Source organism: Methylosarcina fibrata AML-C10 (assembly GCF_000372865.1).
In the GTDB taxonomy this organism is placed as follows: domain Bacteria; phylum Pseudomonadota; class Gammaproteobacteria; order Methylococcales; family Methylomonadaceae; genus Methylosarcina; species Methylosarcina fibrata.
In genome coordinates, this window is sequence record NZ_KB889965.1 from 1,932,609 (window position 1) to 1,990,279 (window position 57,671).

Consider the following 57,671-nt stretch of genomic DNA (forward strand, 5'->3'; position numbering starts at 1 on the left):
CGGCGTTATCAACCGAAAGGCTTATTTCCAGTATCGCCAGCACTAAGACTAGAAAAGCATCTTTTATCCCATCTGTTACAAAAACCGCGATCAAGACTAGCGTCAAGATAGCGTGCGAACCATAAAAACTACGCACGTTTATCTCCCTTGTAAATCAATTTGACGATCATCAGTTCTGGCGGAAAAGACCTTGAAGCGTAGGTTTTGAACGCTTTAAGTGTTTGATCGTTATCAGACTTTGAATTTATTTCTCCGGCCTGGGACGGGTTGGCCAAAGCCATACAAAGAGCAAGAGCACAGGTTATTAATTGTTTTCTCATCAATTTTTCTTCCGGTTAACGTTGAAAAAATCTTACGAGAAACAGCTTTTTTCCATCGGCACAAAAGACGCTGTTTTTCGGCCTCTTTCGATTTTTGAGCGTTCGTTGACCCTAAATGCGTGATATCTCTGGAGGGTGTAGAGAGGACGAATTGACCACAATCGGTTCTTGAATTGGAGCGGCGCCTGTGTAGATCAATATTTACATATTTCGTCAACAAGGTTTTTTTGATTACATAATTTTTGGAGTGACTAGCATTTGGGATGTGTGACCCTACATACCTTGCGCATCATGGCTTGCGCGGGTTATTGCCCTTTTGGGTGATTTTTCGCGCTATGGCATTTTTAATGCCTCAGCCAAAATTCACCCAAAAAAATAATATGGAGATGTGATTAAAATTATGAATCTTGTTAACGATGATTTAAAAGCTATTAACTTCCAATTTTTGATGCTGGCCAGGGAATGCGCCCGGCATAATCCCATGGAGGCTATTTGGAGGTTTAATCTTAATGACATAGAAATCGAGAAAATTGCCAGCATGACGCTGGAAGAAATCAAAAGCCTGTCTGAATGCGGCAGGGCTGTCTTTAGAATGCCGTCCGTCATGCCAGCGCCGCACGGTATTACATCAAGTATAGCCGCAGCCTTATTACCAATTGCGTTGCTCGCACAGGCTTAAAGGGGGCTAAGTGATAACGGAATCTCACTTGCGGCTTACACCCAAAGAGACAGACATTTTAGGTCTAAAACGCAAATTAGATCTGGCAAAAGGCATCATTGAAAAAGGGGGGCGACCTTCGATTGTGAGAGCTGTTTGCCAGATATCAAAAGCATCCGCTCTTCAATTCCATAAAGAGATCCATGGCCAAGGGCCCTCAGCCGGTCTATTGCCCTATGATCCTGACTGGATAGTCAAAGCGCCACAAAATTGCCTACATGCTTCAATTTATTTCAATGTTTTTCAAACGATTTCACAAAAGGCGATCAATGGCGAGAATCAAGATATTTCGTCTATCGGCAAAGTCGGGAGCAAGGAAACTAGCAGCCCCGACCCCAAAAAAAATACCGAAAACGAAACCGCAAAGCATGCGACAAAAGGAGAAATCTTCCTTGCTTCCTATATGCTCTATGAACAAATTATTGAGGACAATCCTAAGATACTAAATATCAATCGGGCTTGGCACATTGGACAGCAGATTGCCATGGCTTATATAAGTGGAATTAGCTGCGCCCTATGCAATTCGACATATGTTTCCATTCGAGACTACCCAGAGCTTTATAAGCTTTGTCCACTATGCGACTCAATTACTGATTCAAGTGGGCGTCAAAAATGGAAAACGCCTAACTTGAACGTTAACAAGAAAAACGCCCACGATATATTTTCAAAATATACGTTTCATTCGGAGGCGTTGTGATTTTGTTAAAGAAGTTATATAGACGAAAAATGCTTAATTCGGAAGGATCTGATCTTTCCCGGGTCGTTACTGAACAATTGTTGACTTCTGATCAGATTTGTCGAGTAGATTTCGATTCAATCGCTAAAGTAACTGTAGTTTTCTTTCAAGATTTTTTGTTCCCTCTGGTTCTTGAGTTTGGGAGCGAAACCATAACAAGCAGGGTTCATTTGATGAATTTGTCGGATGAACATCATTTAGCTTACGAAGAAGCGTTTTTAAAGTCCTCCCAATATTTGGACCGGGTTGCAGCTCGGGAAACCAAAACATTTGGCGACATATCTGATATTACTTGTGATCTACTTATTAAGGCCAGGGAGTTATCACGCCGTGATCCATCTGCTGCTCATATCACTTTTGGGTTGGGGGCTGGAATGATTGAGTCTCTTGCGAATATGGATATAGAACAAATTCGTCGAATTTCGTCTTCTGGCGTTATTTGTTTTGAACCACGATTTACTACCGAGTTCGCATCGAAACTGGCTGCCTTACAAGGAGATGAGATCGACGTATTTTTGAATGTCATCGGTAGTATAGACATGGAAGGGGTTTATGAGTCTGAATATCATTGATCGCTATGCTACCGCTATTGAACTTCTGTCGCTTGAAGCAAGAATTAACATCATCTCCGATGAGACAGGGTTGTCACCTAAGATTCTACGCAAAGCGTTTGTCGATATGCACAAACGATCCCCACCGAGAGGACCGTTAAAGTTCAACACGAATTTTATCTATAAAAGCTTTTCAAGGACGAAGGAAGCCACATTATTTGTGTTTTTTTTTCGTATTGAAATCCATGATGACTTCATTCAGCGATGTATTAACGCGTATCGCCGATACAAGGCATATATATTGACTGTTTATAAAGTCAGACCAGTTTTCGATTTTTCTGATTCTTGGATGATTGCAAAATGGTCAGAGTGTGGGATTTTAAAGCTGGTGCGATGTGGCCATTGTCGAAGCGCCAAACTGATTAATAATGAACTGCAGCAGAATGTGTGCTGTATTTGTAAATATTGAGTGAAGTCCTTTTCATGAAAGTCTCTACTTATTTCGCTTTGATGGCAGAATTCATTACGGCACATATTCCTTAACGGGTTAGCAGTCAAATGTACGCCATGGCTTCGTTGGTACCGAGGCTATGGCTACACATCTTGATCAAAATCTAGACGACGCTAAAAAAACCTAGGAAAAAATTAACAATTGAGCTGAAACCTTTGCAACTTTGAGTGACAATATGACCGTGCTAGTACCTCTAGAACAGTGGAACGCAATAAAATTCGGAGGGCGCTATACACCCAATACCTTGCGCACCTGGGCGAGAAATGGCTATATCAAGCCCCCCGCCCAGAAAGTAGGTAGAGATTGGCTGGTGCAAAGAGATGCTATCTTCCAGAAACCACAAAAATCCATTGAAATCCCAAGCAATGTTGATATAGGTATATCGCCTGTGGACCCATTGGTTTTAGCTATTTTGAGTAAATAGGTATTAAGATTATGGCGCCTCGTCGCAGATCGTCAACGAATCGAGATTTAAACAAGATACCAAACCTCTACCGCAAAGTAGACAAGCGAACAGGAAATCTATCTTTCCAGTACAAGGACCCTCGAAATGGAAAGTTCTGGGGGCTCGGCGCAGACGAAGAAACAGCTAAAAATCGCGCAAAACAACTCAATGCGGCAATTTATGCACAACTAGCGCAAATCACGCCAGATAACATCATAGCTGAGCAGCCTCGCATCAAATCCGCGGGTATGCCCTTCAATAAATGGGTCGATGAATACCTGAAAATCACCAACGACCGTTTGCAGTCTGGAGAGATTAAACCAAACACTTACCGAACGCGAATCCATCTAGTCAAACGTTTAGGCGAGATTTTCGGCAATAAAGGAATAAAGGGAATCACAGTTAAGGAAATTGTAACTAATTTGGATGCGTATCGCGCCGCTGGCAAAGAGCGTATGGCGCAGTCATTACGCTCCACACTAATCGATGTTTTTGCGGAAGCAATACAAGCCGGAGAATTAGATTCCAATCCCGCAACTATGACAAAGAATAAAGCCGTACGCGTGAAACGCGCTAGGTTGACGTTCGAAACTTGGCAAACTATTTTTGATTCCGCAGAATCACTTCAACCCTGGGTGCAAAATTCCATGCTGCTGGCGATTATTACAGGGCAACGCCTGGAGGATATTGCTCTTGCACGCTTCAAACGCGGTTCTGACTGGGAGCCAGCATTTTCGGCATTCATTCAGAAAAAGCCATACTCGATCAAACCTTATGCCTTCATAGATGGCGACTTCTTACATGTGCCCCAACAAAAGACACGAACGCTGATCAAAATACCATTAGCTCTTCGTTTGGAATGTATTGATGCTAGCTTGGGAGATGTCGTCACAAGGTGCCGAAAGTATGCCCTTTCTCAGTACCTTGTTCATCACACCCGACGCGGAGTAAATCAAGAAATTGGTGATCCTGTTCATCTTAATACAGTGAGTAAAGGATTCAAGAAAGCGCGTGTGAAATCAAGACTGACGTGGGATGGATCTCCGCCGACATTTCATGAACAGCGCTCACTTGCTGAGCGGTTATATCGTGACCAAGGCTTAGATACGCAGCGTCTACTTGGTCACAAATCCTCAAAAATGACTGACCTATATCATGATTCCAGAGGTGCGGAATGGCTTGAAATAGCTATCAAATAGAATGAATATTTTGGAGTAATTTTGGGGGCATTTTGGGGAATGACGCAACACATTGACTTATAAGATGTTTTTTTCATGCTCGTATACTGCCCATGCAGACAAAAAGAACTTTTATTTTTTCCATAACAAACACTTTACTAAAACGGGAGTCCTGCTTCAGGTCATTGATGCCGGCGGTATTCGCCGTCGGGATCGGCGTAATAAACGCCCAAAGGCCGGTCGAAGGTAAATTTGGCCGGTCTGAATATCAACAGATCGGCTGCTTTCTGAAAGGCATCGTGAGGCGGAGAAATTGTCGTTAGCGCCGTCAACGGGCTGATGCCGATAAAAAAAGCCGTACCGACGATCGTCGTCGTCAGACCGAGCGGACGATAAATCACAATATCGACCAGTTCAACCCCGCGCGGCAGCGGCCTTACCTGGGCCTGTGCGGCGGGAGTCAAGGCGAACATCAAAAGACACATCAGCAATTTATTTTTCATAGGGATCTGATTAAATTAAAAATGTCGGTCCGTCTCCGCTGACGGCCGGCTCAACTTATCGTTGAACCGGCTTCAAGGCAAAACCTTTCGACACGACGTGAGCGTTGAGAATGATGTTAGCACACTCCTCAGCCTTATTGACAGTCATGTGAGGCAATCTTCAAGCTCGCGCACGTCTGCAACGGGGGACGGCAAGAGGTGGCGTTCGGAACGTTGCCGTTAATTTCCGCCGGTTTTACAACGGCTGAAAAGTCATGAGCGATACGGACAAGATACGGTAGGGACCGCGCAAAACGCACGGCATCGGTTGAAAACCACCCGTCGGAAGTGTGGTTTCAGCCGGTGCACGATTTGAAACCGATCCGAACGCTTTCTAATGACGGATGAATTGCCCCTCACCCGAAAGTTGGACGGCAGGACGGAAACAGCCTTTGCGGGCTTTCAGTCAAGCCATCATCCGCGCCGAGGCCAGCTCGTCCTTCTTGGCCAGAGTTCTGGCATACAGTTTGCTTTAAGCCTGCTAAGAGAACAGCAAGCTGCCGCAACAGTCCTTGAAAACGCTTGCTCCTCCCACAACCGCTTGCAAGCGGGCCCGTCATTCAACCTCCGGAGACCATCATGAACGATCTCATCAACAAAAGAACCAACGCAGCCATTGCCGCCGCTTTAGCCGTATCGGCCGGTTTGAGTTTTCCGATCAACGCCCCGGCAGCCCCACGCACTCCCGCTACTGTTTCTTCGTCCGCCTCTTCCCAGCCGAAAGACTCCAGGGAAACAGAACGTCGGTTGCTTAAAGAAAGAGAACAAAATATAGATGTCGAAGCGAAAGACGTTATCATGGGAATCCGGAATGCGTTGATAGCTTTACAAAAAAACAACAGTAACGAAGCCCTGACTTCGCTGCGGCAGGTATCGGACAAGCTCAACGCCGTGCTCGCCAAATACCCTGCGGCAGGGCTGCTACCCGCCCAGGTGGAGGCGGACATCTACGATTTCGACGGCGACGACAAACAGGCTCAAAAAATGATCGACCGCGCCGAAGACCTGCTTGACGACGACCGGGTTCAGGAGGCCCGCCGCGTCCTGGCCGATCTGGTCAGTGAAATCCGCATCACCACGACCGCTATTCCTTTGGCCACGTTTCCTGCCGCGATCAAGGAAGCCACCGCGCTGATCGATCAAGGCAAAACCGAGGAAGCTCGGGATGCTCTCTACGACGTTCTGAATTTATTGGTCGATACCACCGAGATCATGCCGTTGCCGGTGCTTCGCGCAGAGGCGCTGCTGACCAAAGCCGCCGAGCTGGAACATAAAAAAGATCTGAGCCAGGAAGCAAGCAGAAAGGAAATCCTCGATCTGGCCGAAGCGGCCAAGGAAAAACTGAAACTCGCCGAAACGTTAGGCTACGGATCCAAGGACGATTACAAGGAGCTCTACGATGCGATCGACGACATGAAAGACGTTATTCATACCGAAAAATCGGCGGCTATCTGGGCCAGGATCAAAGACTCGTTCTCCGCCATCAAGAACAAGATAGTTCATCCGGCTAAATGAAGACGGCGGAACTTTACTTTACAATCTAACAAGGAAAACGTTTTTCCGATTACCCGACCATCGAGCCCCTATGAATTTTCAGCGAAAGCCTTCGCCAACCCGACAAGATGCTGCTTTTTGGGCCATTACCGTTGACGAGCATATGGAGCGGCTGCACGCCACGCCGCAAGGTCTGGCTCAACGGGAAGCGGAAAAACGTTTGCAACGCTTCGGCGCCAACCGATTGAACGGTAAAAAGAAAACGGGGCCCTGGCGGCTGTTTTTGGCCCAGTTTAAAAGTTCCATTATCCTGATTTTGCTGTTCGCCACGGGATTGTCCTTTTTCCTGCACGACCGAATCGACGCCGTCATTATTTCGATCATTGTATTGATCAGCGGCATTCTGGGATTCTGGCAGGAACAAAGCGCGGCCGATGCGGTGGACAAATTGCTCGCGCTGGTCCGGGTCAAGGTGACGGTGCTGCGCGACAACCGGATATTGGAAACGTGGCCCGACGAACTGGTGCCGGGCGATGTCGTCGTGCTCAAGGCCGGAGACGTCATTCCGGCCGATTGCCTGTTATTGGCAGCCGATCATCTGTTCATCGACGAAGCCATGCTGTCCGGAGAAAGCTATCCGGTCGAAAAATCGCCGGGAACGGTCGCCGCCGATGCTCCGCTCGGCAAACGCAACAATGCGCTGTGGATGGGAACGCACGTCCAAAGCGGCGAAGCGAAAGCGCTGGTCGTCGCCACCGGACCACGCACCGAATTCGGCAAATTATCGGAACGCATCCGGCGCAAAGCGCCCGAAACGGATTTCGAACGCGGCATCCGGCACTTCGGTTATTTGCTGATGGAAGTCACTTTAATTCTGGTCATCCTCATTTTCGCGGTCAACGTGTATCTGCACAAACCGGTGATCGACTCTTTCCTGTTCGCGCTTGCGCTGGCGGTAGGGCTGACTCCGCAATTGTTGCCGGCCGTGATCAGCATCAATCTGGCTCACGGCGCCAAGCGCATGGCCGAGGAAAAAGTCATCGTCAAACAGTTAACTTCCATCGAGAATTTCGGCAGCATGAACGTTTTGTGCTCGGATAAAACCGGCACCCTGACCGAAGGCATCGTTCACGTCAAGGGCGCTCTCGATGCCGCAGGCAACCCCAGCGATAAAGTATCGCGCTATGCCTATCTGAATTCCTGTTTTGAAACGGGCTTCGCAAATCCCATCGATGAAGCGGTCCGCGGCGCTCTGGCGTTCGACGTCGGCCATTACCGCAAACTCGCCGAAGTGCCTTACGATTTTTATCGTAAACGCTTGAGCGTACTGGTTTCCGACTCGGGCACGGAGGTGCTCATTACCAAAGGCGCGCTAGCCAATGTGCTGGCCGCTTGCACGCAGGTCGAAAACGGCGACGGCACCCTGGCCGACATCGAGGAAGTTCGGGAGTCCATTCAACAGCACTATGAGGCCTTCAGTGCGCAGGGACTCCGTACCTTGGGCGTCGCTTACAAACCCCTGGCCGAAAAACGGGAAAACGTTAAAGAGGAAGAAAAGGACATGCTTTTCTTGGGTTTTCTCACGCTGTTCGACCCGCCGAAAGCCAACTGCGCCCAAACCATCCGGCAGCTCGGGCAACTGGGCGTGACCCTGAAAATCATCACCGGAGACAACCGTTGGGTAGCCGAAACCGTCAGCCGGGAATTGGGCCTCGATGGCGCTAAAATCCTGACCGGTCCGGAAATCGCGCAAATGAGCGGAAACGCGCTGATCAATCTGATGCCCGAGATCAACGTGTTCGCGGAAGTCGAACCCAACCAGAAGGAACGCATTATTCTTGCCTTGAAACAAGCCGGCTTCGTGGTCGGTTACATGGGCGACGGCATTAACGACGTATCGGCTTTGCACGCGGCCGACGTCGGCATTTCGGTCGACAGCGCGGCCGACGTCGCCAAGGAAACCGCCCAGATCGTGCTCCTGGAAAAGAATCTGGACGTGTTGTTGCAAGGCGTCAAGGAAGGCCGGATTACTTTCGCCAATACGTTAAAATATGTATTCATGGCGACCAGCGCCAATTTCGGCAATATGTTCAGCATGGCCGGCGCCTCGCTCATCCTGCCCTTTCTGCCGTTGTTGCCCAAGCAGATCCTTTTGACCAATCTGCTGACCGATTTTCCGGAAATGACCATCGCATCGGATCGCGTAGACTCCGACATGGTGGCCCAGCCTCGGCGCTGGAATATCCGATTCATCAAGAAATTCATGGTCACTTTCGGCTTCGTCAGTTCCATTTTCGATTACATGACGTTCGGCCTGCTGCTGTGGCTACAGGTGCCTCTCGAACAATTCCGCACCGGCTGGTTTCTGGAATCGGTGATATCCGCCGCCTTGATCATTTTCGTCGTACGCAGTAAAAAACCCGTCTTCAAAAGCCGTCCCGGCAACTATTTGACGATTACCACCTGGATGATCGTCGGTTTGACTTTAGCCTTGCCTTACCTTCCGCTTGCGCCGCTGATCGGCTTTCAGCCGCTGCCCTTGCCGACCCTGGGCATGCTCGGAGTCATCGTCCTGTCTTATATGATCACCGCAGAAGCGGCGAAACGGCTGTTTTATCGAGGAACGCAGCTTTAACCTACCACCTGATTTTCTCCGGATAATGCAAATGCAATCAAGGCTCACGCCATGAAGCGACGAAATACGGCACGTCCAAATATTGCATGGAACCCGGAGTTCGGGTTTGAAGCAGGTCCGCCGTTAACTTATAATATCGTTTCAATATTTTTAACTCTCTTTCAATTGTTTTTCCCTTTTCAATGGATTGCTTCATTCTGGATATGAAAAACCCATTTTTTCGGAACGCTTTTTTCAAGAAGCTGGGGTTTTTCCCTTACTTTTTAACGTTTCTCCTGGTAACGGCATGCAGTGGACGCGAGTCCGACCGGATGCCCTCGTCGTCGCAAAAACCGCCGGCCACCACCGAAACGTCGCCTGGACCTGCCGAATCAAAGCCCGAAGGCTCGCCCGGCAGCAGAACCGTTACTCTTCGTCCCGAGTCGATTCCTTATATTGAAGTGCAGGAAGTCAAGGCCGAGTCTCTCGGCGGCGTCATCTCTGCGCCTGCGCACGTGGATTTTCAAGCCAAGGCGATTTCGACGACAGGAACCATAGTGGCGGGACGAATCACCAAGATCTATGTTCAGGTTGGCGACAGAATCAAGGCGGGCGCCCCCCTGGCGACTTTATCCAGCGTCGAGGCGACGCAGATGCGCTCGGATTATGCCCGTGCGGTAGCCGAACTTGCCCGGGCCGAAGATCGTTACCGGCGGCAGCTTGAGATGCAACGAGCGGGAGTGGGACTCGAAATCGAACGGGTCGAAGCGGCAACGCAATTGAAACAGGCTCGTACGGATCTTGAACGAAGCCGGGATTTTTTGCATTTGCTCGGCAGCGGCATCGCGGATGAGGTCACCGTGCGGGCACCTTTCGACAGCATGGTGCTAAAAGCCTACGTTTCGGTGGGAGCTACAGTCGGTAACGGCTCGCCGTTATTCGATCTGGGCGAACCTTCCGCCGCCTGGATCGTGGCGGACGTCTTCGAACGAGATCTGGCGCTGGTCGAAAAAGGCGCCAAAGTCGTTATCGAGCTGGCTTCATTGCCCGACCCGATCCACGGCCATGTAGTAGCGGAAAGCGCAGCGATTCAAAGCGATCTCCGCCGGGCCGCGGTATTTATCGAGCCCGACGACGCTAAAGTTGCGCTGCGTCCCGGCATGTATGCACGAGCTTTGATTGAGACCTCCGGTCCCGGCCATATTTTTTTACCGCCTTCGGCGATCCTGATTCGCGACGGCAAAACGACCCTTGTCTATATCCAGAAGTCGCCCGGGGTCTTCGAATCGAGAATCGTGCAGATCGGTCAAGCGCAGGAAGGTTTGATACCGATTCTGAAAGGCTTGTCGGTCGGCGAGCGCGTCGTAGTGAGCGGCGCGCTGTTGATCGACGGCGAAGCCGCCATGCTGCTGTAGAGACGCCGTATGCTGAAATTGCTCATAGAGTTTTGCGTGCATCGGCGGATGGCGGCTATTGTGATAACCGCCGTCATTGCTCTGTTTGGCGTACATGCCTATGTTCAGACGCCGATTGAATCCTACCCGGACGTAACCAATACCCAAGTGACGGTCATTTCCCTGATGCCGGGCTATGCGCCGGAAGAAGTCGAGCGGCAGGTCACAGTACCGCTCGAGCGCGTCCTGAACGGCACCCCGCAAATGCTGCAAATGCGCAGCCAGAGTCTGTTCGGCCTGTCGTTGATCACCATGACTTTCGACGACGACGCCGACAGCTTCCACTCGCGCACGCTCATTTCGCAGCGGCTTGCCGGCGCGGAACTGCCGGACGGCGTGATGCCGGTGCTGGCGCCCGATTACACGCCGCTCGGGGAAATCTATAAATTCATCGTGGTCAGCGACCGCCACTCGTTGTACGACCTGCGCTCCGAAATGGAATGGAACGTCTCCCGCGTCCTGAAGCAGGTTCCCGGCGTCGCCGACGTGCTGACTTTCGGAGGTCTCTATAAGGAATTTTATGTCGAAATCGATCCGGTTCGGCTGGAATCGTTCGGTTTGACGTTGGAAGACGTCAATCAGGCCATCGCTCAATCGAACCGAAACGTCGGCGCCGGTTATCTGCGGCACGGCGACCAGCAGATCGTCGTGCGCGGCGTGGGCTTTTTAAGCCGGCCGGATGAAATCCGCAGCATTGTGCTGAAAAGCAAAGAAGGCACACCCGTCACCGTCGGCAACGTCGCCCGCCTCGTCCAGTCCTATACCCCGCGGCAGGGCACGGTAGGTCTGAACAGAGCAAACGAAGCGGTCGAGGGCATCGTGCTGCTGCGGCGCGGAGAAAACCCTTCCGTGGTCCTGGAGGCCGTGCATGAAAAAGTGGCGGATCTGAATCAACGCATCTTGCCGAAAGGTATGAAGATAGAGCCTTTTCTGGACAGAACGGAACTGGTCCACAATACGCTGCACACCGTTTACGACAATCTTCTGCACGGCTTCCTGCTGGTTGTTGGCGTCGTCTGGCTGTTTTTGCGCAGCGTCCGCGGCTCCCTGATCGTCGCCGTGGTGATTCCGCTGTCGCTGCTGGTAGCCTTTGCCGGGCTCTATCAGCTCGGGCTTCCCGCCAATTTGATTTCGATGGGAGCGATCGATTTCGGCATTATTCTCGACGGCGCCGTGGTCCTCGTGGAAAACGTCATCCACCAGGCGACGCGACAGCGGCCCCGCACCCATCACGAAATGGTCAAATTGATCGTCGATTCGGCGTTCGACGTTGCAAAACCTGCCTTTTTCGCCATGTTGATCATCATCGCGGCGTTGCTTCCGGTGTTCACTCTCGAACGGGTCGAAGGCCGCATCTTCCGGCCCTTGGCGCTGACCTACAGCTTCGCCCTGGTAGGCGGCCTGATTTTTGCCTTGACTTTGGTGCCCGCGCTTTGCGCCGCCCTGATTCATCCTAAACAGGCCATGATCGAAGAGCCGCGGTTTCTGGTGAAAATCCGCGGCGCCTATCGCCGACTGTTGATCCGGGCTCTCGGGCAACGCCGCCTGACCTTGGCAGCCGCGGCCATTTTACTGATCAGCGGAGCGTTGGCGGCGAGCCGCCTGGGCACCGAGTTTTTGCCGGAACTCGACGAAGGCGACATCCATATTTTTGTCGAAATGCCGGCGAGCATCTCGCTGGACAAAGGGCAGGAAATCTTGCTCGACATGCGTGAAAAACTGCTGGCGTTCCCCGAGGTCAAAGGCATTTTGAGCCAGCAAGGACGCTCGGAGGACGGCACCGACAATGAAGGCGTGAACATGAGCGAAACGTTCGTCCATCTGAAACCCCGCGATCAATGGCCGCCAGGATGGCACAAGGAGCGCCTGGTCGATGCGATGCGGGCATCGCTGACCGCGATTCCGGGCGTCCGCTTCAATTTTTCCCAGCCGATCAAGGACAACGTCGAAGAAGCGGTCAGCGGCGTACGCGGCAAGGTGGTATTGAAAATCTACGGCGACGATCTGAAAAAAATGCGGACGACGCTGGAGGCCGCCAAAGACGTGCTGAAAGACGAGCCCGGCGTGACCGATCTGGACCTGTACCGCGAATCCCAGGTGCCGCAACTGCAAATCCGCCTGAACCGGCCCGCTTTGGCGCGCCAGGGAATCACGGTCGATGCGGCCCAGGATGCGATCGAGACCAGCCTCGCGGGAAAAGTGGTGACCGATTTATGGCAGGGAGAACGGCCGGTCCCGGTTCGAGTCATTCTGCCGACGGGAGAGCATGCGAACGTCGAGCAGATCGGCAATCTGATGCTCCCGACGCCCATCGGCGCGCGCATTCCGCTGCGGGAAGTCGCCGACCTCTTCATCGAACGCGGACGGACTTCGATCGAACGGGAAGCCAACCGCCGCTTTCTGGCGCTGAAATTCAACGTCGAAGGACGCGATCTCGGCACCGTGGTGCATGAAGCCCAGTCGCTCGTCGAAGCCAGGGTCAAAGTTCCCGAAAACCATTTTCTGGCGTGGGGCGGGGAATTCGAAAACCAGCAGCGCGCGATGGGACGGCTGGCGGTGATCGTACCGATCGCGGTGCTGATCGTGCTCGGCCTGCTGTACAGCGCGCTGCAGTCGGCCCGCAGCGCCCTGGCGATTCTGTTGTCCGTGCCGTTCGCGATGACCGGCGGCGTATTCGTGTTGCTGCTGTCCGGCATCGCCTTGTCGGTCAGCGCAACGATCGGATTTATCGCGCTGTTGGGCCAGGTTTCGCTGATGGGGCTGCTCGTATTGAGCGCCACCGAACAAAACCGGCGTGACGGCCAGAGCTTGGTCGATGCGGTATTGAACGGTGCGACCGATCGCTTGCGGCCGGTCCTGATGGCTTCGTTGCTGGCCTTGCTGGGCCTCCTGCCGATGGCCGTTTCGACCGGCATCGGCAGCGAGACTCAGCAGCCGTTCGCGATCGTCATCGTCGGCGGCATGTTGACCACGTTTTTCGTGGCGATGTTCGTGCTGCCGGTCATTTATTCCTACATCACTCCGAAACGATTGATCACGCCGGAGGAAGCCGACGAAATCCAGGATGCGTCATGAAAATGTGGTTTTTTCCGGAGCGGCGTTTGCCGGTCTTATCCTGTTTATTGCTGCTGTATGTGCTCGCCGGACCGGCGCCGGCGTCGTCCGCCGAATCGGCGCCGGTCCCGGTCACGCTCGGCGAGTTGCTCGACATCGTGCGTGAAAAAAGTCCGCGCTTTGCGGTTATCCTGCAACGCATCGAAGCGGCCCGGGCCGAAGTGGTTGCCGCCGGCGTTCTGCCCAATCCGACCGTCAGTTACGGTCGCTACGATCTGGTCGGCGGAAGCCGGAACACCATGTTCGAGGGGAACGTCCAGGAACAGGTCACCATGGAAATGCCGCTGTTAATTGCGGGCCAACGCGGCGCCCGCATCGAAGCGGCGGAAAAAGGCGTCAGTGCGGCCGAAGCGGACGTCGAAGCCGAATACGCGGCATTGGTTCACGAAACGCGGCGGTTGTTCGTTAAATTGCTGGCGGGCCAGGAACGAGTCGCCGTTCTGGAAGAAACCGCACGCGAGATGAATCGCTTGACGGCCATCGTCGGCGGCCGCAAGGAAGCCGGCAACGCCAGCGCGTACGATGCCTTGCGTATCGGCGTCGAAGCCAGCGGCATCGCGACCCGACTGGAAACGGCACGAAGCGATCTGGCGGAATCGTCCGGCGATCTGGCCGTCCTGCTGGGCCTGCCGAACTGGAAACCGGCTGCGGCCGGCAAACTGACGGTGTTGGGCGTACCGGCCGATGCGCAAAAACTCCTGGCCGAAGCGATACGCGCCAACCCGGATCTTATCGCCGCCGAGCGCAGCGAAACCGCCGCCGAAGCCGGTCTGGAAAAAGCGAGGCGAGAACGTTGGCCGGACGTTTCGGTACAGGTCGGGACGGCTTATACCGACAGTCCTTACAGCAACACGACGTTCGCCGGAGTTTCCGTGGAAGTGCCGATCTTCGACCGCAACCAGGGCGGAATGGCCCGCGCCGAAGCCGCCAAACTGGCAGCCAGGCTGGAATACGACTACACGGCTTCCCGCACCCGCGTGGCCATCGAACGCGCTGCCGGCCTCCTGGTACGCCGTAGGGAGACCCGGCTCAAATTCGAAAAGGAGGTGCTGTCGAAATTATCCGGACTCAAATCGATGGGCGAAGCGGCCTACCGCTTCGGCAAAGGCACCATTCTGGAATTGCTCGATTCTTACCGGTCACGGACCGAAATGCGCCTGACCGAGGTCGATTTGATTCAGGCCGAAACGGAAGCCGAACTGGAAGCGCTCAGGACGTCCGGTCAATTACTGAATTATCTGGACACTGCCGACGAAACTTCCGCAGCGGCCCCAGGAAACGGCGGATAGGCGGTTTTGCTAAACGCGTTACAGGACGTTGGGCACGGAGTGGTCGCGGCCGGCGCCCAGTTCATGGTTCATTTCAACTCGCGCGGTTTATTTCAACCGCGCCGAATCGCCCTTTTATACGGCACGATTCATTTTTAAAAATAAATCATTTATTTATTAATAACTTATATACTCATGCTCAACAGATAAAGTTGGCATAAAAGATGAATCACCCGGGTATAGCCGATTTTAAAGGGATCCCATGGTAGAAGCATCGACCTCCGCAAAAATTGAACCCTCTGGCGAAACAATCTCCTTTCGCCCTGCCGGCAACACGCCGGCGCTATTTTCCAAATTTCTGAAACAGGCCCGCCGTTTCGACATCCTGGCTGGCTGGTTGCTGCTCACCTCCGTCAATCTTTGCTATCACCACCTGATTCCGCTGGATGAAACCCGTTATGCCGCGGTCGCCTGGGAAATGTGGAGCCGGCATGATTTTCTGGTGCCGCATCTAAACGGAGTTCCCTATCATCACAAGCCGCCCTTGCTTTTCTGGCTATACAATCTCGGCTGGAGCCTGTTCGGCGTCAATGAGCCGTGGCTGCTGCTGATCTCTCCGCTTTGCGGGCTGGCCTCTCTGTACTGGGTCCGATATCTGGCCTCTTTGCTGTGGCCCGGCAACGAAGCGTGCGCGCGCATGGCCCCCTGGCTGCTGCTGGGCAGCCTGATCTGGGGCGCGTTCATGAACGGCGCCATGTTCGATACGCTGCTGGTATTGTGCGTATTGCTGGCGATGACCGGCTTGATTAAAGCGTCCGGGACGCTGTCATGGAGACACTGGACGCTGTTTGCGCTGGGCTGCGGACTGGGCCTGCTGACGAAAGGACCGGCGGTGTTTGTTTATCTCTTGATGCCGTATTTACTGGGCGGGCTCTGGAGCGGGACCGCCCAGACTCAGGCTGCCCGCTGGTATCTGCACGGCGGCCTGGCGCTTTTCGGAGGCATTGCCATGGCCTTGTGCTGGGCCATTCCGGCGATTCAATCAGCGGGGGAAAATTACGGCGGAACTCTGCTGTGGCATCAGACGGTGGACCGGATGATCAACAGTTTTGCGCACCGCCGGCCCATCGGGTGGTATCTGACGTGGGCTCCGGTTATTCTGTTTCCCTGGTTTTTCTGGCCCAGGCTATGGCGGCAAGCGTTTCGTTCCGTTCGTCTGGAAGATCCGGCGTTCCGTTTCTGTCTTCTCTGGTTTGCTTCCGGCTTTGTCGGCTTTTCGCTGATCAGCGGCAAACAGATCCATTATTTGCTGCCGCTCATGCCGGCGCTGGCCTTGCTGCTGAGCCGGATATCGGGGACTGAAAAATTCGAATTCCGGCCAGGCGACCTTTTGCCCTATCTGGTCATCGGCGCGGCCGGAATTTTATTGCTGACATTGCCCGCGATACCGGGCCTCAAATTATACTATTGGCTGGACAATAGAAAGGCATGGTGGGCCTGGATCATTCTGTCGATCGGTCTGGGCGGAATAATGTTGGCGCTGAAAACTCGCCGCACAACCCCTTATCATTATGCGGTCGCCGTCGTTCTGGGCCTGACCGCCAGCCTGGCCGGTTTTTTCAGCTCCACCGGCAATGCGTATGATTTACAATCGGCCGTCCGGCCTTTAAGCGCTTATTTCAAAGACGGCGAACCGCTCGTCTGGGCCGGCGAATACGACGGACAATTTGAGTTTCTGATGCGCCTGGAAGCGCCTTTGACCGTCATCAAAACAGGCGAAATGGGCGGGTGGCTGGCTCAACATCCGAACGGCCACGTCATTTTCATCAATTCTTCTCTAAAGATGAATGCCCGCCGGTTTAAAATCGATTATGCGCAACCTTATCGTGAAGACTGGCTGATCGTGTTGTCCGGTAAAAATCCATGAAAAAGCATCCGCTTATTGTAAAACTGCTGGTGATGGGCGGCCTGATCGCTGTGCTGGCTTATCTGTTTCATCCTGAAACCGGTCAATTTGCGCTGACCGTCAATGGCCATCCGATTGCGGATCCTCTGGCTCGCCTGGCGGTAATCCCCACCTTGCTGGTGGTCATGCTGGTGACGGTTTTCCTGGGTCTATTGCTCTTTTTCGGCGTCGGGCTGGTGCTGTTTCTGACCAGTCTGTTCATTTCATTTTTATTCGTTGCCTTTCTCGCGCCTTTTTTCTGGCCCGTATTGCTGATCGCTTTCGTGCTGATCATCTTGATGTCGGTGCCGTGGCCCAAAAATTAGCGACGAAGCAGGAATGGAACAGACGCCGCTCATTCGGAAATCCGAAAAAACGCTGATTCCGCCGGGCTACGGTTTTGGCTTTTCCACTCCGGATTCGGCCTGTTCCTTGAATTTCTGCGTATGTTTCAGAATCTCGCCGGCGATCTGCCCCGCGGTTTTCCGGACGTCTTTTTCGGTGGCGTTTTTTTCCATGACGAATTTGGCGGCCGCGACGTACGGATTCATGGCCGCCGCGGCCCCGGGCGTCTTTTTGGGCTTTTTCACGGTACCGAATACGATGAACGGATTTTTCGGATTCCGGCTGCTCAAATCGCTGACGGCGACCTGGGCTTCCATGCGGGAGGCCCCCCGGCCGAAGCCGATCACGGCTCGCTTGACCCGGCTGCCTTTAGCCGTTTCGGTGAACACGCCCTGAATCAGCCAGCCTTCTTTCGGCAAGGCCGCTTTCGGATCGGTCAGACGCCGGGCTGCCAAACCTCTTTCATTGAGCTCTTCGACCAGGCCCCGGCTCATGGCGTCGACAATCTTCCTGGCCTGTTCCTCGGGACTCGCCCCCGCCGACGAACGAGACAGCCGTTTTCCCGGTTTTTTCAAGCGTCCTCCGGGCAAGATTCCTCTTTCCTCGAGATCCTCCGCATGCTCGGCTTGAAGTTCGAAGTCGCTGACATAAACGGTTCTCGGCAGTTCGGCCGGCCAGGCGCCCTTCAATTGTTCACCCCGGACTTCAACACCGCCCGTCACGCCAGAGGACTGATTGCCGCCCGTCGTCTGGCAGCCTGCGATCAAGGCCGTCCAGGCGATCAGAAAAATAAGACAGAGACTGGAATGTTTGCTCTTCGCGAGATCATTCCATTTATGAAAACAAAGCATAAAGCATTACCCCCATCCCGCGGCGATGTCGGCACATCGGCAGGATAGCCGGCGGGCACCGCATGAGCGCCCGCCCGGTTAAACAACAAAAAGATCCTTTATGAACACCGCCAGGCATCTTATGAACTGATCGTCAGGGATGACGTCGCCGCCATCCCAAACCGGAAGTCGGCACGTCGTTTACAGCTTCGACAGCACCTCGGCCACGGTCGCTCCCATCGCCGCCGGCGTCGGACAGATGGTGACGCCAAGCTCCCTCAGTATCGCCACTTTTTCGGCGGCGCTTTCTCCGGCCGATGAAATGATCGCTCCGGCATGGCCCATGCGGCGGCCTTCGGGCGCGGTAAGCCCAGCGATGTAAGCGACGACCGGCTTGGTCATGTGTTCTTTCGCGAACAGCCCGGCTTCCACTTCCTGCGGGCCGCCGATTTCGCCGATCATCAGGACCACCTTGGTTTCGGGATCCTGCTCGAATTGTTCGAAAATGTCGCGGTGCGAGCTGCCGTTGATCGGATCGCCGCCGATGCCGACCGACGTCGATACGCCGATGCCGAGACGTTTCATCTGGTCCGCGGCTTCGTAGCCCAGGGTTCCCGAGCGCCCGACGATGCCGACGCTGCCCTGCCTATAGATATGGCCGGGCATGATGCCCAGCATCGTCCGGCCCGGGCTGATGGTGCCGGCGCAGTTCGGTCCGGTCAGAACCATACGCTGATCCTTCGGAAAACGCCGCAGGAAATTTTTCACCGTCATCATGTCCTGGGTCGGAATGCCGTCGGTGATCGATACGCAATATCGGATGCCAGCGTCGGCCGCTTCCATGATCGAGTCGGCGGCAAAAGCCGGGGGCACGAAGACGATGCTGGCTTCGGCGCCGGTCTTTTGCACGGCTTCCCTGACCGTGTTGAACACCGGCAGGCCCAAATGAGTCTGGCCGCCTTTGCCCGGAGTGACGCCGCCGACCACCCTGGAGCCGTAGTTGATCATGTCCTGCGCATGAAAAGAACCGATTTTTCCGGTAAAACCCTGAACGATGATGCGTGTGTTTTCGTTAATAAAAATTGCCATTTCGATTCCTTAACAACCTGCTTTTGCGCGCGCTTCTTTTGCAACCACTTCGTTGCGTGCCTGTACCGCTTTCTCGGCCGCTTCGGCCAGGGTGTCCGCGGTAATGATCGGCAGCCCGCTTTCTTTGATGATGCGCTGGCCTTCCTCGACGTTGGTACCCGACAGACGCACGATCAACGGGATTTTCATGTCGATTTTCTTCACCGCATGCACCACGCCTTCGGCAATCCAGTCGCAGCGGTTGATGCCGGCGAATATGTTGACGAGCATGGCTTTGACGTTTTGATCGGCCAGAACCAGGCGGAAAGCCTTTTCGGTGCGTTCGGCCGAAGCGCCGCCGCCCACGTCGAGAAAGTTGGCGGGCTCGCCGCCGGCCAGTTTGATCATGTCCATGGTCGCCATCGCCAGACCGGCGCCGTTGATCATGCAGCCGATGTCGCCGTCGAGGCCGACGTAGCTGAGGCCTCTGTCCGCAGCCGCCATTTCGCGCGGATCTTCCTGAGTCTTGTCGCGCAATTCGGAAATTTTTTGCTGACGGAACAGAGCGTTGTCGTCAAAACCCATTTTGGCGTCGAGCGCCACGAGCTCGCCGCTGCGGGTAATGACCAGCGGATTGATTTCGAGCATGCTGCCGTCCAGATCGCGCAAGGCTCTGTAGCAGCCCCGGATGGTTTTCACCGCATGGCTCATGATTTCGGAATCCAGGCCGAGCGCGAAGGCCATTTCTCGGGCCTGATAATCGAGCAGGCCGACCGCCGGTTCGATATGGATCTTGGTGATCGCGTCGGGATCGGTTTTCGCCAGCTCTTCGATTTCCATGCCGCCCTGAGCGGAACCGACCATCACGATGCGCTCGGCGCTGCGGTCGACCAGCAAACAGAAATACATTTCCTTGGCGATGTCGGTGCCCGCTTCCACGTACAAGCGATTGCAGACTTTGCCCGCAGGCCCGGTCTGATGGGTGCGCAGCCGTTTGCCGAGCAATTCTTCCGCCGCGGCCGCCACTTCATCGTGAGTCTTGCAGATTTTAATGCCGCCGGCCTTGCCGCGGGCGCCGGAATGGATCTGGGCCTTGACCACCCAAAGATGCCCGCCGATTTCCCGGGCGCGCTGAACCGCGTCTTCGGGACTGTAGGCCAGGCCGCCTTCGGCGATTCTGACGCCGTAGCCCTTCAATAATTCTTTTGCCTGATACTCGTGAATATCCACAACATCTCCCTCTTCGCTATCTGCTGTTATTTGGTTTTTGCGGCGATCGCTTCGGCCGCCCGGACGACATTGTTCGCCATTTTTTCGGAAGCGGCGTCGATCAGACGGCCGTCCAGCGCAGCCGCGCCTTTGCCTTGAGCGGCGGCTTCCTGTAACGCCGCCAGAATGCGCTTGGCCTTTTCAACTTCGGCCGGCGGCGGCGTAAACACTTCGTTGGCCAGCTCGATCTGCGAGGGATGAATCGCCCATTTGCCTTCGCAGCCCAGCGCCGCGGCGCGGCGGGCGGCCATTTTATAACCTTCGGGGTCCTTGAAATCGCCGAACGGTCCGTCGATCGGACGCAGGCCGTAGGCCCGGCAGGCAACCGTCATGCGGCTGATCGCGGCATGCCACTGATCGCCCGGATAGTCGGGATTGAGCCCGCCGATGTTGACGGTTCTGGCCCGGTTGCTGGCCGCGTAATCGGCCACGCCGAAATGCAGGGCTTCAAGACGGCCCGACGCGCCCTGGCGGGCGATGTCCTCGACGTTGGCCATGCCCAGCGCGGTTTCGATCAAGGCTTCGATGCCGATTCTGTTTTTGAGCCCTTGCTGCATCTCCAGTTGATTCAGCATCGCTTCCACCATGTAGACGTCGGCGTAAACGCCGACCTTGGGAATCAGGATCGTGTCGATTTTGGCGCCGGCCTGCTCGACCAGATCGACGACGTCGCGTACCATATACTGGGTGTCGAGCCCGTTGATGCGCACCGACAGAGTGATGCCGTGCCCTTTCCAGTCGAGATCGTTGATGGCTTCGATGATGTTTCTGCGGGCCCGCAGCTTGTCGTCGGGCGCCACCGCATCTTCCAAGTCCAGAAAAATGTAGTCCACACCGCTTTTCAAGGCTTTTTCAAACATCCCGGGATTGGAGCCGGGAACCGCTAATTCACAGCGTTGAATGCGTTGCACCGACGCCGTATATAAAGTGTGACTCATTTTTAACTACCTGCTTGTGAATTCTTGAACGAATAAACCGGCCCGGAAGACTGCATCCTTGTTTCTTCTCCGGCCGGGAATAAATAAATCCCCCATTGTACTTTCAGGCGGGGCAAAGTCAATGATTAACGCGTAAACTGTGTCTCCTCAATAAAACGGGCCTTGCCGATTACACTCCGGTATGTCATCATTATCGGTTTTTGATTTCGGCTCATTTAAACGGCTCCCGACTGCAACTGCCGAGTTTATTTCACGTATCACTACCCAGAGAGGAAAATCCATGGCTGGTCGTAACCACCTATACATTCCAGGCCCAACCAACGTGCCCCATGAAGTTTTAAGCGCGATGCATGCTCCCATGGAAGATCATCGCTCGCCCAAGTTTCCCACCTTGTTCAAGCCGCTGCTCGAAGACCTGAAAAAAGTCTTCAGAACCGAAGACGGCCAGTGTTTCATTTTCCCCGCGACCGGTACCGCGGGTTGGGAAGTGGCCTTGACCAATACGCTGAACCCCGGCGACAAGGTGCTGATATACCGCTTCGGCCAATTCAGTCATTTGTGGGCGGAAATGGCCAAGCGCCTGGGCTTCGACGTCGAAATCCACCAGGAAACCTGGGGCCGGGGCATTCCTCTGGACAAGCTGGAAGCCCGCCTGAAGGAAGACAAAAACCACGAAATCAAGGCGGTGCTGGCGACCCATAACGAAACCGCCACCGGCGTCACCAGCGACATCGCCGGCGTCCGCAAGGCCCTGAATTCGGCCGACCATCCGGCGCTCCTGTTCGTGGACGGCGTCAGCTCGATCGCCAGCCTGGATTTCCGCATGGACGAATGGGGCGTCGACGGTGCCATCAGCGGTTCGCAAAAAGGCTTCATGCTGCCGGCCGGCGGCGCCTTTCTGTGCTTCAGCCAGAAAGCGTTGAAAGCAACCGAAACCAGCAAGTATCCACGCTGTTTCCTGGATCTGCGCGATCAAATGAATCAGAACAAGGACGGCTATACGCCTTATACGCCGGCCCTGCCGATTCTGTACGGCCTGCGCAAGGCGCTGGATCTGCTGCTCGAAGAAGGCATGGACAACGTTTACGCACGCCACCACCGTCTCGCCGAAGGCACCCGCCGGGCGATCAAAGCCTGGGGCCTGGGCTTGTGCGCCCATCCCGGTTTCGAATCGGACACCGTTTCGGCGGTCGTCGTGCCCGAGCACAAGGACGCGCGTGAAGTCATCAGCACCGCGTTCAAAAAATACAATCTTTCGCTGGGCGCGGGACTTTCCGAATTGTCCGGCAAAGTCTTCCGGATCGGCCACGTGGGCGACATGAACGACGTTTCGATGCTCGGCGCGTTCGCCGGCGTCGAAATGGCCATGCTGGATTGCGGCTTCGACATCAAGCCCGGCAGCGGCGTCGCCGCGGCTGTCGAGTATTACCGTACCACCGCAAAAGCAGAATAAAGGTATCGGGCAGGAAAGACGCTTTCCTGCCCTCGCGCCTCCCCTTCCTCATCAGGAGATATGCCATGAGCAAGCCCAAAGTCGTCGTAACCCGCAAGTGGCCTGTCGAAGTCGAAGCCAGACTGAAAGAACTGTACGACGTGACGCTCAACGAAAGCGACGTCCCGATGACGGCCGACGAACTGAAGCGGGCCCTGCAGACCGCGGACGCCCTGCTGCCGACCGTAACCGACCCGATCACCGCCGACGTGCTCCGCGTCGAGAACAAAAGGGCCGGAATCATCGGCAATTTCGGCGTCGGCTACAACAACATCGACATTGCCGCGGCCAGGGAACAGGGTCTGACCGTCACCAACACGCCGGACGTGTTGACCGACTGCACCGCCGACATTGCGATGCTGCTGCTGTTGATGTCGGCCCGCCGTGCTTCCCAGGGCGAGCGCCTGGTGCGCAGCCGGCGATGGACCGGCTGGTGCCCGACTCAGATGCTCGGCCAGAAAGTCACCGGCAAAACCCTGGGACTGATCGGACTCGGCCGCATTGCCCAGGCGATGGCGAAAAAAGCGCATCACGGTTTCGGCATGAACATCTTGTTTTATACGCCGCGCAACCCTCCGCCCCGGCAGGTCGTCGACGATCTCGGCGCGGTTCGCTGCGAAACGATCGAGGATCTGCTGGCGCAAGCGGATTTTGTTTCGCTGCATTGCCCGGGCAGTCCTGAAAATCACCATTTGATCAATGAACAGCGGCTGAAACGGATGCGGCCTTCGACGCATTTGATCAACACCGCCCGGGGCGACGTCGTGGACAATATCGCGCTGTGCAAGGCGCTGAAGGAAGGCTGGATTGCAGGAGCGGGCCTGGACGTGTTCGAAGGCGAGCCGAACGTTTATCCGGGACTTCTGGAGCTGGACAATATCGCCCTCTTGCCGCACCTCGGCAGCGCGACCGAAGAAACCCGGATCGCGATGGGCAACCGGGTGATAGAAAATATTTCGGCCTTCTTCGCAGGCCGGGAACCCGGGGACAAAGTCGTATGAAACTCGAATCGCATTAACTGAATCTTATTGCTTTTGATCAGTTCGGAAATCACTTTCAGGCAAAGTAGATCTTGGCCCATTACTATTCATTTGTCTAAAAACACTAAAATGTTCCATCACTAAGCCAAAAGCCGGACTGTTTTTTAACTATGGCATGGAAAATCTGAATCAAACAATAATTCAGCGTGCTAGGTTTTTAATCGGAGTTAAATCGTCGCCCTGAATAATTTACAACTCATTGAAATAGAAATATAAAGCAAGCAATAGTCGAGGCTAAAATTACAAGAAAGCGTTAAAATAGATCCTAATTTCTTGCAATTATGGATTGAGCCCATGAAGCCGAAATCACCCGAAAGCGGCGGTCAAAACGATCTATTCCGCACCCGCCTGACGGATTTATTGGACAACTGTATCGGTTAGCCGATCTGATCGATTGGCGGGTTTTGGACCAGGAGTTAGGCCAATATTTTATGACGGACACCGGCGCCCCGGCTTTACCCATCCGCCTCATTGCGGGGCTGCACTATTTGAAACACGCGTTCGCACACTCCGATGAAGAGGTGGTGGCGCGCTGGGTAGAGAATCCATACTGGCAGTATTTTTGCGGGGAAGAGTTTTTCCAGCATGAATTGCCCTGCCATCCGACCTCGTTGACAAAATGGCGGCAAAGGATCGGTGAAGCCGGCTGCGAATGGCTGCTGTCGGTGACCATTCAGGCGGGCGTGGACAGTAAAACCGTCAAGCCCAGCCACTTCAAATCGGTCACCGTGGACAGCACGGTGCAGGAAAAAGCGATCACCTACCCGACCGATGGCAAGCTGTACGAAAGATGCCGGCAACATCTGGCCCGCCTGACTGATACGCATCGGATTCCGCTGCGCCAGAATTACAATCGCAAAGCACCGTTCTTGCTCTTGTTGGTGAATCGTTATCAGCATGCCCGGCAGATGCAGCGCAAGCGCAAAGTGCTCAAGCAGTTAAAGACCCTGGTCGGGCGCGTGCTCCGGGATATTGAACGACAATTGCCAGCGCGGCCGGTCGAAGTTCAGGCGGCATTTCAGGATGCCCTGCACAAAACCCGGCGGATTCTGGCGCAACAGCCCCACGATAAAAACAAGCTTTACAGCTTCCATGCGCCGGAAACCGAATGCATCAGCAAGGGCAAAGTCCATAAAAAGTACGAGTTCGGCGTCAAAGTGGGCGTCACCGTCACGAATCAAAGCAACTTCGTGCTCGGCGCACGCAGTTTTCCGGGCAACCCTTACGACGGACACACCCTGTACTCCTGCCTGGAGCAGGCGGAAATCCTATCCGGCGTTAAAGCGGAAGAAGCCTTTGTGGATCTGGGCTATCGCGGCGTTGACATCCCGGGCGTCAAAATTTACAAGGCGCGGCAAAAGCGTGGGTTGAATACGCGCCGGCTGAAGCGGGCCTTGAAACGACGCAACTCGATCGAGCCCATCATCGGCCACCTGAAGAACGACGGACTTCTGCGCCGTAACTACCTCAAAGGCACGCTGGGCGATGCTCTCCATGCCGTTTTATGCGGGGCTGGCCATAATATCCGTTTAATCCTCAGGCAGCTGAGGATTTTTTGGCCTGATCTTTGGCAAGGGCTCCATCGCTTTTGGGCGCTCTCACAGAGTAGGCTTGTGTTACTGCCAACATAATAAACCTGATTTTAAAATTTAGGCTTTTTCAGGGTAGACTAAATAATTGCTGCCTGATTCAAAGTCGGCATACACAGGATCTGGCTATTTGTCATGAATTAGCATTTACAACCGTACATATTTCAACGCCTCCGCTCCCAGCTCGAATTTGAGTTCAGCATAATTCGGCAGTAATCGCTCTAGGGTTTGCCAGAACTCAGGCGAATGATGTTTTTGCACTAAATGCACAACTTCATGGGCAACGATATAGCGAAGAAGCTTTTGCGGTAGTTGGATGACTTTCCAGTGAAAATTCAATACTCCACCGTCAGAACACGATCCCCAACGATTACCAAGTTCAATCACTCTAAGCCCTTGCGCCTTAACGCCAAGACGTGTTGTGAATTCGGACACTAACCCGGGAAGACTAAGCATGGCCTTTTGCTTGTACCAGTCGATGAACAATTCTCTGGCAGAATCTTGCCGGTTCATTGCCAAATAGAATCGACCGGATCTGAAAATCACAGATTGAATACGGCTATTTATCAACACCAAGCGATAGCTGCGCCCCAAATAACAGAACCCTTCACCGTCTATAAACCGCCGTTCCGGATGGGCTTGTTCGGTTAAAAACTCCTTGGCGGCAAGCTTGGTATAAATCCATAGCCGTTTTTCCTTGATAAATTCCTCGATTTCGCCATCAGCGACATTCAGAGGCGTATGCAACAATAACGAGCCGTCACGATCCACGGTGATACCCAGCGACTTGCGTTTGGCGCTGGTTTGAACAGTAAAACGTAGATCGTCCGATTGATAGAACTGCATATCAATCCGCTACCAATCTGCGGTGAAGATGTCGGGCCAGTTCCAACATTCGGTCAGCCGTCGCCTCAACCGCTTCAAATTCAAAAATAGAGCTGTAGTCCAATAGTTCAATTAATCGACCACGCAACACGCTTTGCTTGTGAGAGTCATTCCAAAAGTTGACGCTAACGATTTGCCGGCTGATTTGCTCCACCGCTTCGACCGTCATCTCGATCAAGTCAAGCTTGATTTCCTCGGTCAGATCACCACCGGCGGACTGATATTCTTCGACCAGCAACATATAAAACGGTAACTGGGTTTGACCATTCAAACCGGTATCGTTCTCTTCTTCGTGCCGCTCCATGTTTTTAATGAATTCTTCCAGGGCTTTGCGAAGCTCCTTGGCATCCTGACTGAATTTTTTCAGAATCGCTTCGAGATGCTTGCTTAATTTGGTATAGGCGTCCGGCTTTTGCTTATTTTTCTGCTGAAGGTAATGCCTCGCGGCATGTGCCATCATTTCGGCGGCGGCACGGTCCGACTTTTGACGCTTAACCTGTTTTTTAAATTTGCCGTCCAGTAAATCAACGGGGGCTATCCCCGACTCAATGCTTTTACTGATGACATATTCATCGATAATCGCTCTCACCTTGTCGCCGACCCCGGCAATGTTCAGTTTTGCATCTTTGAATTTATTCCGGGCGCGGGCTGCGATAAAGCCCAGCGTTTTAGCATCCTTGGCGTAAGGGCGAGCTTCAGGGCGATGTTCCAGATTACCAAAGGTTTTCAAAAACTGCTGATAGGCAACGACAAACTTCCCTCGTCTATCGAGTGGCCGTAATGCTTCGGCAGCCGCTTCGGTATCGTCCAAATCGGCAATACCCCATTCCTTGAATAAATTAATGATCCGCGCGTGACGGTCACGCAAATCCAGCAATTCCTGCTTGGCCGAACGAAACGCACCGCTGATGTCGTCTTTGGCGTATGCACTCAACGCTTCGGCCAGATAACCGCCAATACCGACATAATCCACTACATAACCGACGTTCTTGCCGCTCCGGGTACGGTTGACGCGGGCTATCGCTTGCAGCAGTTCATCCTCCTTCAGACGCCGGTCGATGTACAACACCTGTTCATTGGGCGCATCGAACCCGACCAGCAACATATTTTTGACGATCAAAAACGCCAGTGGATCGGCTTTGTCCGGGTCTTTGTGGCTAAACGGCTTTTTAAAGCGGGCAATGCGTTGTTCGATTTTACTTTTATCGCTCCATTCGGCCAGTGCCGGATCATCGTTATGAGCAGCGGAAAACACCGGGGCAAATTCCAATTTGGCGATCAGGCTCCGCAGTGGCCACGCCTCCACCAAAAACCGTTGTTCTTCATCCAGAGTTTCCAACATTTCATCGGGCAAATTTTGCAAAGACCCCGGCAATTGCTCGATCTTTTCCAGCCAATAAGCGCGTGCCTCGCGTAAAGCATCGAAGTAGCGCATCACGGCCAAACGGCTGGTTGCTGTTAATTGCGCCTTAAAGTGATTGGATAGCACCACCTCGATATAATGCCGCATCACATCGCGAGCCTTGGCTTTGATCAGCTCAGAACCTTCCAGCAAAGCCCGGCTGCTTGCGTACTTCTTCTGTATTGCCTGCCGTTCTGCGATTGTTTTTTGGGCAAACACTTCCTCGAAGATTTCATCGGCGGTCTTGCCGTCCTTTATTTCGCCGTTGGCATTACGAAACTCGTACAGAATCGGCAGAATCGCCCCATCGGCTTGCGCATCCCTGAGCGTGTAATGATCGATAAAATCGCCGAAAATCTCTGCGGTGCGTTTTTTCTTACCGATAATGATGGGCGTACCGGTGAAACCCAGTTTTGCCGCGTTGGGCAAAGCCATCATCAAATTGGCATGCAAGTTCTTGGCATGGCTGCGGTGGGCTTCATCGACGATCAGCAAAATCGATTCGGACGCATTCAACTCGCCGATGCCGTCCAACGCCTCGTCGTCGTTCTTCTCCTCATCCGGGGAGCGGTATTTTTGCAGCATCGCAAACACTAATCCCGGCCCCGGTTTGCGCAAAACCGCCGGCAGTTCGCGCACGCGCTCCACGATATTGACGCCGTCACCGGTCAGTTCGGCGGTAGCCGATAATTGATCCTGCAAATCGATGCGGTCGGTGACGAACACCACCTTGAAATGACGCAAATCGACATGGTTGCGCATCCGCCGCACCAAAAACACCATCGTCAAACTTTTGCCCGAACCCTGAGTATGAAAGATTATCCCGCCTCGACGGTCGAATTCGCCATCCTGAAGTCGTGTCGGTTTACTTTCAAGCCGCTGCATGGCTTTCAATACCGCGCGATATTGCTGATAGCGCGGCGCAACCTTTACGGTTCGCCCATCCACCTGCATGAAAATCACAAAGTTTTGCAGGATGTCCAACAGCCGCTCGGGCCGCAATACGCCTTCGATCAATATTTGCTGTGGCGACAACGTGGCTTTACCCTGCTGTGCAGCGAAAATGCTCGTATCAGTCGTCGGGTAACAATCCTTCCACGGCAAATAATGCTCAAACTGCGCACAGGGACAGGCCAGACGCGCATCGTCGTAATCGCTGACGATCAGCAACTGCGCATAATGAAACAGCTTTTCGTTGCCTTCGCGCGCATCGACCCAATCGCGCTGATTGGAGTAGCGCAGCAACTGATTGATGGCTTCTTCGATAGGGTTGGTCGTGGCCGGGCTTTTACACTCGATCACCACCAAGGGAATGCCGTTCACGAACAGCACAATATCCGGCAGGATAAACTTTTTGTGCTGCCCGTCCGGCTCATCGATGCGGAACTGATTGATGATTAGAAAATCGTTGTTTTCCGGCGTGTGCCAATCAATAAAGTGAATGCGCTGATCGCGGCCTCCATTCCAGCCGGGCAGACCGTCAACCGTCGTGCCTTCCAGCAGCAAGCGGGTGGCCGCCTGATTTTTCTCCATCAGGCCGTGGCCGGTCGCGGCGTTAAGTCTGTCCAAATCCTTAAACGCTTGATTGAGTCGCCTATCGTCCAGCCAAGGCTTGCCGCTGGCGTCGAGGTTGATGCGCTGTAAGGCGTCCAGCAGGCGCGGTTTCAACAGGACTTCCCGCCAATGCTCGCGGCCTTGATCGGTTATGCTGTCCTTGCTGCCTTGAACATGCCGCCATAACTGTGCGGGCTGGGCCAGTAGCTGGGCGATAAACGGTTGTTCGACTTCACTGTCTTCGTTATGATCCATCAGGCAATCGTTTAATTTGTTTCGGTTGATGAAATCCAGCCATAGGCGCGCAAACGCGACAAGGCTTTCAGAATATGGCTATCGTGCATCAACGCCTGTTTGCGGCGACTCCATTGATGCACCTTGCGCACGACGTCGGCATCGTCGGCATCGGGGTTTTCCTGTTGCACCCAATGTACGGTCGCCAAGAGTTCCATGCCGTAAGGCGTTTCAAAGCCCTCGATCAGCGCTTTGATGCGGGCCAAACGCTGGCCGGCGTCGGCATCGCTCTGTAAAAACGCATCGGCCAACGCGACCGCATCCGACTGTAAATGAATCTCGGCATCTTTGCTGCGGTCGCCGTAACCACGAATGAAATGCCCCTCGATGCGTTGCAACACATGATTGAGGTTTTCCGCATACGGCCCGTAAAAATGCGGCTTGAAGTCCAGTTTCAACGGCTCGCCCGCCACCTGCAAAAAATAACTGAGCTTTTGAATTTCCAGCAAACTCAAACGATAACCCGGCAGACAATATTGCTCGATCAACTTGATGAACAGCGCGCGGGCACGGGTCATTGGAGGCGACTGGGTAGCCACCGGCATGCTGTCGGCGTCGGGCGCTGGTTGCGGTGGATAAACCAGCACCTCGACATCGGGTAAATCCGCCAGCGCCGCTTCGATCAATGGTTGCACCTGTTGCCAATCCAGGCCGCCGTTGCCGCAGCCCAACGGCGGCAGGGCAATCGATTGGATATGATATTCCCGAATCACCCGAACCAAGTCCGCCAAGCCTTGTTCGATATAGCTGATTTGCGACGGCGCGCGCCAATGGGTTTTGGTCGGGAAATTGATGATCCAGCGCGGGTTGATCATGTTGCCGGTATCGACCACCAGCATTTTGCCCGGTTGTACCGCTTCGGCTTTGCAGGCTTTTTGATAGGCGGTGAAATTGGTCGGAAACGCCTGTTTGAATTGCAAGGCGATGCCTTTACCCATCACGCCGACACAATTGACGGTGTTGACCAGGGCTTCGGCGTCGGACTGCAATAAATTTCCTTGGCGATAGGTAATCATAGGCGTTAATAATACCAATCCCGCAACACTTTGACACGCGGTAAATGTTCGGGTTTTAACGATTCCAACATACTTTCCACGCGAAATTTCATCGTTTCATCGAACACGCCAATGCCGGCAATCAACGGCCACGGGCATTGCAGGTGCAGCAAAAACTCGGCTTGCCGGCGGCGTTTGCGGTCGGGGTCTTCGTCGGTGTCGATCCAAATCCTGGCCTGCATCAGCGGCCAATCGATTTTGTCCAGATCGGCCACGTTGTTGTAAAACTCGCTGAACTGCATGATGGCGTGACCGTCGGTGAATACAAACGTCAAACCGGCCTGTTGCACCCGCGCCAGTTCGCTGACCAGATACACAATGCTTTGCTGACCGCCGCTGTAACCGTCGATGTTGTCCTTGTGAATGGCATACAGCATCGGCGAGCGGCGGCAGAAATAAAACGGCACATAGTCATGCAATACACCGCCGGGCGGACAACGAACAGGCGTTTGATTGCGGCGGGATTGGATGGTTTGATGGGCGATGTCGGTGTACGTTTCGTCAACGCCATTATGCGCCAGTAAACCGCCCGCGCGGATGATCCCCGGCAGATTGTCGATATGGGTGATGTGGTACAGCCAAACACGCTCGGGGACGGGCATAAGGTTAGGCCGAGCCAGTCAGGATTTCGACTTGCCGGATCAGTTCCGACGTGACGCGGCGCTGGCCGGTGAGTAGGTCTTGCATGAGGCCGGTTTTGATTCGTTTCAATTTTGATAATTCTTTACCGCCGGAGATCACATCTTCCTTATGGAACGCCAGATTTTCGACAATTTGGCTTCTTTCTAAATCTTTCGGCCACGGAATTAAAAACGAGCGAATTTGCTGATAATTTAAGCCTTCGCGATTTCCGCCCGCATTTAATCGCGCAATCTGATCCTGCCCAATATACGAAGACAGTACTAACGATAAGTAGTTGGCGTCTTGTTCATTTGGTTTTGGAAGCCGGATTGCACAGACATGTTGATTGACGTTTGCGATACCAAGTGACTTAGGCACCGGGCAACAACGACCGATTGAAGCTCCAGTGATGTTCAGTAATACGTCATGCGCCATAATTTCACTGGATTGCATTGCCTCGTGAGTTGATTGGTCAATATAGGCAACGTCGGCAAGTTTCAAACCATCGAAAGTTACATTTTGGCTGCGAATAAATAAAATGCCGGAGTTTTTGTAAACTTCGCTACCACCCCTTGGCGTGACACCGCTTCCGACATAATTAGCCAAACTATCAATCGTTTTCACTTCCCAGGCAATCGGTAAATAGCCCAGCTCTGTTTTCTTATACAAATCCGGCCTATCTTCCCAATGCGGGCGAATTTGGCCGGTTTCATCGATGCCGCGCTTCATCAGGTCTTGCAGCAAGCCTTGTTTGATTTTTTCCTGTTTGGTTAATTGCGCTTCGGCGGTGGCGATAGCTTCGTCGATGGTGTCGAGAATGGTGGCAATGGCTTTTTGTTCATCTATAGCCGGAACAAAAATTAATAGTTCTTTGATTTGTTCAAGCGTGATTCCTTTAACGGTGGAACCAATAGAAACTCGTTCAAGCTTTTCTTGCTGATAATGTAATGACCTAACAAGATATGCAGAATCAAGCTGTTTTTCTTTTGGAAATAATGCTTTTATATCTTGATTAATCGCAGTTGGAAAGCTAGTAACTGATGCTCGTCCTACTGCCATACGTGTACATAGCAATGGAATACCCGGCGGTATTAATTTTGACGAGCAGCTTTTTAATCCTTCTTCGGTTATCGAGTCTTGAGTTTTAAATAAACCAAATTGATTGTCTTTGAAATCTTTTACAGAAGCCCACGGTATATTGCCGTTCCAATAAAAAGAACAATTTTTTGAAGGCGTTCCACCACCGGCAATGTTGTCTAAAAGACTGCCTAATGGTTGAAAATTATCATTCATACCCCAACCCCCTCAAAAATCCTTCCAGCCTTTTCGTCGCTTTGTGTTTCCGCTGGGCAATATCGGCATAGGTTTCCTGATATTTGTCCCACCAGTTTTCCAATTCGGCGATGGCGGCTTGGCGCTGGCTTTGCAAGGCACGGTCGAGCTGGCTGGCGATGCCTTCGAAAAATACCGACAAATACAAGGCTTGCGCCTCCGCTTCGCTTAACGCGCGAATCTTGCGCTCCAGACGGATCAGCAGAATCTTCTTCAATCGGGTGATGATTTTCTTGGTTTTGGCCAGTCCGGCTTTGATGGCGACGTAAGGCGCCAGCAAGGTTTCCAGTTCCTTGATGCGCGGCGTCTGTTTGGCGAGCGTCGCATCCAGGCTTTCGAGTTCCCGTTCCAATGAGGCAACATTAAAGCCGTGTTGACGGCAATACTCTATCGAGCCATCTCCTTTTCCCCAAAGCTGCTTCTTGCGCAGCAGAGCGGTTTTTTGATGGTATTTTAGGGTACGTAATTCGTCTTCCAGTTGCTTGGCGTAATGGTCTTCATCCTCGCCGATTTCGAAATCCTCCGGCCCAGCCTCGAAGGCTTCCTTGTCGCTTTCCAGCGCCGCCTGCTTAGCTTCCAATTTTTGCCAGCGTTGCAGCAGCAACGGCGTCAGTTTGACCGGCAAGATTTCGGTTTTTAAATCCACCTTGACCTTGCTGTCCTTGTCCTGGCTTTCTTCCAACGCCGATTGCAAAGCATCCCACCATGCTCCAATCAAATAACGCGCGGCCCTATCCGGCGCGGGCAGGGTTTTACTGGGATTGTCCGGATTGGGTTTATTGGCGGCCAGCAGAATTTTCAGGTCGTTCAAGTGCACGTCCCACCAGGTCACCAGAATGCCGTCCAGCTTGTAATAATCGAACTGGCCAATCGGCAGCAGGTTTTGATTGAAACTTTCCAGCAGGTTTTTATGCAAATCCATCAAGCGGCCATTGCCGGGCAACTCGGCAATTTGGCGTTGCGCCTGTTGCCACCAATTCGCCATTGCACCATGCAACGCCTGTTCCTTGGCCTGAACGCCGGCGTCGTTTTCCAGCCAAGTTTGCAGGTCGGATTTTTGTTGAATGCGGGCGGGATAAGCCCAATAGCCGGGTTCGATGCCGGTCAGATAATCGCACAAGGCAAACCCATGGGCGTCGAACAGGGCTTGCTTGGCGCGGATTTCCCGCTCCGGAATGCCTCCGCGCAAGTGTGCGTGTACGTCCTGGCTTTCCGGCGGCGGGGCGTTGTCGGCATAGCGGCGAATATTGAGGTTGTAATCGTTGGCCTTGATGTCGTCCAGGGCGACGATGGCGGCATAGCCGGGAATTTCCCGCCACTGCTCATAAGTGGCGGCAATCTTGTCGATGTGCTCCGGCAACAGAAAGTTTTGCGCGCGGCCTTCGTAATATTCGCGGTCGGCGTTGATGAATAAAATCTTCTGGCGGCGCGGTTCCGGTTTGCCGGCGGCGTTTTGTCGCATCACCAATAAACAGGCCGGTATCGAAGTGCCATAAAACAGGTTCTGCGGCAGACCGATCACGGCTTCGATCAGATCCGCGTCGATAAAGCCTTTGCGGATGTCGTATTCCTTGCCGCCGCGAAACAATACGCCGTGCGGCATGACGCTGACCAGTAGGCCGTCTTGCATCAACACCGACCACATGTGTTGCACGAACATCAAATCGGCTTTTTTGCCGGTTTCCGGGGTGAATCCAAAGCGGAAGCGTTCATCGTGGATCATGCCTTCGGCTTCGTAGTTTTGAGCGAACGGCGGATTGGCCATGACGCGATTGAAGCGCCGCAATTCGCCGCCTTGCAGATGCTTGGGGTTCAGCAAGGTGTCGCCGTGGCGAATATCAGCGGAGGGGACGCCGTGCATCAGCAGGTTCATCTTGCAAATCGCCCAAACGCCACCGTCGTTTTCTTGGCCGAACAGGGCGATGCTATCAGGCTTGTCGCCGTGCATGGCTACCCAGTCGCGGGCTTGAATTAACATGCCGCCCGATCCCACGGTGGGATCGTAGATCGACATCCCGGCCTTGGGGTTGGCAATCCGGGTAATCAGTTTGACCACGTCGCGCGGGGTATAGAATTGCCCGCCGCGTTTGCCGGCATTATCGGCAAAGAACTTGATCATGAATTCGTAGGCCGCGCCGAGCAGGTCGGGAAATTGGAAATCCTTATCCAGCAGGCGGTAGCCGTTGAAATGCTCGATCAGTTTGCGCAGTTCCTTGTCGGGAATGGTCGCCTCGCCGATTTTACGCTCGAAATCGATGTGTTCCAGTACGCCTTCCAGGGCTGTATTACTGGCGGCAAGCGCACCCAGCGCCTGATTGAGCTTGTCGCCCAAACCTTTGGCCGGCCATTGTTCGATGGGGCCTAGATGTTTTTTCTGATCGATTGGCCCCCAGTCGGCCAAATGCGCGGCCATGCCGTCGATTTTTTGCGCCCGTTCCGGGTAGCTCCAGCGGGCGATTTTCGGTACGAAGCCGTTGGGGTAGAGGCTGGGGCTTTCGGCGCGTTGCAGGGCTTGTTCGAGACTGCGGCCCAGTTTGAGCTGTTCGGCGATGATTTGATCGTAACGGTCGTTAAATACGTCGGACATGCGTTTTAAAAACAGCATGCCGAAGATGTATTCCTTGTATTCCGAAGCGTCCATTTTGCCGCGCAGTATGTCGGCGGCTTTCATCAAATGTCGTTCCAGTTGTCCCAGTGTCAGTTGAGCCATGAAGTCAGTGTTCCGTTTTCGGTGTTGCGATGATCAAAAAGCGTATATTTTGCCGCTGAACAGTTGATCAGCCTAATTTTTGCGTTACAACAATTTAATATTAGGCGCTTATATGCCATAACTTTGCATTTTCTGCTCGGCCATCACTTTAAGAACAACTTTGGCAATGTCGTCCACATTTTTGTTGTAATCCCGTGGCAGCTTTAGTTGTTGGATGATCTCGCCTTGGCGTTGCAGTTGAACATGACCATAACTGTATAGAGTCGTCAACACATCTTCATAGCCTAAATTCTGGATCCAGGATTTAAACTCTTCAACGAATACTTTTGGCATCGTATTCTTGATATTCAAGAACAACAGCACGAGTGTCCCAAGTGCAGGTATTCTGTTTGCGGCGGAAAGCTTTGGTCTTGATGTCCTACTTTATTTGATAAGGACGGTAACGGGTTTCGCCGTTTCTGAAATCAACCCTGATGAGGTGGGGACATTGAGCCTCTGTGTTCCCTGGCGTTTGAGGTTAAAAACAAGACTCCCATTAAATCACTGTAGTCGATGGTTTTTAGTATACGGTTACTCGGGCTTTTTTATCCTTAAAAGCTCTTTAGGATTCGGCCAAAAACTACTTACCGAAATCGAATCGTGTGATAGGAGCGGCTTTAGCCGCGTGGAACGTCTGGATCGCGGCTAAAGCCACTCCCCAGGGGCAACACTATCGGGAAGCTAATTTTTCAGTGACGATTGCATTAACAGGGCGGTAACGACCGCAGATGTTCTATAGCGGGCGGTAAAACGACCGCAGTGTTTTATAGCGGGCGGTAAAACGACCGCAGTGTTTTATAGCGGGCGGTAACGACCGCCCTTTGTTGTCTCGCCGGGCATCGGACAGTCAAAGCAAATGCCTGACCGCATCCCGTTCTTCTTTGAGTTCGGTTTCGGAAAGGCGCATTCTCTGCATGCTGAATTCGTTGATGTTCAATCCTTTGACAATGTTCACTTCGCCGTTGGTCACGGTGACCGGAAAGGAATAGATCAAATCTTTTTCGATGCCGTAGGTGCCGTCGGACAGTACGCCCATGCTGACCCAATCGCCTTCCGGCGTGCCCAGGGCCCAGGCCCGCATCTGATCGATCGCCGCATTGGCGGCCGAAGCGGCGCTGGACAGCCCGCGCGCCTTGATCACCGCCGCGCCCCGCTGCTGCACCGTGGGAATGAAGTCGTTGACGAACCAGCCGCGATCGACCAGCGACAAGGCGTCCTGTCCTTTCACCTTGGCGTGATGAAGGTCGGGGTATTGCGTGGTCGAGTGATTGCCCCAGATGGTCATGTTTTTGATGTCGGTCGGCAAAACGCCGCATTTTTCGGCGAGCTGACTGATGGCCCGGTTGTGGTCCAGGCGGGTCATCGAGGAAAAATTGTCGGGATTCAAGTCCGGCGCGTTTTTCAGCGCGATCAGGGCATTGGTATTGGCCGGATTGCCGGTGACCAGTACTTTGACGTCGCGGCTGGCCACCTCGTTCAAGGCTTTGCCCTGAACCGAAAAAATCTCGGCGTTGACTTCCAGCAAGTCCTTGCGCTCCATGCCTTCGCTTCTGGGACGGGCGCCCACCAAAAAAGCATAATCGACGTTTTTAAACGCAATCCGGGGATCATCGGTGGTTTCTACACGGTATAACAGCGGGCTGGCGCAATCCTGTAGTTCCATCACCACGCCCCGCAGCGAATTCATCGCCGCCGGAATTTCCAGCAGGTGCAGGACGATGGGTTGTTCCGGGCCCAGCAGCGAACCGGACGCCAACCGGAATAGCAAGGAATAGCTGATCTGTCCGGCAGCGCCGGTAACTGCAATGTGAACGGGTGTTTTCATCTGTTATCCTTTAATTTCAAAATTTTCCCCGGAGAACGATCGATTACATTCGACTAATCGGAATATCCTGAAATTCCCCACGGCATTTAATATTCCCGACTCCAATGATAAAGTCGTTTCGGCTCCCACTTATCAGCGGTGTTAACCATATCACAGCACTAGGGCTTTAACAACAACGCTTCCCCGGCCGATGCTCTTTCTCGACAAAACCGGAAGATCCGTTTCCCCGGCGTCCACTCCACATACTAGAGCAGCCCGACCGTTTTCTCAGGTATAATGGTGCTTTTGATAAACTGTAACAACATCCCGGCAACCCGGAGTCTCATTAAAGTATTCATGAAAAAATTATTATTTCAATTCGACACCGACCCGCACCCTTCCGTTTTCGATACCGTGGTGGGTTACGACGGCGGCGCCGATCACGTCATCGGTTACGGCGGTCTGACGCCGGATACCATCGCCGGGCTGGTCGAAGGCGCGATTTTTACCCGTGCGCCGAAAGATAAAAAAAATACCGCCATCTTCATCGGCGGCAGCAACATGGCGGCCGGGCAGCAATTATTCGCCGCCGTGCAAAAACATTTTTTTTCGGGATTTCAGGTTTCCGTCATGCTCGACAGCAACGGCAGCAACACCACGGCGGCGGCGGCCGTCGCCAAACTGGCTGCCAGCGGCGCTCTGACCGGTAAAAAAGCCGTGGTGCTGGCCGGCACCGGCCCTGTGGGCCAGCGCGCCGCCGCGATGCTCGCCCGGGAAGGCGCGGAAGTCTCCCTGACCGCCCGCAAAATGGACCGGGCCGCGCAGGTCTGCGCCGACATGAAGGCGCGGTTCGGGGTCGACATCACGCCGGTGGAAGCCGCCGACGGCGACGCCAGAGGCCGGGCGATCGAGCAAGCCCAGATCGTTCTGGCCACAGGAGCCGCGGGCGTCGAGCTGATCACCGCCGAACACTGGCAACACAATCCCAACATCGAACTGATGGCGGACGCCAACGCCACTCCGCCGCTCGGCATCGGCGGCATCGACGTCATGGACAAAGGGCAGAACCGCCACGGCAAGATCATCTGGGGCGCCATCGGCTTCGGCACCCTGAAACTGGCGCTTCACCGGGCCTGCATCGGCAAATTGTTCGAAGACAACCGGCAGGTCTTCGATGCCGAAAACATCTTCGCCTTAGCCAAGCAAATGGCTTAAGGCGCTATCCGAACGGCATGATCCAACCGGTACAGCCAACCTTCTACGCAATTCGGCAGGACGCGCTCGCCATTTTTAACGCGGGCGTCCGCGCGGCCGATCCCTATCGGGCAGTGAAAAACTGCCTCGCTGCCGGCGATAACGTCCTTGAAATCCGCCTGCATTCCCCGGAAAACGCCTTGTTCCGCAGCGGCCGATGGCCGAAAATCCACCTGATCGCCTTCGGCAAAGCCGCCTGCCGAATGGCCCAAGCCGCTCTGGAAATCATTCCGGAGAAGCTGCTGGCCGACCCGGGCCTTGCCGTCACCAATTACGAAAATGCCGTTCCGGTAGCCGGCCTCGAAGTCATCGGTGCCGGCCATCCCTTGCCCGATGAGTCCGGGTTGAAAGCCGCCGAACGGATCGCCGAGCGGGTCAAGGCCGCGCAAGCCGGCGAGCTGGTTCTGTTTTTGATCAGCGGCGGCGGATCGGCGCTGATTCCCTGTCCGGTCGAAGGCGTTTCGCTGGAAGAAAAATGCGCGGTCACTTCCCTACTTCTGACCAGCGGCGCCGACATCAAAGAGATCAATTGCGTCCGTAAGCATCTCTCCCGTCTGAAAGGCGGAGGATTGGCCCAAATGGCCTACCCTGCCGACGTGCACGCTCTGGTGCTGTCGGACGTTCTGGGCGACGATTTGAGCTCGATCGCCAGCGGCCCCACGGTCCCCGACCGTTCGACCTTCGCCGACGCCGTTGCCGTTCTTCGGAAAAGACATCTGTGGCCGCAGGTTCCCGCCGCCGTCCGTCATTATCTGGAACGGGGTCTTGCCGGAAAGGTGCCGGAAACGCCGAAACCGGGCGACAAACTGTTCGAGAATTCGGACTACACGCTGATCGGCAGCAATCGGATCAGTCTGAACAAGGCGTTGGAAACAGCTCAGGAACTCGGCTACGACGCCAGCCTTTACAGCGACCGGTTCTGCGGCATCGCCGGAGAAGCGGCAGCCGAGCTGGCCGGCGCCGCCGATCGCCGCATCAAGGACGTCCCGGCTTCGGGAACGCCGGTCCGAAAACCGCTCGCCTTGCTGGCGGGCGGGGAAACCACCGTTCTCGTCAAAGGCCGGGGCCGCGGCGGCCGCAACCAGGAAATGGCGCTGGCGTTCGCGCTGGCCGCCGAACAAATTCGGTTGCCCGGCAGTTGGGCCTTTCTCAGCGGCGGCACCGACGGCCGCGACGGCCCGACCCCGAGCGCGGGCGGCATCGTCGATCCGGCCAGCCTGAAGCGCATGACCGCGGCGGGCGTCGACCCGTCCGGCCGCCTCGACGACAACGATTCCTACACAGCGCTTGGAGCCTCCGAAGACCTGCTCGATACCGGGGCGACCGGCACCAACGTGGCCGACCTCCAGGTGCTGCTGATCCATTTTGCCGTTTAAAGATTTCAAACACTTAATCAGGAGACATTCATGTTTAGCCAAGCCATGACCATTGCCGGTTTCGACGACGAGTTGTTCCAGGCGCTCGAAGAAGAACGCCGGCGCCAGGAAAATCACATCGAACTGATCGCGTCGGAGAACTATGCAAGCCCCCGGGTGCTGGAAGCTCAAGGCACCTTGCTGACCAACAAATACGCCGAAGGCTACCCCGGCAAACGCTATTACGGCGGCTGCGAATTCGTCGACAAAGCCGAACAACTCGCGATCGACCGCGCCAAGGCCCTGTTCGGCGCCGATTACGCCAACGTCCAGGCGCACTCCGGCTCGCAGGCGAACATGGCTGTGTTCATGGCGCTGATTCAGCCCGGCGACACGATTCTGGGCCTGAGCCTAGCCGACGGCGGCCACCTGACTCACGGCGCCAAACCCAATTTCTCCGGCAAAATCTACCGCGCGATTCAATACGGCCTGCATCCGAAAACCGGCGAAATCGACTACGAACAAGTGGAAGCACTGGCGCTGGAACACAAGCCCAAACTGATCGTCGCCGGTTTTTCGGCCTACTCAAGAATCTGGGACTGGCAGCGTTTCCGCGAGATTGCCGACAAGGTCGGCGCCTATTTCGTCGTCGACATGGCGCACGTCGCCGGCCTGGTGGCGGCGGGTTTGTATCCGAATCCGGTGCCCATCGCCGACGTGGTCACCAGCACCACGCACAAATCGCTGTGCGGCCCGCGCGGCGGCCTGATCCTGTGCAAAAGCAATCCCGAGCTGGAAAAGAAATTCGATTCGAACATTTTTCCCGGCATTCAGGGCGGACCGCTCATGCACGTCATCGCCGCCAAGGCCGTGGCCTTCAAGGAAGCGATGGAGCCGGAATTCAAGGTCTACCAGCAGCAGGTGATCAAAAACGCACAGGCGATGGCGAAAGTCTTCGTCGATCGCGGTTTCGACGTCGTCTCGGGCGGCACCGACAACCATCTGATGCTGGTATCGCTGATTCCCAAAGGCATCACCGGCAAGGCCGCCGACGCGGCGCTGGGCAAGGCGCACATCACCGTCAATAAAAACGCCGTGCCCAACGATCCGCAGTCGCCGTTCGTCACCAGCGGCATCCGGGTGGGCACGCCGGCTCCGACGACCCGCGGTTTCAAGGAAGCCCAGATGATCGACGTCGCGCACTGGATGTGCGACGTCATGGAAAACATCGACGATGAAAACGTGGCAGCGGCCGTGCGCGAAAAAGTCCATAAACTGTGCGCGCAGTTTCCTGTTTACGGCAAATAAAACCGGAAGCCTGACTCATCGGCGGGTTCGATTTCGACCACAGCGAAATGGAACTCGCCCTACACGTTTTGCACATTAGGAAACAGAAACACCATGTCTGACATAGAAATTGCCCAGCGCGCCCGGATGCAGCCGATCATCGATCTGGCCAAGGAGCACTACGGCATCGACGCCGAACACCTCGATCCCTACGGCCACTATAAAGCCAAACTGTCGCTGGACTACGTGAACAGCCTGAGCCATAAAAAAGACGGCAAACTGATTCTGGTCACCGCGATCAGCCCGACGCCCGCCGGCGAAGGCAAAACGACGACGACGGTCGGTCTCGGCGATGCGATGAACCGCCTCGGCCAAAAAACCATTATGTGCCTGCGCGAACCGTCCCTCGGTCCCTGCTTCGGCGTCAAGGGCGGCGCGGCCGGAGGCGGCTATGCCCAGGTGGTGCCGATGGAGGACATCAATCTGCATTTCACCGGCGACTTTCATGCGATCGGCGTCGCGCACAACCTGCTTTCGGCCCTGATCGACAACCACATCCATCACGGCAATGCGCTCGGCATCGACCCTCGCCGCATTCAATGGAAACGGGTCGTCGACATGAACGACCGCGCCCTTCGTCAAATTGTGGCCGGCCTCGGCGGACCCGCCAACGGCTATCTGCGCGAAGACGGTTACGACATCGTGGTCGCTTCGGAGGTCATGGCCATTCTCTGCCTGGCCACCAGCCGCGCCGATCTGAAAGAGCGTCTCGGGCGTATCGTCATCGGCTACAAAGCCGACAATGCAACCCCGGTTTTCGCCCGCGATCTCAACGCCCACGGCGCGATGGCGGCCTTGCTGAAGGATGCGCTCAAGCCCAATCTGGTGCAGACTCTGGAAAACAACCTCGCCTTCATTCACGGCGGCCCGTTCGCCAACATCGCGCACGGCTGCAATACGGTCGTGGCCACCAAGACCGCGTTGAAACTGGCCGATTACGTCGTCACCGAAGCCGGCTTCGGCGCCGATCTCGGCGCCGAAAAATTCGTCGACATCAAATGCCGCATGTCCGGCCTGAAACCCTCGGCGGCGGTTCTGGTGGCGACGATCCGGGCGCTCAAATTCCACGGCGGCGTGGCCAAGGAAGATCTCAACCGGGAAAATCTGGCCGCGCTGGACTCGGGATTTGCCAATCTCGAAAGACATTACCGCAACATTACCGATCATTACGGCCTGCCCTGCATCGTTTGCATCAATCATTTCACGTTCGACACCGAAGCCGAAATCGCGCTGTTACAGGAAAAATGCAAAGCCTTGGGCGCCGCCTGCATCGTCTCCAGGCATTGGGCCGAAGGCGGCCGGGGAGCCGAAAACCTGGCCCGGGAAGTGATCGCAGTGGCCGAGTCCGGGGAACCCGGATGCCGCTACGTCTATGAGGAAGATCAGAGCCTCTGGAGCAAAATAGAAACGATTGCCACCAAGTTATACGGCGCCTCCGGCATCACGGCCGGCGCAAAAGTCAGGGCGCAATTGTCGGCGTGGGATCGCGATTATCGCAGCTTTCCGGTCTGCATCGCCAAAACGCAAATGTCGTTTTCAACCGATCCTGCCGTTAAAGGTGCACCGACCGGGCATACCCTCGAAATACGGGAAGCAAGGCTGGCCAACGGCGCCGGCTTCATCGTCGCCATCGCCGGCGACATCATGACCATGCCGGGTTTGCCCAAAGCACCGGCCGCGGAAAGAATCGACATCGACGATCACGGAAGAATTACCGGGCTGTTTTAGTTTCGGAGCGGGCAGAAGAAGCGGCCTCAACGCATCCATACGAAAAACCGGACGCACAGCTTCCCAACGAGGCCGCTTTATCAATGATTCAAAATGGGCGCGTCTATCCGTTCCGGCTTTTGATTTTTTCAGGAGAGTCGGGCGGCGTTTCCGCCGCCCTTCGCCCTTCCGCCCCGGCATTGAGGAAGAACGAGGCAAACCGGCCGGAAGCCATCGGTCGAAAGGCTTTAAGCCTTATCGACTACGGTGACGCACAGGTTGGTCGGTTTGTTGTTCGCATCCAGTACCGGTTTCAAAGTAAAGGAAACGACGGCTTCCACGCCGGCGTCGCCCAGGTCGGCTACCGGCACGTTATCAACCGTGATTCTGTTACCATCCACTTTCCATTTGTAATCGGAGTCGAATGCGGAATTTTTGCCCGAATTTTCCAGATCGACTTCGAAACTGGCACCCTGGCAGGCCGAAGTGGGCGTTTTCAGATCCAGAACATGGGTATGAAAACCGGTGACCGGATCTTCATGCGAGCTGTCGTCGATAGGCAGGTGAGTCACCGCCACCATGATGTTATTGCCGCTGTCGGTCAGTGCGGCATAACCGAACGCGCCCGATTTTCCGTCGACCGGGATCGGCGCATCGACTCTGAGTTCGAAATCCAACGTTTTGCTGGCGCCCTTGCCTTCCGAAAGCACTTTTAATTCGTTGATTTTCATGTACCCGGCAGCGGACTCGGCGCTGACGATGCCGCTTGCCAAAGTGAAAGCGACGGCTGAAGCAACGGTTGATATTTTAATAATTTTTTTCATATTGGTTCTCCAATAAGTTATTAGTATCGAGTCGATATTATATATCGTTCAGCAGGCGATGCAAATTGTTTTTGAAAGGCAGCCATTTAAAAAGAGCCGGTTGGGAGAATTTACCGCTGCGTCGACGGCAGAATGCTGTTTTCCCCGCACACAGAATGGAGGCCGGAGGTAAGAGCATTTCAATGGAAAGAAAAAATCGCGGCGGAAAGGGCCAAAAGCAGGGAATTTTTGCGGCCGGATACCGAACTTATGAAATCAGAAGCTTTCTCGCCCGGCGCAACCGCGCTGCCCGGACAACTGCCGCGAAAAAGCAAAAGGCCCGGGTTTCCGGGCCTTTTATTAGGAGAGAATAAAAATGTTTTCCGGCAGCGATGGCTCTCCTGCCCGGATCTTCGTTCGTTAGTGTTTTTCCCGGTCGGCGGACGGCCATTTTTTCACCGAAAACACCGTGCCTTTGACTCCGATCACCTTGACCTTGGTCTCGAGCCCGCAATCCTCGCCTTCCACTTTCCAGATGGTATCGTCCACCTTGATTTTGCCCTGACCGTTTTCGATGGCTTCGTACAGGTTAAAAACCCGGTCGATATACTGGGCGCCCCGCTTGTTCAGGAGAGGATGATCCGATTCGATCGGATGCCGGCCGACATAAAATTTCCACACGGCGATGGCGATGACCGAAAGCACGGAAAACACCACGATCTGGGCATTCAGACTGACGGCGGGCATCAGCAGGAGCAGACAGCCGGTGACGAAAGCCGATGCCGCCATCCACAAAAAGAAAAAACCGGGCGCCAGTAATTCGATAATCAGCAACAGGGCGGCCAATACCCACCAGTACCAGAAGACAACGTCGGCTGCGGTCATGGCTTATCCTTTTTTATTCATTGCTTCTTTCGCCAGTTCGGCAATTCCGCCCAAAGCGCCGATGACGTTGGAGGATTCCAGCGGCATGAAGATCAGTTTGCCGTTTTCGGCGGCGGCGATGTGCTGGAGCGCCTCGATGTATTTTTGCGCAACGAAATAATTGATCGCCTGGATGTCGCCCTTGCTGATCGACTCCGATACCATGAGCGTGGCCCTGGCTTCGGCCTGCGCCATCCGCTCCCGGGCGTCGGCATCGCGGTAAGCGGCTTCCTTGCGGCCTTCCGCTTCCAGAATCGTCGCCTGTTGAGCGCCTTCCGCGCGCAAGATTTCGGATTGTCTCAAACCTTCCGCTTCCAGAATCGAGGCGCGTTTCAGCCGTTCCGCCTTCATTTGCCGGCCCATGGCTTCGACCAGCTCGTCCGGCGGCGCGATGTCCTTGATTTCGATCCGGGTGACCTTGATGCCCCACGGCGTCGTGGCATCGTCCACCACCACCAGCAACCGGGCGTTAATGTCGTCCCGACGCGACAATAATTCGTCCAGATCCATCGAGCCCATGACGGTCCGGATATTGGTCATCACCAGATTGAGAATGGCCCAGTCCAGCTTGCTGACTTCATAAGCCGCCTTGGCCGCATCCATGATCTGATAAAAAACGACGCCGTCGACCGTCACCATGGCGTTATCCTTGGTGATGACTTTTTGCGAAGGCACGTCCATCACCTGCTCCATCATGATCATTTTATGCCCGATGCGATCGATCACCGGGACGATGATGTTCAGCCCCGGAGTGAGGGTATTGGTGTATCGGCCGAATCGTTCGACCGTATACTCCATTCCCTGAGGGACCGATTTGACGGCCAAAAACACGATCAACACGGCCAACACCAGCAACACCAACACGAACAAACCAAAACCACCCATTTTATTCTCCAGAATTTTCAATCAAGATACTATCCATGAAAAACTATTTTTCAGGATAGCTCCAAACTACTAGTCAGTCAATTTAAATCAAAAGGATATATTGGGCTTGTAAGTCACTCTATAGTGGCATTGATGGTTACTGATTGAGGTCAAGCAATGCCAGCTCTTAAATACAAAGTCAATCTGACTGAAGACGAAAAGCGTGGCTTGGAAGCCATGATCAACAAAGGAAAAGCCGCGGCACGCCATCTGACACGCGCGCGAATTTTATTAAAAGCGGCAGCGGGTATTCAGGATAAAGACATTATCCAAGCTTTGGGTGTCTCGGAATCAATGGTGTTGACGACGCGCCAACGGTGTGTGGAAGAAGGCCCGGAAGCCGCCCTGAAAGAACGCCCCCGTCCAGGACGTGCCCCAAAACTGACGGAGAAGCAGGCCGCCCATATTATCGCCTTGGCTTGTAGTGAGGCGCCGACAGGGCATGATCACTGGACCTTGCGGTTGTTGGCGGACAAAGTGGTGGAATTAGCGTATGCCGACCGTTGCAGCTATGAAACCATCCGTCAGCTTTTAAAAAAACACTCTCAAACCCTGGCAGAAGCAAGAGTGGTGCATTCCCGAGGTGAGTGCTGAATTTGTCGCGGCGATGGAAGACGTGCTGGACCTTTATGAAGAACCCTACGATCCGTTGCGCCCGGTTGTGTGTTTCGACGAAAGTCCGAAGCAACTCATTGCGGAAGTCCGCCAACCTCTCCCGCCTGAGCCCGGTCAACCGGCCCGCTATGACACCGGCTATGAACGGAAAGGCGTCTGCGATTTGATGATGATCTGCGAACCTAAACGCGGTTTTCGGCAGGTGGACATCACCGCGCGGCGGACCAAAATCGAATTCGCGCACAGCATGAAGCATATCGCTGAACTTTATCCGGACGCGGCGGTGATCCGGGTGGTGCTGGACAATCTGAATACCCATAAAATGGCGTCTTTGTATGAAGCCTTTCCAGCAGAGCAAGCCCGTGAATTGGCGCGACGGCTGGAGTTCCACTACACGCCCAAGCATGGCAGTTGGCTAAACATCGCTGAGATCGAACTGGCCGTCTTGTCGAACATGTGTTTATCACAGCGGATACCGGACACAGAGAGCCTCCGGCGTGAGGTCGAAGCCAATATCCTACCGCGCAACACCAAGGCGACGCCCGTCAATTGGCGATTTACGACGCAACAGGCACGACGTAAACTGGCTCGCCTGTATCCTTGTGTTTCTTCGTGACTGACTACTACTCATGAGAGCCCATCTTATTTTCCTGCCAATTATCTCCTTGGAACAATTCCCCGTTACCGGGCGAGATAACCGTATTCCCGGAGGCATTGACTTTTGAAAAATCCGCCGATGATTATCCTCTTCCGATCGGACGGCCGCCTGTTGCATTAAACCGCCCGACCTATAATAATAGCCGATTATCCTTGGTAACTGTTTAATAGGTAAACGAAATGGTTTTTTACGCAATCAATCTCGGCATCATCACGATTCTGTTTTTCATCATCGGCATGATCAAACCTAAATGGCCTTTGTTTTTCATGAAGGAGCCCACCCGTTTCACCATTCTGATGATCACGCCGATCCTGATCATGATTACGATCACGATGTACGGCGAAGGGCTTAAACGGGAAAAAGAAGAAAAACTTTTGAACAGCGCGAAAAGCGCGCCCGCCAAAGTGATGCCCGCCCCGGCCACGGCACCCGTTCCGGTACCGACGCCCGATGCTCCGCCGGCCGCCAAATAAACTTTTCGGCCAAGCGCCGGCCAGGCTGTTCGATCCAAATTTTTCACTTCTTCATCCGACTGGCGCCAAGGCGGAGGATAGCGAAAATTACCGAACGATCCTTCGTCTCGCTCCGATCTGGAATGAATGCCGATCCTACAGTTTGAAGCATAAACGGGGCAGCCGGCATTCTCGGCTTTCTCCGGTTGCCGGGTGGTTTCGCAAGGGACTGCGGAGCTTGTCCCGGAGCCCATGGGCATGATTTATGAGCCGCCGCCCGTTTTTTCTCCTTCCTCTACTTGACACAGCGATCCGGCTAGGGCATTCGGGCATTAATCATGATAGAATTCAGGATTTTTGAATTCATCGAGATTCATGCGTTTAATTAGAGGACTCTCTCAACTGGAGCCGTTTAAAAACGGGTGCGTGCTCACCATCGGCAATTTCGACGGCGTGCATTTAGGCCATAGGGAAGTCATAAAAAAACTGTCCGAGCGGAGCAAGGAACTCGGCTGCCCGGCCGTGGCGATGATTTTCGAACCGCAGCCTCTGGAATATTTCCTGGAAGACAACGCACCCTCCCGGCTGATGCGCTTGCGCGAGAAAGTCCTCGCCTTCTCCGCCCTGCCGGTGGATCATCTGGTCATTGTGCGGTTTAACCGGTATCTGGCCAATTGCGAAGCCGAACAGTTCATTAACGACATCCTGATCAAAAAATTGAACGTAAGGCATCTGGTAATCGGTGACGATTTTCACTTCGGCAAGGCCAGGCGAGGCAATTTCGCGATGCTCAAGGAAAAGGGCAAGCTGCTGGGGTTTACCGTGGAAGACACCGGCTCCTTCCAGTTAGCCGATCTGAGAGTCAGCAGCACCAAAATCCGGGATGCCTTGAGCGAAGGCGATCTGGCTCTGGCCGAACGGCTGCTCGGCCACAGCTATTCGGTGTGCGGACGGGTGGCGCATGGCGAAAAACGGGGCAGGACGCTGGGCTATCCGACCGCCAACATCAAGCTGTTGAGGAAAAATACGCCGATCCACGGCGTGTTCGCCGTGATCATGACGGGAATAGACAGCCGGGCAATCCACGGAATCGCCAACGTAGGCACTCGGCCTACCGTCGACGGCGGCTCCAAGGTGATTCTGGAAACCCATCTGTTTGATTTTGACGAAGAAATATACGGGCATTACGTGGAAGTGCATTTCAAGCAAAAAATCCGGGACGAAATGCGTTTTACCTCGTTGGCACTGCTGAAAACCCAGATCGAAAAAGATGTAGCTCAAACCAAGAAGATTTTTGCCGATTTAAAAAACGTATGACCATGGACTATAAGAAAACACTCAATTTACCCAATACTTCGTTCCCGATGAAAGGCAATCTGGCGCAGCGCGAACCGGAACGGCTGAAAAAATGGAACGAAGCCGGCTTATATGAAAAAATCAGGGAAGCTTTTGCCGGCAGGCCCAAATTCATCCTGCACGACGGCCCTCCCTACGCCAACGGCGAAATTCACATCGGTCATGCCGTCAATAAAGTCCTGAAGGATTTTATCGTCAAGTCCAAAACCTTGAGCGGCTTTGATGCGCCTTACGTTCCCGGCTGGGATTGCCACGGCCTGCCGATCGAATTGCAGGTGGAAAAGAAAATCGGCAAAGCCGGCATGCAGGTTTCTCCGGAAGTGTTTCGCAAGGCCTGCCGCGACTACGCCGGCAAGCAGGTCAACCTGCAGAAAGAGGCTTTTATCCGGCTGGGCGTGTTGGGCGAATGGGATCGCCCCTACCTGACCATGGATTACGCTTTTGAAGCCGACATCGTCCGCGCTTTGGGCAAAATCGCCGCGAAAGGGCATATCGTCCAGGGCGCCAAACCGGTCCATTGGTGCACCGATTGCGGCTCCGCCCTGGCCGAAGCCGAAGTCGAATACGAAGACAAACATTCGCCGGCCATCGACGTCCGTTTTCAGGTCGCCGACGAAGCCGCCTTCCTGGCCGGCTGCCATCACATCGAAGGCCACGAAGGCGAAGGCCCGTTGTCGGTGGTCATCTGGACGACAACCCCATGGACCTTGCCGGCCAACCGGGGCGTTGCGTTAAACCCCGAGCTGGACTATGCCGTCGTCCAATGCGAAAAAGAAGGCCGCAAGGAACGCCTGGTCATTGCCGAAGCCCTGCTGAAAGACGCCATGGCGCGTTACGACATCGAACATTATCACGTGATCGCTTACTGCAAGGGTTGCGCGCTGGAGCATCAGCGACTGCAACATCCGTTCTATGAGCGCGCCGTGCCCATCATTCTGGGCGACCACGTCACCACGGAATCGGGCACCGGCGCCGTCCATACCGCGCCCGGTCACGGCCAGGACGATTACATCGTCGGCATGAAATACGGTTTGCCGGTAGACAATCCGGTCGGCCCCGACGGCGTGTTCCTGCCGAACACCGAGCTGTTCGCCGGCGAGCACGTGTTCAAGGCCAACGCCCACGTCCTGGAGGTTCTGGAAGAGAGCGGCAAACTGCTCCACCATCATGCGATTCTGCACAGTTATCCGCACTGCTGGCGGCATAAAACCCCGATCATTTTCAGGGCCACCTCGCAATGGTTCATTTCCATGGATAAGAACGGCTTGCGCGAGCAAGCCCTGAATGAAGTCAAACGAGTAACCTGGATTCCCGACTGGGGCCAGGCCAGAATCGAAAGCATGCTGACGGGCCGGCCCGACTGGTGCATTTCCCGGCAGCGCACCTGGGGCGTGCCGATCACGTTTTTTCTGCATAAGGAAACGGGCGAACCGCATCCGCGCACGGTCGAACTCATCGAGCCGATCGCCCGGCGCATTGAAGAAAAAGGGATAGAGGCCTGGTTCGCGCTCGATGCCGCCGAGCTGCTCGGAGACGATGCGGCTCATTATCAAAAATCGACCGATACTCTGGACGTCTGGTTCGATTCGGGCGTAACGCACGCCTGCGTGCTCGACAAACGCGAGCAGCTCCGGTTTCCCGCCGATTTGTATCTGGAAGGCTCCGACCAGCACCGGGGCTGGTTCCAGTCTTCGCTGCTGGCGTCCACGGCGATGAACGACGTCGCGCCCTACAAGGCGGTGTTGACTCACGGCTTTACCGTCGACGCCGAAGGCAAAAAAATGTCCAAGTCGAAAGGCAACGTGGTGGCGCCGCAGTCGGTAATGAAGGATCTGGGCGCCGACGTGCTGCGCTTGTGGGTCGCCTCCACCGATTACCGGAGCGAAATGGCGGTATCGAATGAAATTCTAAGCCGCACCTCCGACGGCTACCGCCGCCTCCGGAATACCGCTCGCTTTTTGCTCTCGAACCTGGCCGATTTCGATCCCGCCCAACATCGGGTCGACAACAGCGATCTGCTGGCATTGGACCGCTGGGTCATGGATCGGGCTTACACGTTGCAGGAAGAAGTCAAAGCCGCTTACGCAGCTTACCAGTTCCAGACCATTTACCAGAAAGTGCACCATTTTTGCGTGATCGATCTGGGCGGCTTTTATCTGGACATCGTCAAGGACCGGCAATACACCGGCAAAGCCGACGGGCTGGCGCGGCGTTCGGCGCAGACGGCGATGTACCACGTGCTTGAAGCGCTGGTGCGCTGGCTGGCGCCGATCATCAGTTATACCGCCGACGAGATCTGGCAATACCTGCCGGGCCGGCGCAGCGAATCGGTCTTTCTGGAAACCTGGTACCGCGATCTGGTCCGGCTCGATCCCGACTCGCCTCTGAACCTGGAGCTCTGGCAGAAAGTCATGGCGGTGCGGACGGCCGTCAGCAAGGAACTGGAAAAATCCCGCGCCAAAGGCGACATCGGTTCTTCGCTCAACGCCGAAGTCGAACTGTATTGCAACGACGACTATTATTCCGCCTTGAACCGGCTCGCCGGCGAACTGCATTTCATCTTCATCACCTCCAATGCTTCGGTGACGGCGGAAAAATTTTGTCCCGAGGACGCCGTGGCGACCGATGTCGATGGAGTCAAAATAAAAATTGTCGTTTCCGGACATAAAAAATGCGTCCGCTGTTGGCATCAGCGCTACGACGTGGGCGAACATCCGGAACATCCGGAACTGTGCGGACGCTGCGTGGAAAACGTGGACGGCCATGGCGAAAACCGAAAATTTGCGTGAGCCCCGATATGATGAAATGGTTATGGCTATCGTTTTTGGCCGTGATACTGGATCAAGGCACCAAACTGGCGGTGGACGGCACCATGCAGTTGTACCAGTCCATCCGGATCCTGCCTTATTTCAACCTGACCTATGTTCACAATACCGGCGCGGCGTTCAGTTTTCTGAGCCAGGCCGGCGGCTGGCAACGCTGGTTTTTTGCGGGACTGGCCATTGCGATCAGCATCGTGATCACTTTCTGGCTGGCCCGGCTGCAAAAACACGAGGTTCTGCTCGCTGCGGCCTTGTCGCTGATATTGGGCGGCGCCGTGGGCAATCTGATCGACCGGCTGGTGTACGGCTACGTGATCGATTTTCTGGACGTGTACTACCGCGGCTGGCATTGGCCCGCCTTTAATATTGCGGACTCTGCGATTACCCTAGGCGTTGCCTTGATGCTGGCCGAATCTTTCGGCCTGGGCAAGCCGAAGAAAGACCCGCCGTAGACTCCGCCTTTCCGGTCGTTCGTTCCGCAAAGCGCCGAAAACGGGTTTTTCGGCCGCCTTCCCTCGCTATCATCCATCACGCCGTCGGCGGTCCTTCCAGTAAATCGTACAGCCTTTTCCAGTCGAACGACGGCCCCGGATCGGTCTTGCGGCCGGGAGCAATGTCGCTGTGGCCGGCGATTCGCCGGCCGGACAGAGTCGGATAGGCCGCCAGCAAGGCTTTTATCACCGCCGCCAACTGCCGGTATTGTTCGTCGGTATAGTCCGTCTGTTCAGTACCTTCCAGTTCGATGCCGATGGAAAAATCGTTGCACCGCTCCCGCCCGGCGTAGACCGACTGGCCTGCGTGCCAGGCGCGCCGGTCGAACGGGACGTATTGCACGATCTCGCCGCCGCGTTTGATCACGAGATGGGCGGAAACGGTCATCCGACCAATTTCTTTGAAATAGGGATGGGCGTCGGGGTCGAGCCGATTGCAGAAAAAGCGGTCGATGTAAGGATTATCGAATTCCCCCGGCGGCAGGCTGATGCAGTGGATCACCAGCAGGGAAATGTCCGAAGGATCAGGCCGCTCATCGAAATTGGGTGAGGGATTTTGGGTGGCTTCCGTCAGCCAGTGCCGTTCAATCAACATGAATTTAAAAAAATGATAAAAATCGGAAACAGGACACAGTATTACTGTTGAATTGGCTTAATATTTATCGAAAAAAGCGTTAAGATCGAGCAGAATGCTGAAAAAACGTCCATCCCGGCATTTTCAAATCGCTGCTCGCCCATCGGTCCGATCAAGCCCAATCCTCCCGATTTTATGGAATCCTTTAAAACGGTTTTTTTTCATTATTTCGAGCAACTGGTCGACAACTGCTGCCTGCGGATCGAGCCCGAGTTCAGCATGCATTTGAGTAGAGGCCGAGAAACCCTGTCCAAAGAATACCATAAAAACGCGCAGGAATATCTGCGCTCGATACGGTTCGAAATCAAAGCAAATTATCTCCTCAAAATAAACGGCGTTTTCGATCAGGCGCCCGGAAAAAAAGAAAAACCGCTGGAGCAAAGGATCCATTTGGAATCAACTTCGCTGGTCAGCGACGATCATGTGCAAGAGAATTACACCGCCAACCTGATCATCCGGGAATGTGAAAAAATCCATCATGAACAACTCACCCGCCTGAATCACCTGATGGCCGTTTTATCGGAAAAATCGGCCGCCGCAGGCCGCCAGAATCCGGTGGCTCCGGAAAATCTGATCCGGCTGCTCCTGGCCGTCACCCAACCGCTTCGATTCAATGCACGGCAGCGGATCGCGTTGTACAGAGCGTTTGAAACGCTTGTTTTCAACCAGATGGGTTTTATCTATCAGGAACTGATCAAACACTGCGAATCGAATCTTCAACAGGGCGTCGAGCCCATAGAAAAAAACCAGGAAGCCGGCAATTGCCCGCTCCCGGAAGCGGCTCCTTTGCAACCGATCGATCAGGAATTTCGGCAATTACAGTTAAAACTGGCGCACTGGCGCACTCACGGCGCCCCTCCCGGCTTCGACCCATTAAACAGTAAGAACGAACTTTTTTACGAACATTTCGAGATAACAAACGCGCTTCAGGTCTTGAACCAGTTTAACCTGACCACGGGCGGCTTTGCGGCGGCCGAGGGGCTCCCGATAAAAAGACAAGTCCTTGCCCGGCTCGACGAGCTCAACTTCAGCGACGAAGCCAAAACCCTCACGCAAAACGATGAGGACGTGCTCGATCTGATCTCTTTTATATTCTCCGAAATCGACGCCCATCCGTTCCTGTCCGATTCGATAAAATCCACTCTCGCCCAGTTGGAAATCCCCTTGGCGGCCGTCTGCCTGGGCCGGTACGGCGTATTCACCGATGCAAACCACCCGCTTCGCTCCTTTCTCGACCAACTGATCGAAGCCGGCCTGTTTTTGAACTTCGAGCACGAGTCCGACTGTTCCGTCCGGCAGCACATCATCGAAACGGCAAACAGCCTCTTTAGCAAGACCGGATTCGATCTCTCCGGCTGGGCGAGTGCGGCGGAAGAATTTTCGCAGTTTATCGAAAAATACCGGGAAAACAGCAGAGTGCGTGAAGACAATGCCATCCGGGCGATGATGGACTATGAAACGCTGTTCTCGGCCCGTAAAGCAGTGGCCGAGGTCGTAGCCGACGCCGTAAGGAACCAATCGCTGCCGCCGACCGTTACCGATTTTCTACACAATGTCTGGCATCCCGTAATGGTGCAAGCCTATCTGACCCGGCATCGTCAGCCTGAATCCTGGGAAAAGTCGGTCAAGGCGATGAATCAACTGATTGTTAGTGTTACCCCACCCATCGACGACGCAGAAAGAAAACGCATTCTGAAATTTATTCCGAGGATGATTAAATGTTTACGTAGCGGCCTGACTTTAATCTCCTATAATAGAGAGGCTCAGTCCCGGTTTTTTAAGGAACTGGCCGTGCTGCAAATCCTGGCGATGGATAAAAAAGACACGAAAACGCCGGAAGCCGGCGCCGCGAATGAAGAAACGGACGATACCGGAAAAATTGACGCAGAATCCGAAAAACAATCCGGTTCATCCAATCCTTGCCTTATATTGCTCCGAATAGGCGACTGGTACCTGTTCGACGGAAGCAGCGAAAAACAATGGGGCAGATTGGCAAGGATCGGCCACAATAACGAAAACCTGTTGTTTGTCGGCAAGAATGGTGAAAAAATAGTGCAGATCGAGACAGAGTATTTGGCGAAACAAGTCAGGCTGGGACAGGCCGCTCCCTTATCGGTCGACAGCCGGTCGATCACAGGCCGCATGCTCTCTGCGTTATCTGCCTTGCAGACCACCCTACCCCATTAAAGAAATAACCACCCCCGATGAAGAAATTAGTGACCGTCGACCTTTTGAAACCGATTCTCGTACTGGCCCTGGCCGGTCTGGCCTCAGGATGTGCCAGCAATCACAAGAAACCCTATCGCGTCGACTCTCACCGTACTTACAAGCCTACGGCGACTGCACCTTCGGTATCATCCATTGCAGCCAATCCCTCGTTGCCGTCCGCTGCGTCCTCTTACCCGGTGACGCCGTCTCCGGGCAATGCGTTGCCCGGTTATTCGACGTCCTACCTCAGCGGCCCTTACGCCGGTTACCCGTCGGTAAGAAATTTCGTCCGGTACATGGTGCAAAGACACGGCTTCTCGGAAAGCTATCTGATCGGGCTGTTTTCCAACGCCCATCGGCTGGAATCGGTGATTCGCCTGGAAACTCCCGCGCCTTCGTACGGACCGTCGAAACCCGGCAGTTGGACCCGTTACCGAAATAAATTCCTTACCGAGGACCATATCGAGCACGGGGCGAATTTTTGGCGCAACAACGCCGCCGCCATCCAGAAAGCCAGCGTCCAGTATGGCGTCGATCCCGAATACATCGTCGGCATTATCGGCGTCGAAACCTATTTCGGGCGCAATATCGGAAAAACCTGCATCTTCGATTCCTTGACGACTTTGGCATTCGACACCCATCGGCGCTCCAAATTTTTCACTTCGGAACTGGAAAACTTTTTATTGATGACGCGCGAAGAAGGCCTGGATCCCCGGCAGCCGGTGGGCTCCTGGGCCGGCGCCATGGGACTCGGCCAGTTCATGCCGAGCAGTTTCCGGCGCCTGGCGGTGGATTTCAATCACGACGGACGCCGCGATCTCTGGCACGAACACGACGCGATCGGCAGTGTCGCCCATTATTTCGCGCGGAGCGGCTGGCAATTCAACAGCCCGGTGGCCAGACCGTCCAACAGCGCCCACTCCCCGTCCGTCATTGAGCTGAGCACCTACGGCGGCAATGAATACTGGCATGTTTATCCCAATTTCAAAGTCATCAAAAGCTACAATAACAGCAATAAATACGCGATGGCGGTGCATCAACTGGCCCAGGCCATCAAACACCGGGTTTTCAACTCGGGGCAAATGGCTCTTCGGCAATGATTGCCGATCGTTAAGCAGTTCTTTGTCCAACGGGAGAGGCGGCGCCGGATCGCGCCATTCGATGCAAGGCCATGTCGCCGCCGATTTCGTCCGGTGAACTCGTTTTGATTGAAACCCGCCGCTTGTTCCGATCCATAATCGGCCACTGATTCCAGACACCCAACGGCTACCATTTTCGATAAGATTAGGCTGCCGTCCTGGCTGTCGGGATTCCATTCGTAGCAGACTTAGACGTTTTGAAAAGCCCGTCAGCAACGGAGTGCTAAACGGTCCGTCAGGCTATTAATACTGCGTGATTGCAAGATCCGAGTCTATTGCGTTAAAAAACTTAGAAACAGAACATGAATGCAAATCAGGATCTTTCGGCCATCAGAGACGAAGTATTCCAGAAAATTGGCAGGAATTTGGTCAATTTTCAGAAAATAGAGCTCATGTTGAAACATTTGATCGCATATGGACAGGTTTCTGGCTCCAGGAACGAATTCCAAAAAAATCAGGAAAAGAAAATCGCTGATACAAGAAAGAAGACCCTGGGCAGGCTCGTCGGCGAATTCGTCGAAACTACATTTCAATCAACCGATTCCTCACCTAAACCCACTGCTGAGAGCGCAGAGCCGTCTATTTCTTTTTCGTTTTCAATCGAGGCTGACGCTGATTTTTATGAAAGTAAAAAGCGGGAGCTAAAGTCATTGGTCGATGACAGGAATGACTTGATTCATCATTTATTGCCACGCTTCAATCCGGAATCTATTGATAGCTGTTTGGAAATCAGAGATTACCTGGATCAGCAAAGAGAACGATTAATACCCGAGTTTGAGTATTTGAAATCGGTCATTGAAAACTTCAAAGAACTCGCGGCTTATCTTTCCTCTGATGAAGGTAAAAGGGCGTTTGAACTCGGTTTGCTGCAACAAAGCCCTATTGTCCAATTGTTACTAAACGTCTCCGTTCAAAAACCAAGACCTGATGGTTGGACATTTTTGAGCGTGGCCATTCGACAAATTCGGCAAATATTGCCGGACGAAATGGAGCAACTGGAAAATAGATGGGGATATCAAACTTTGCCTGATTTAATGGAGGCATCGAAATACTTCGACATCACCAAAGAAGAACTCAGCAATGGGAGTTATCGTTGGGTCTATCGCTCAAAACCGGCGCTTGCTTATGCCGCCAGTTACCGGCTCATTCAGGCAATCATTGATGCAGCGAATAAAACCGGTAAAACCGATGACTGGACATCGCTAGTCTCAACGGCCAAGCACATCGACGCAACCTGTTCTAACGAGTTATCCGAAGTCACTGAAAAGCTGGGCTACCAATCATTGTATGATTTCATGGTCGAATCCGACCTTTTTGAGTGGCGGACAGGTAAAAAAGATGAGGTTCATGACATTCGTTACCGGCTAAAACAAAGTTAATCCGGCCTAATTCTAAACACCTAAATCAATCAATGGCCATGTAGGCCGGGATAAACGGGAGGTTTCCGGAAGATTTTAAATTGCCAGAAACGCCTATCGGCTTATTCTGGCCTTCTTTGGCTAAATTAAAAGGCCGATATGCATTTTATGGCTGTCAGCCGACGTCGAAAGGACGGCGGCAGCTCTTGGCCGAAATGTAATATTCCATCTGACGAAAATCCATCGGAACGGCGGCGGTTTTCAATCGGAATACGCAACTTTCATCGGTCCCGACAAAGAAAAATCCGGCCTTCTCCATCCGGTAATCGCCCGTCTTAACCGCTTTCGAAGGCGCTGTCCGGCAAATCTAAACGGCGGCCATTGTGCCTTGAATCGCCTGCGAGAACATCGCAGATAACAATTCATTTTTTACTTTTTTCGTTTCGGCTATTGACTATACCGTCCGG

At 54.1% G+C, this 57,671-nt stretch carries 47 protein-coding genes and 1 pseudogene (1 of these 48 only partly in view); 29 read left to right on the top strand and 19 right to left on the bottom strand.

What is annotated here, in order from left to right; genetic code table 11:
- Together A3OW_RS0109175 and A3OW_RS0109180 are read right to left on the bottom strand one after the other, a co-directional pair.
- Positions 1 to 136, bottom strand: partial view of a DUF475 domain-containing protein gene (locus tag A3OW_RS0109175; RefSeq protein ID WP_020563143.1) — the beginning only. It extends 926 nt beyond the left edge of the window; the window shows 136 of its 1,062 coding nt (coding positions 1-136); its start codon is at positions 134 to 136; its stop codon lies beyond the left edge, outside the window.
- On the bottom strand, positions 129 to 320 hold the full coding sequence (locus A3OW_RS0109180; protein WP_020563144.1) for a hypothetical protein: 192 nt from the start codon (positions 318 to 320) through the stop codon (positions 129 to 131). The genes A3OW_RS0109175 and A3OW_RS0109180 overlap by 8 nt, the downstream gene beginning before the upstream one ends.
- Positions 321 to 720: 400 nt before the next feature.
- Between A3OW_RS0109180 and A3OW_RS0109185 the strand changes: the two genes are divergently transcribed.
- The 6 genes from A3OW_RS0109185 to A3OW_RS0109205 all read left to right on the top strand — a co-directional run bounded on the left by A3OW_RS0109185 (position 721) and on the right by A3OW_RS0109205 (position 4,480).
- On the top strand, positions 721 to 999 hold the full coding sequence (locus A3OW_RS0109185) for a flagellar transcriptional regulator FlhD (protein ID WP_020563145.1): 279 nt from the start codon (positions 721 to 723) through the stop codon (positions 997 to 999).
- A gap of 28 nt (positions 1,000 to 1,027) precedes the next feature.
- Positions 1,028 to 1,735 carry a FlhC family transcriptional regulator gene (locus tag A3OW_RS0109190; protein WP_020563146.1) on the top strand — a complete coding sequence of 236 codons (708 nt, stop codon included), beginning with the start codon at positions 1,028 to 1,030 and terminating at the stop codon, positions 1,733 to 1,735.
- Positions 1,732 to 2,346: a hypothetical protein gene (locus A3OW_RS0109195; RefSeq protein WP_020563147.1), complete on the top strand. Its 615-nt coding sequence runs from the start codon at positions 1,732 to 1,734 to the stop codon at positions 2,344 to 2,346. The genes A3OW_RS0109190 and A3OW_RS0109195 overlap by 4 nt, the downstream gene beginning before the upstream one ends.
- Positions 2,327 to 2,794 (top strand): FlhC family transcriptional regulator, encoded by a 468-nt coding sequence (locus A3OW_RS27050; RefSeq protein WP_020563148.1) that lies wholly within the window; start codon positions 2,327 to 2,329, stop codon positions 2,792 to 2,794. The genes A3OW_RS0109195 and A3OW_RS27050 overlap by 20 nt, the downstream gene beginning before the upstream one ends.
- 217 nt (positions 2,795 to 3,011) lie before the next feature.
- On the top strand, positions 3,012 to 3,260 hold the full coding sequence (locus A3OW_RS27055; protein WP_083918184.1) for an excisionase: 249 nt from the start codon (positions 3,012 to 3,014) through the stop codon (positions 3,258 to 3,260).
- Between the two features lie 11 nt (positions 3,261 to 3,271).
- Positions 3,272 to 4,480, top strand: coding sequence for a phage integrase Arm DNA-binding domain-containing protein (locus tag A3OW_RS0109205; RefSeq protein WP_020563149.1), 1,209 nt, complete (start codon positions 3,272 to 3,274; stop codon positions 4,478 to 4,480).
- Positions 4,481 to 4,641: 161 nt separating this feature from the next.
- On the opposite strand, the gene A3OW_RS24595 is transcribed toward A3OW_RS0109205, so the two are convergent.
- Positions 4,642 to 4,962 (bottom strand): hypothetical protein, encoded by a 321-nt coding sequence (locus A3OW_RS24595; RefSeq protein ID WP_020563150.1) that lies wholly within the window; start codon positions 4,960 to 4,962, stop codon positions 4,642 to 4,644.
- 618 nt (positions 4,963 to 5,580) lie between these two features.
- Here A3OW_RS24595 and A3OW_RS0109215 point away from each other — a divergent pair.
- The 7 genes from A3OW_RS0109215 (at position 5,581) to A3OW_RS0109250 (ending at position 17,216) form a co-directional block, all read left to right on the top strand.
- Positions 5,581 to 6,516, top strand: coding sequence for a YfdX family protein (locus A3OW_RS0109215; protein ID WP_020563151.1), 936 nt, complete (start codon positions 5,581 to 5,583; stop codon positions 6,514 to 6,516).
- A gap of 70 nt (positions 6,517 to 6,586) precedes the next feature.
- Positions 6,587 to 9,130 (top strand): magnesium-translocating P-type ATPase, encoded by a 2,544-nt coding sequence (mgtA, locus tag A3OW_RS0109220; protein WP_020563152.1) that lies wholly within the window; start codon positions 6,587 to 6,589, stop codon positions 9,128 to 9,130.
- 203 nt (positions 9,131 to 9,333) lie between these two features.
- Entirely contained in the window at positions 9,334 to 10,524 is a 1,191-nt protein-coding gene (locus tag A3OW_RS0109225; RefSeq protein WP_020563153.1) for an efflux RND transporter periplasmic adaptor subunit, read from the top strand.
- A gap of 9 nt (positions 10,525 to 10,533) precedes the next feature.
- Entirely contained in the window at positions 10,534 to 13,638 is a 3,105-nt protein-coding gene (locus A3OW_RS0109230) for an efflux RND transporter permease subunit (RefSeq protein ID WP_020563154.1), read from the top strand.
- Positions 13,635 to 14,966, top strand: coding sequence for a TolC family protein (locus tag A3OW_RS0109235; RefSeq protein WP_020563155.1), 1,332 nt, complete (start codon positions 13,635 to 13,637; stop codon positions 14,964 to 14,966). The genes A3OW_RS0109230 and A3OW_RS0109235 overlap by 4 nt, the downstream gene beginning before the upstream one ends.
- Before the next feature lie 241 nt (positions 14,967 to 15,207).
- On the top strand, positions 15,208 to 16,872 hold the full coding sequence (locus tag A3OW_RS0109245; protein WP_020563157.1) for an ArnT family glycosyltransferase: 1,665 nt from the start codon (positions 15,208 to 15,210) through the stop codon (positions 16,870 to 16,872).
- A complete protein-coding gene (locus tag A3OW_RS0109250) occupies positions 16,869 to 17,216 on the top strand; it encodes a hypothetical protein (RefSeq protein ID WP_020563158.1) in 348 nt (115 codons plus the stop codon). The genes A3OW_RS0109245 and A3OW_RS0109250 overlap by 4 nt, the downstream gene beginning before the upstream one ends.
- A gap of 66 nt (positions 17,217 to 17,282) precedes the next feature.
- On the opposite strand, the gene A3OW_RS0109255 is transcribed toward A3OW_RS0109250, so the two are convergent.
- The 4 genes from A3OW_RS0109255 to A3OW_RS0109270 form a co-directional block, all read right to left on the bottom strand.
- Entirely contained in the window at positions 17,283 to 18,086 is an 804-nt protein-coding gene (locus A3OW_RS0109255; protein ID WP_020563159.1) for a DUF4410 domain-containing protein, read from the bottom strand.
- A 180-nt stretch (positions 18,087 to 18,266) separates the two neighbouring features.
- Positions 18,267 to 19,154 carry a succinate--CoA ligase subunit alpha gene (gene sucD / locus A3OW_RS0109260; RefSeq protein ID WP_020563160.1) on the bottom strand — a complete coding sequence of 296 codons (888 nt, stop codon included), beginning with the start codon at positions 19,152 to 19,154 and terminating at the stop codon, positions 18,267 to 18,269.
- A 9-nt stretch (positions 19,155 to 19,163) separates the two neighbouring features.
- A complete protein-coding gene (locus A3OW_RS0109265; RefSeq protein ID WP_020563161.1) occupies positions 19,164 to 20,363 on the bottom strand; it encodes a malate--CoA ligase subunit beta in 1,200 nt (399 codons plus the stop codon).
- Positions 20,364 to 20,389: 26 nt separating this feature from the next.
- Positions 20,390 to 21,340 (bottom strand): HpcH/HpaI aldolase/citrate lyase family protein, encoded by a 951-nt coding sequence (locus tag A3OW_RS0109270; protein ID WP_020563162.1) that lies wholly within the window; start codon positions 21,338 to 21,340, stop codon positions 20,390 to 20,392.
- Between the two features lie 280 nt (positions 21,341 to 21,620).
- Here A3OW_RS0109270 and A3OW_RS0109275 point away from each other — a divergent pair, with 280 nt between their 5' ends.
- From A3OW_RS0109275 to A3OW_RS25945, 3 genes and pseudogenes are all read left to right on the top strand, one after another.
- A complete protein-coding gene (locus A3OW_RS0109275; RefSeq protein ID WP_026223456.1) occupies positions 21,621 to 22,793 on the top strand; it encodes an aminotransferase class V-fold PLP-dependent enzyme in 1,173 nt (390 codons plus the stop codon).
- A 65-nt stretch (positions 22,794 to 22,858) separates the two neighbouring features.
- Entirely contained in the window at positions 22,859 to 23,833 is a 975-nt protein-coding gene (locus A3OW_RS0109280; RefSeq protein ID WP_020563164.1) for a 2-hydroxyacid dehydrogenase, read from the top strand.
- A gap of 333 nt (positions 23,834 to 24,166) precedes the next feature.
- A pseudogene (locus tag A3OW_RS25945) lies at positions 24,167 to 25,503 on the top strand (IS5 family transposase).
- A 105-nt stretch (positions 25,504 to 25,608) separates the two neighbouring features.
- On the opposite strand, the gene A3OW_RS24605 reads toward A3OW_RS25945, so the two are convergent.
- The 8 genes from A3OW_RS24605 to A3OW_RS0109325 all read right to left on the bottom strand — a co-directional run bounded on the left by A3OW_RS24605 (position 25,609) and on the right by A3OW_RS0109325 (position 37,178).
- Positions 25,609 to 26,307: a M48 family metallopeptidase gene (locus A3OW_RS24605; protein ID WP_020563166.1), complete on the bottom strand. Its 699-nt coding sequence runs from the start codon at positions 26,305 to 26,307 to the stop codon at positions 25,609 to 25,611.
- A gap of 1 nt (position 26,308) precedes the next feature.
- The gene (locus A3OW_RS0109295; protein WP_020563167.1) at positions 26,309 to 29,557 is read right to left on the bottom strand and encodes a type I restriction endonuclease subunit R; all 3,249 of its coding nucleotides are present in this window, start codon (positions 29,555 to 29,557) and stop codon (positions 26,309 to 26,311) included.
- 11 nt (positions 29,558 to 29,568) lie between these two features.
- Positions 29,569 to 30,612 carry a type II toxin-antitoxin system antitoxin DNA ADP-ribosyl glycohydrolase DarG gene (darG, locus tag A3OW_RS0109300; RefSeq protein WP_020563168.1) on the bottom strand — a complete coding sequence of 348 codons (1,044 nt, stop codon included), beginning with the start codon at positions 30,610 to 30,612 and terminating at the stop codon, positions 29,569 to 29,571.
- A gap of 5 nt (positions 30,613 to 30,617) precedes the next feature.
- Entirely contained in the window at positions 30,618 to 31,253 is a 636-nt protein-coding gene (gene darT, locus A3OW_RS0109305) for a type II toxin-antitoxin system toxin DNA ADP-ribosyl transferase DarT (RefSeq protein WP_020563169.1), read from the bottom strand.
- 4 nt (positions 31,254 to 31,257) lie between these two features.
- Positions 31,258 to 32,565 (bottom strand): restriction endonuclease subunit S, encoded by a 1,308-nt coding sequence (locus A3OW_RS26380; RefSeq protein WP_083918185.1) that lies wholly within the window; start codon positions 32,563 to 32,565, stop codon positions 31,258 to 31,260.
- Entirely contained in the window at positions 32,558 to 35,314 is a 2,757-nt protein-coding gene (locus A3OW_RS0109315; RefSeq protein ID WP_020563171.1) for a type I restriction-modification system subunit M, read from the bottom strand. The genes A3OW_RS26380 and A3OW_RS0109315 overlap by 8 nt, the downstream gene beginning before the upstream one ends.
- A 108-nt stretch (positions 35,315 to 35,422) precedes the next feature.
- Positions 35,423 to 35,647: a hypothetical protein gene (locus A3OW_RS0109320; RefSeq protein ID WP_232422353.1), complete on the bottom strand. Its 225-nt coding sequence runs from the start codon at positions 35,645 to 35,647 to the stop codon at positions 35,423 to 35,425.
- A gap of 553 nt (positions 35,648 to 36,200) precedes the next feature.
- Positions 36,201 to 37,178: a malate dehydrogenase gene (locus tag A3OW_RS0109325; RefSeq protein WP_020563173.1), complete on the bottom strand. Its 978-nt coding sequence runs from the start codon at positions 37,176 to 37,178 to the stop codon at positions 36,201 to 36,203.
- A 336-nt stretch (positions 37,179 to 37,514) separates the two neighbouring features.
- On the opposite strand from A3OW_RS0109325, the gene A3OW_RS0109330 reads away from it, so the two are divergent.
- The 4 genes from A3OW_RS0109330 to A3OW_RS0109345 all read left to right on the top strand — a co-directional run bounded on the left by A3OW_RS0109330 (position 37,515) and on the right by A3OW_RS0109345 (position 42,841).
- Positions 37,515 to 38,372, top strand: coding sequence for an NADP-dependent methylenetetrahydromethanopterin/methylenetetrahydrofolate dehydrogenase (locus A3OW_RS0109330; protein ID WP_020563174.1), 858 nt, complete (start codon positions 37,515 to 37,517; stop codon positions 38,370 to 38,372).
- A 17-nt stretch (positions 38,373 to 38,389) separates the two neighbouring features.
- Positions 38,390 to 39,787, top strand: coding sequence for a glycerate kinase type-2 family protein (locus A3OW_RS0109335; RefSeq protein WP_020563175.1), 1,398 nt, complete (start codon positions 38,390 to 38,392; stop codon positions 39,785 to 39,787).
- Between the two features lie 30 nt (positions 39,788 to 39,817).
- The gene (gene glyA, locus A3OW_RS0109340; RefSeq protein ID WP_020563176.1) at positions 39,818 to 41,074 is read left to right on the top strand and encodes a serine hydroxymethyltransferase; all 1,257 of its coding nucleotides are present in this window, start codon (positions 39,818 to 39,820) and stop codon (positions 41,072 to 41,074) included.
- Positions 41,075 to 41,167: 93 nt separating this feature from the next.
- Entirely contained in the window at positions 41,168 to 42,841 is a 1,674-nt protein-coding gene (locus tag A3OW_RS0109345; RefSeq protein ID WP_020563177.1) for a formate--tetrahydrofolate ligase, read from the top strand.
- A 227-nt stretch (positions 42,842 to 43,068) separates the two neighbouring features.
- Here the strand turns inward: A3OW_RS0109345 and A3OW_RS0109355 are convergent, their stop codons facing one another.
- Positions 43,069 to 43,644 carry a hypothetical protein gene (locus tag A3OW_RS0109355; RefSeq protein WP_020563179.1) on the bottom strand — a complete coding sequence of 192 codons (576 nt, stop codon included), beginning with the start codon at positions 43,642 to 43,644 and terminating at the stop codon, positions 43,069 to 43,071.
- A gap of 65 nt (positions 43,645 to 43,709) precedes the next feature.
- Between A3OW_RS0109355 and A3OW_RS27780 the strand changes: the two genes are divergently transcribed.
- A complete protein-coding gene (locus A3OW_RS27780; protein WP_157385863.1) occupies positions 43,710 to 43,997 on the top strand; it encodes a hypothetical protein in 288 nt (95 codons plus the stop codon).
- 46 nt (positions 43,998 to 44,043) lie between these two features.
- Here the strand turns inward: A3OW_RS27780 and A3OW_RS0109365 are convergent, their stop codons facing one another.
- Both A3OW_RS0109365 and A3OW_RS0109370 read right to left on the bottom strand, forming a co-directional pair.
- Complete coding sequence (locus A3OW_RS0109365) at positions 44,044 to 44,508, bottom strand: NfeD family protein (RefSeq protein ID WP_020563181.1); 465 nt, start codon at positions 44,506 to 44,508, stop codon at positions 44,044 to 44,046.
- 3 nt (positions 44,509 to 44,511) lie between these two features.
- The gene (locus A3OW_RS0109370) at positions 44,512 to 45,432 is read right to left on the bottom strand and encodes an SPFH domain-containing protein (protein WP_020563182.1); all 921 of its coding nucleotides are present in this window, start codon (positions 45,430 to 45,432) and stop codon (positions 44,512 to 44,514) included.
- 156 nt (positions 45,433 to 45,588) lie between these two features.
- Between A3OW_RS0109370 and A3OW_RS27060 the strand changes: the two genes are divergently transcribed.
- From A3OW_RS27060 to lspA, 5 genes are all read left to right on the top strand, one after another.
- Positions 45,589 to 46,702, top strand: a protein-coding gene (locus tag A3OW_RS27060) for an IS630 family transposase (protein WP_085984322.1) whose coding sequence is annotated in 2 segments (ribosomal slippage) — positions 45,589 to 46,016 and positions 46,015 to 46,702 — 1,116 coding nt in all. Because the reading frame shifts where the segments join, the coding sequence is not laid out codon by codon here.
- A 221-nt stretch (positions 46,703 to 46,923) separates the two neighbouring features.
- Positions 46,924 to 47,217, top strand: a complete 294-nt coding sequence (locus A3OW_RS0109385) for a hypothetical protein (RefSeq protein ID WP_020563183.1) — start codon at positions 46,924 to 46,926, stop codon at positions 47,215 to 47,217.
- A gap of 354 nt (positions 47,218 to 47,571) precedes the next feature.
- Positions 47,572 to 48,513, top strand: coding sequence for a bifunctional riboflavin kinase/FAD synthetase (gene ribF, locus A3OW_RS0109390; protein ID WP_020563185.1), 942 nt, complete (start codon positions 47,572 to 47,574; stop codon positions 48,511 to 48,513).
- Entirely contained in the window at positions 48,510 to 51,341 is a 2,832-nt protein-coding gene (gene ileS, locus A3OW_RS0109395) for an isoleucine--tRNA ligase (protein WP_020563186.1), read from the top strand. The genes ribF and ileS overlap by 4 nt, the downstream gene beginning before the upstream one ends.
- An 8-nt stretch (positions 51,342 to 51,349) precedes the next feature.
- Complete coding sequence (lspA, locus tag A3OW_RS0109400) at positions 51,350 to 51,826, top strand: signal peptidase II (RefSeq protein WP_020563187.1); 477 nt, start codon at positions 51,350 to 51,352, stop codon at positions 51,824 to 51,826.
- Positions 51,827 to 51,902: 76 nt separating this feature from the next.
- Here lspA and ampD read toward each other — a convergent pair whose 3' ends face one another.
- Positions 51,903 to 52,460 carry a 1,6-anhydro-N-acetylmuramyl-L-alanine amidase AmpD gene (gene ampD / locus A3OW_RS0109405; RefSeq protein ID WP_020563188.1) on the bottom strand — a complete coding sequence of 186 codons (558 nt, stop codon included), beginning with the start codon at positions 52,458 to 52,460 and terminating at the stop codon, positions 51,903 to 51,905.
- A gap of 174 nt (positions 52,461 to 52,634) precedes the next feature.
- Between ampD and A3OW_RS0109410 the strand changes: the two genes are divergently transcribed.
- The 3 genes from A3OW_RS0109410 to A3OW_RS0109420 all read left to right on the top strand — a co-directional run bounded on the left by A3OW_RS0109410 (position 52,635) and on the right by A3OW_RS0109420 (position 57,225).
- On the top strand, positions 52,635 to 54,686 hold the full coding sequence (locus A3OW_RS0109410) for a DUF1631 family protein (RefSeq protein WP_020563189.1): 2,052 nt from the start codon (positions 52,635 to 52,637) through the stop codon (positions 54,684 to 54,686).
- 17 nt (positions 54,687 to 54,703) lie between these two features.
- Positions 54,704 to 55,807, top strand: coding sequence for a lytic murein transglycosylase (locus A3OW_RS0109415; RefSeq protein ID WP_020563190.1), 1,104 nt, complete (start codon positions 54,704 to 54,706; stop codon positions 55,805 to 55,807).
- Positions 55,808 to 56,148: 341 nt separating this feature from the next.
- Complete coding sequence (locus tag A3OW_RS0109420; RefSeq protein ID WP_020563191.1) at positions 56,149 to 57,225, top strand: OST-HTH/LOTUS domain-containing protein; 1,077 nt, start codon at positions 56,149 to 56,151, stop codon at positions 57,223 to 57,225.
- The last annotated feature ends 446 nt before the right edge of the window (positions 57,226 to 57,671 follow it).

Bases quoted from the DNA above. Each gene is read 5' to 3' on its own strand.
- A3OW_RS0109270 (WP_020563162.1), bottom strand. From the start codon at position 21,340: ATGAGTCACACTTTATATACGGCGTCGGTGCAACGCATTCAACGCTGT.
- glyA (WP_020563176.1), top strand. From the start codon at position 39,818: ATGTTTAGCCAAGCCATGACCATTGCCGGTTTCGACGACGAGTTGTTC.
- A3OW_RS0109330 (WP_020563174.1), top strand. From the start codon at position 37,515: ATGAAAAAATTATTATTTCAATTCGACACCGACCCGCACCCTTCCGTT.
- A3OW_RS0109275 (WP_026223456.1), top strand. From the start codon at position 21,621: ATGGCTGGTCGTAACCACCTATACATTCCAGGCCCAACCAACGTGCCC.
- ileS (WP_020563186.1), top strand. From the start codon at position 48,510: ATGACCATGGACTATAAGAAAACACTCAATTTACCCAATACTTCGTTC.
- A3OW_RS0109355 (WP_020563179.1), bottom strand. From the start codon at position 43,644: ATGAAAAAAATTATTAAAATATCAACCGTTGCTTCAGCCGTCGCTTTC.
- lspA (WP_020563187.1), top strand. From the start codon at position 51,350: ATGATGAAATGGTTATGGCTATCGTTTTTGGCCGTGATACTGGATCAA.
- A3OW_RS0109325 (WP_020563173.1), bottom strand. From the start codon at position 37,178: ATGAAAACACCCGTTCACATTGCAGTTACCGGCGCTGCCGGACAGATC.
- A3OW_RS0109245 (WP_020563157.1), top strand. From the start codon at position 15,208: ATGGTAGAAGCATCGACCTCCGCAAAAATTGAACCCTCTGGCGAAACA.
- mgtA (WP_020563152.1), top strand. From the start codon at position 6,587: ATGAATTTTCAGCGAAAGCCTTCGCCAACCCGACAAGATGCTGCTTTT.
- A3OW_RS0109315 (WP_020563171.1), bottom strand. From the start codon at position 35,314: ATGGCTCAACTGACACTGGGACAACTGGAACGACATTTGATGAAAGCC.
- A3OW_RS0109410 (WP_020563189.1), top strand. From the start codon at position 52,635: ATGGAATCCTTTAAAACGGTTTTTTTTCATTATTTCGAGCAACTGGTC.
- A3OW_RS0109320 (WP_232422353.1), bottom strand. From the start codon at position 35,647: ATGCCAAAAGTATTCGTTGAAGAGTTTAAATCCTGGATCCAGAATTTA.
- A3OW_RS24595 (WP_020563150.1), bottom strand. From the start codon at position 4,962: ATGAAAAATAAATTGCTGATGTGTCTTTTGATGTTCGCCTTGACTCCC.
- A3OW_RS0109235 (WP_020563155.1), top strand. From the start codon at position 13,635: ATGAAAATGTGGTTTTTTCCGGAGCGGCGTTTGCCGGTCTTATCCTGT.
- ribF (WP_020563185.1), top strand. From the start codon at position 47,572: ATGCGTTTAATTAGAGGACTCTCTCAACTGGAGCCGTTTAAAAACGGG.
- A3OW_RS27055 (WP_083918184.1), top strand. From the start codon at position 3,012: ATGACCGTGCTAGTACCTCTAGAACAGTGGAACGCAATAAAATTCGGA.
- A3OW_RS0109335 (WP_020563175.1), top strand. From the start codon at position 38,390: ATGATCCAACCGGTACAGCCAACCTTCTACGCAATTCGGCAGGACGCG.
- A3OW_RS0109365 (WP_020563181.1), bottom strand. From the start codon at position 44,508: ATGACCGCAGCCGACGTTGTCTTCTGGTACTGGTGGGTATTGGCCGCC.
- sucD (WP_020563160.1), bottom strand. From the start codon at position 19,154: ATGGCAATTTTTATTAACGAAAACACACGCATCATCGTTCAGGGTTTT.
- A3OW_RS0109225 (WP_020563153.1), top strand. From the start codon at position 9,334: ATGAAAAACCCATTTTTTCGGAACGCTTTTTTCAAGAAGCTGGGGTTT.
- ampD (WP_020563188.1), bottom strand. From the start codon at position 52,460: ATGTTGATTGAACGGCACTGGCTGACGGAAGCCACCCAAAATCCCTCA.
- A3OW_RS0109370 (WP_020563182.1), bottom strand. From the start codon at position 45,432: ATGGGTGGTTTTGGTTTGTTCGTGTTGGTGTTGCTGGTGTTGGCCGTG.
- A3OW_RS0109420 (WP_020563191.1), top strand. From the start codon at position 56,149: ATGAATGCAAATCAGGATCTTTCGGCCATCAGAGACGAAGTATTCCAG.
- A3OW_RS26380 (WP_083918185.1), bottom strand. From the start codon at position 32,565: ATGAATGATAATTTTCAACCATTAGGCAGTCTTTTAGACAACATTGCC.
- A3OW_RS0109415 (WP_020563190.1), top strand. From the start codon at position 54,704: ATGAAGAAATTAGTGACCGTCGACCTTTTGAAACCGATTCTCGTACTG.
- A3OW_RS0109295 (WP_020563167.1), bottom strand. From the start codon at position 29,557: ATGGATCATAACGAAGACAGTGAAGTCGAACAACCGTTTATCGCCCAG.
- A3OW_RS0109385 (WP_020563183.1), top strand. From the start codon at position 46,924: ATGGTTTTTTACGCAATCAATCTCGGCATCATCACGATTCTGTTTTTC.
- A3OW_RS27050 (WP_020563148.1), top strand. From the start codon at position 2,327: ATGAGTCTGAATATCATTGATCGCTATGCTACCGCTATTGAACTTCTG.
- A3OW_RS0109255 (WP_020563159.1), bottom strand. From the start codon at position 18,086: ATGCTTTGTTTTCATAAATGGAATGATCTCGCGAAGAGCAAACATTCC.
- A3OW_RS24605 (WP_020563166.1), bottom strand. From the start codon at position 26,307: ATGCAGTTCTATCAATCGGACGATCTACGTTTTACTGTTCAAACCAGC.
- A3OW_RS0109205 (WP_020563149.1), top strand. From the start codon at position 3,272: ATGGCGCCTCGTCGCAGATCGTCAACGAATCGAGATTTAAACAAGATA.
- darT (WP_020563169.1), bottom strand. From the start codon at position 31,253: ATGCCCGTCCCCGAGCGTGTTTGGCTGTACCACATCACCCATATCGAC.
- A3OW_RS0109230 (WP_020563154.1), top strand. From the start codon at position 10,534: ATGCTGAAATTGCTCATAGAGTTTTGCGTGCATCGGCGGATGGCGGCT.
- darG (WP_020563168.1), bottom strand. From the start codon at position 30,612: ATGATTACCTATCGCCAAGGAAATTTATTGCAGTCCGACGCCGAAGCC.
- A3OW_RS0109215 (WP_020563151.1), top strand. From the start codon at position 5,581: ATGAACGATCTCATCAACAAAAGAACCAACGCAGCCATTGCCGCCGCT.
- A3OW_RS0109280 (WP_020563164.1), top strand. From the start codon at position 22,859: ATGAGCAAGCCCAAAGTCGTCGTAACCCGCAAGTGGCCTGTCGAAGTC.
- A3OW_RS0109250 (WP_020563158.1), top strand. From the start codon at position 16,869: ATGAAAAAGCATCCGCTTATTGTAAAACTGCTGGTGATGGGCGGCCTG.
- A3OW_RS0109180 (WP_020563144.1), bottom strand. From the start codon at position 320: ATGAGAAAACAATTAATAACCTGTGCTCTTGCTCTTTGTATGGCTTTG.
- A3OW_RS0109345 (WP_020563177.1), top strand. From the start codon at position 41,168: ATGTCTGACATAGAAATTGCCCAGCGCGCCCGGATGCAGCCGATCATC.
- A3OW_RS0109185 (WP_020563145.1), top strand. From the start codon at position 721: ATGAATCTTGTTAACGATGATTTAAAAGCTATTAACTTCCAATTTTTG.